Origin of the sequence: Leucobacter luti (assembly GCF_004217175.1) — a bacterium.
GTDB lineage: Bacteria > Actinomycetota > Actinomycetes > Actinomycetales > Microbacteriaceae > Leucobacter > Leucobacter luti.
This window is the reverse complement of record NZ_SHKI01000004.1, coordinates 400,679-457,650: the sequence shown is the minus strand read 5'-3', so window position 1 is coordinate 457,650 and position 56,972 is coordinate 400,679. Positions and strand designations below refer to the sequence as shown.

Annotated in this window: 47 protein-coding genes and 1 tRNA gene (1 of these 48 cut by a window edge); 32 read left to right on the top strand and 16 right to left on the bottom strand. The window is 69.9% G+C overall.

Going from position 1 to position 56,972, the window contains the following annotated elements:
- Together EV139_RS08470 and EV139_RS08465 are read left to right on the top strand one after the other, a co-directional pair.
- The coding region (locus EV139_RS08470; protein ID WP_198677501.1) for an HtaA domain-containing protein at positions 1 to 2,787 on the top strand (2,787 nt) is incomplete at its 5' end.
- 83 nt (positions 2,788 to 2,870) lie between these two features.
- Positions 2,871 to 3,770: an HtaA domain-containing protein gene (locus EV139_RS08465; RefSeq protein WP_130453872.1), complete on the top strand. Its 900-nt coding sequence runs from the start codon at positions 2,871 to 2,873 to the stop codon at positions 3,768 to 3,770.
- Positions 3,771 to 3,970: 200 nt separating this feature from the next.
- Here EV139_RS08465 and EV139_RS08455 read toward each other — a convergent pair whose 3' ends face one another.
- On the bottom strand, positions 3,971 to 4,789 hold the full coding sequence (locus EV139_RS08455) for a heme ABC transporter ATP-binding protein (RefSeq protein ID WP_198677500.1): 819 nt from the start codon (positions 4,787 to 4,789) through the stop codon (positions 3,971 to 3,973).
- Complete coding sequence (locus EV139_RS08450) at positions 4,786 to 5,853, bottom strand: FecCD family ABC transporter permease (protein ID WP_130453870.1); 1,068 nt, start codon at positions 5,851 to 5,853, stop codon at positions 4,786 to 4,788. The genes EV139_RS08455 and EV139_RS08450 overlap by 4 nt, the downstream gene beginning before the upstream one ends.
- A 211-nt stretch (positions 5,854 to 6,064) precedes the next feature.
- Here EV139_RS08450 and EV139_RS08445 point away from each other — a divergent pair, with 211 nt between their 5' ends.
- From EV139_RS08445 to groL, 3 genes are all read left to right on the top strand, one after another.
- Positions 6,065 to 7,192 carry a heme/hemin ABC transporter substrate-binding protein gene (locus EV139_RS08445; protein WP_130453869.1) on the top strand — a complete coding sequence of 376 codons (1,128 nt, stop codon included), beginning with the start codon at positions 6,065 to 6,067 and terminating at the stop codon, positions 7,190 to 7,192.
- 166 nt (positions 7,193 to 7,358) lie between these two features.
- Positions 7,359 to 8,117, top strand: coding sequence for a LytR C-terminal domain-containing protein (locus EV139_RS08440; RefSeq protein ID WP_241989001.1), 759 nt, complete (start codon positions 7,359 to 7,361; stop codon positions 8,115 to 8,117).
- A 189-nt stretch (positions 8,118 to 8,306) separates the two neighbouring features.
- Positions 8,307 to 9,929, top strand: coding sequence for a chaperonin GroEL (gene groL, locus EV139_RS08435; protein ID WP_130453868.1), 1,623 nt, complete (start codon positions 8,307 to 8,309; stop codon positions 9,927 to 9,929).
- 855 nt (positions 9,930 to 10,784) lie between these two features.
- Here the strand turns inward: groL and EV139_RS08430 are convergent.
- From EV139_RS08430 to EV139_RS08410, 5 genes are all read right to left on the bottom strand, one after another.
- Positions 10,785 to 12,452: a sensor histidine kinase gene (locus EV139_RS08430; RefSeq protein WP_130453867.1), complete on the bottom strand. Its 1,668-nt coding sequence runs from the start codon at positions 12,450 to 12,452 to the stop codon at positions 10,785 to 10,787.
- Positions 12,453 to 12,454: 2 nt separating this feature from the next.
- Positions 12,455 to 13,156 carry a response regulator transcription factor gene (locus EV139_RS08425; RefSeq protein ID WP_130453866.1) on the bottom strand — a complete coding sequence of 234 codons (702 nt, stop codon included), beginning with the start codon at positions 13,154 to 13,156 and terminating at the stop codon, positions 12,455 to 12,457.
- A gap of 189 nt (positions 13,157 to 13,345) precedes the next feature.
- Positions 13,346 to 14,455: an ABC transporter substrate-binding protein gene (locus EV139_RS08420; RefSeq protein WP_130453865.1), complete on the bottom strand. Its 1,110-nt coding sequence runs from the start codon at positions 14,453 to 14,455 to the stop codon at positions 13,346 to 13,348.
- 53 nt (positions 14,456 to 14,508) lie between these two features.
- Positions 14,509 to 15,486, bottom strand: a complete 978-nt coding sequence (gene speB / locus EV139_RS08415; RefSeq protein WP_130453864.1) for an agmatinase — start codon at positions 15,484 to 15,486, stop codon at positions 14,509 to 14,511.
- Positions 15,483 to 17,138, bottom strand: a complete 1,656-nt coding sequence (locus EV139_RS08410) for a 5-guanidino-2-oxopentanoate decarboxylase (protein WP_130453863.1) — start codon at positions 17,136 to 17,138, stop codon at positions 15,483 to 15,485. The genes speB and EV139_RS08410 overlap by 4 nt, the downstream gene beginning before the upstream one ends.
- Before the next feature lie 166 nt (positions 17,139 to 17,304).
- Between EV139_RS08410 and EV139_RS08405 the strand changes: the two genes are divergently transcribed.
- Positions 17,305 to 17,898 carry a helix-turn-helix domain-containing protein gene (locus EV139_RS08405; protein WP_130453862.1) on the top strand — a complete coding sequence of 198 codons (594 nt, stop codon included), beginning with the start codon at positions 17,305 to 17,307 and terminating at the stop codon, positions 17,896 to 17,898.
- 78 nt (positions 17,899 to 17,976) lie between these two features.
- Here the strand turns inward: EV139_RS08405 and EV139_RS08400 are convergent, their stop codons facing one another.
- Genes EV139_RS08400 through EV139_RS08390 form a run of 3 tightly spaced genes read right to left on the bottom strand, consistent with a single transcriptional unit; the run spans position 17,977 to position 21,808 of the window.
- Positions 17,977 to 19,611 carry a DNA repair helicase XPB gene (locus tag EV139_RS08400; RefSeq protein ID WP_130453861.1) on the bottom strand — a complete coding sequence of 545 codons (1,635 nt, stop codon included), beginning with the start codon at positions 19,609 to 19,611 and terminating at the stop codon, positions 17,977 to 17,979.
- Positions 19,612 to 19,659: 48 nt separating this feature from the next.
- Complete coding sequence (locus EV139_RS08395; RefSeq protein WP_130453860.1) at positions 19,660 to 21,528, bottom strand: helicase-associated domain-containing protein; 1,869 nt, start codon at positions 21,526 to 21,528, stop codon at positions 19,660 to 19,662.
- 13 nt (positions 21,529 to 21,541) lie between these two features.
- Positions 21,542 to 21,808, bottom strand: coding sequence for a hypothetical protein (locus EV139_RS08390; RefSeq protein WP_198677499.1), 267 nt, complete (start codon positions 21,806 to 21,808; stop codon positions 21,542 to 21,544).
- 136 nt (positions 21,809 to 21,944) lie between these two features.
- Here EV139_RS08390 and EV139_RS08385 point away from each other — a divergent pair, with 136 nt between their 5' ends.
- The 5 genes from EV139_RS08385 (at position 21,945) to EV139_RS08365 (ending at position 29,518) form a co-directional block, all read left to right on the top strand.
- Complete coding sequence (locus EV139_RS08385) at positions 21,945 to 22,322, top strand: cold-shock protein (protein ID WP_130453859.1); 378 nt, start codon at positions 21,945 to 21,947, stop codon at positions 22,320 to 22,322.
- Positions 22,315 to 23,046 (top strand): DUF3027 domain-containing protein, encoded by a 732-nt coding sequence (locus EV139_RS08380; RefSeq protein WP_130453858.1) that lies wholly within the window; start codon positions 22,315 to 22,317, stop codon positions 23,044 to 23,046. The genes EV139_RS08385 and EV139_RS08380 overlap by 8 nt, the downstream gene beginning before the upstream one ends.
- A gap of 303 nt (positions 23,047 to 23,349) precedes the next feature.
- Positions 23,350 to 26,847, top strand: coding sequence for a VWA domain-containing protein (locus tag EV139_RS08375; RefSeq protein WP_130453857.1), 3,498 nt, complete (start codon positions 23,350 to 23,352; stop codon positions 26,845 to 26,847).
- A 101-nt stretch (positions 26,848 to 26,948) separates the two neighbouring features.
- Entirely contained in the window at positions 26,949 to 28,484 is a 1,536-nt protein-coding gene (locus EV139_RS08370; RefSeq protein ID WP_130453856.1) for a SpaH/EbpB family LPXTG-anchored major pilin, read from the top strand.
- 65 nt (positions 28,485 to 28,549) lie between these two features.
- Complete coding sequence (locus tag EV139_RS08365) at positions 28,550 to 29,518, top strand: class C sortase (RefSeq protein ID WP_130453855.1); 969 nt, start codon at positions 28,550 to 28,552, stop codon at positions 29,516 to 29,518.
- A 106-nt stretch (positions 29,519 to 29,624) separates the two neighbouring features.
- Here the strand turns inward: EV139_RS08365 and serC are convergent, their stop codons facing one another.
- Positions 29,625 to 30,743, bottom strand: coding sequence for a phosphoserine transaminase (gene serC, locus EV139_RS08360; RefSeq protein WP_130453854.1), 1,119 nt, complete (start codon positions 30,741 to 30,743; stop codon positions 29,625 to 29,627).
- Positions 30,744 to 30,819: 76 nt separating this feature from the next.
- On the opposite strand from serC, the gene EV139_RS08355 reads away from it, so the two are divergent.
- From EV139_RS08355 to EV139_RS08340, 4 genes are all read left to right on the top strand, one after another.
- Positions 30,820 to 31,512 carry an iron-dependent transcriptional repressor DtxR gene (locus EV139_RS08355; RefSeq protein ID WP_130453853.1) on the top strand — a complete coding sequence of 231 codons (693 nt, stop codon included), beginning with the start codon at positions 30,820 to 30,822 and terminating at the stop codon, positions 31,510 to 31,512.
- Positions 31,513 to 31,602: 90 nt separating this feature from the next.
- Positions 31,603 to 32,955: an NADP-specific glutamate dehydrogenase gene (gene gdhA / locus EV139_RS08350; RefSeq protein WP_130453852.1), complete on the top strand. Its 1,353-nt coding sequence runs from the start codon at positions 31,603 to 31,605 to the stop codon at positions 32,953 to 32,955.
- 226 nt (positions 32,956 to 33,181) lie between these two features.
- Positions 33,182 to 33,913 (top strand): NlpC/P60 family protein, encoded by a 732-nt coding sequence (locus EV139_RS08345; RefSeq protein WP_130453851.1) that lies wholly within the window; start codon positions 33,182 to 33,184, stop codon positions 33,911 to 33,913.
- A gap of 123 nt (positions 33,914 to 34,036) precedes the next feature.
- Positions 34,037 to 34,109 (top strand) — tRNA-Arg (locus EV139_RS08340).
- A gap of 108 nt (positions 34,110 to 34,217) precedes the next feature.
- Here EV139_RS08340 and EV139_RS15875 read toward each other — a convergent pair.
- On the bottom strand, positions 34,218 to 34,367 hold the full coding sequence (locus EV139_RS15875) for a hypothetical protein (protein ID WP_157993021.1): 150 nt from the start codon (positions 34,365 to 34,367) through the stop codon (positions 34,218 to 34,220).
- A 200-nt stretch (positions 34,368 to 34,567) separates the two neighbouring features.
- Here EV139_RS15875 and EV139_RS08335 point away from each other — a divergent pair, with 200 nt between their 5' ends.
- On the top strand, positions 34,568 to 34,798 hold the full coding sequence (locus EV139_RS08335; RefSeq protein WP_130453850.1) for a hypothetical protein: 231 nt from the start codon (positions 34,568 to 34,570) through the stop codon (positions 34,796 to 34,798).
- A 93-nt stretch (positions 34,799 to 34,891) separates the two neighbouring features.
- Here EV139_RS08335 and EV139_RS08330 read toward each other — a convergent pair whose 3' ends face one another.
- The 3 genes from EV139_RS08330 to EV139_RS08320 all read right to left on the bottom strand — a co-directional run bounded on the left by EV139_RS08330 (position 34,892) and on the right by EV139_RS08320 (position 37,335).
- Positions 34,892 to 35,179 (bottom strand): hypothetical protein, encoded by a 288-nt coding sequence (locus EV139_RS08330; protein WP_130453849.1) that lies wholly within the window; start codon positions 35,177 to 35,179, stop codon positions 34,892 to 34,894.
- Positions 35,180 to 35,398: 219 nt separating this feature from the next.
- Positions 35,399 to 35,803 (bottom strand): RidA family protein, encoded by a 405-nt coding sequence (locus EV139_RS08325; RefSeq protein WP_157993020.1) that lies wholly within the window; start codon positions 35,801 to 35,803, stop codon positions 35,399 to 35,401.
- Positions 35,804 to 35,823: 20 nt separating this feature from the next.
- A complete protein-coding gene (locus EV139_RS08320; protein WP_130453847.1) occupies positions 35,824 to 37,335 on the bottom strand; it encodes an FAD-binding oxidoreductase in 1,512 nt (503 codons plus the stop codon).
- Between the two features lie 120 nt (positions 37,336 to 37,455).
- Here EV139_RS08320 and EV139_RS08315 point away from each other — a divergent pair, with 120 nt between their 5' ends.
- From EV139_RS08315 to EV139_RS08270, 10 genes are all read left to right on the top strand, one after another.
- Positions 37,456 to 39,138 carry a hypothetical protein gene (locus tag EV139_RS08315; protein WP_130453846.1) on the top strand — a complete coding sequence of 561 codons (1,683 nt, stop codon included), beginning with the start codon at positions 37,456 to 37,458 and terminating at the stop codon, positions 39,136 to 39,138.
- Entirely contained in the window at positions 39,138 to 39,890 is a 753-nt protein-coding gene (locus tag EV139_RS08310) for an IclR family transcriptional regulator (protein ID WP_130453845.1), read from the top strand. Before EV139_RS08315 ends, EV139_RS08310 begins: the two co-directional genes overlap by 1 nt.
- A 3-nt stretch (positions 39,891 to 39,893) precedes the next feature.
- Positions 39,894 to 40,601, top strand: coding sequence for a hypothetical protein (locus EV139_RS08305; protein WP_130453844.1), 708 nt, complete (start codon positions 39,894 to 39,896; stop codon positions 40,599 to 40,601).
- A 21-nt stretch (positions 40,602 to 40,622) separates the two neighbouring features.
- Entirely contained in the window at positions 40,623 to 41,627 is a 1,005-nt protein-coding gene (locus tag EV139_RS08300) for a dipeptidase (RefSeq protein WP_130453843.1), read from the top strand.
- Complete coding sequence (locus EV139_RS08295) at positions 41,624 to 42,436, top strand: ABC transporter ATP-binding protein (RefSeq protein WP_241989000.1); 813 nt, start codon at positions 41,624 to 41,626, stop codon at positions 42,434 to 42,436. The genes EV139_RS08300 and EV139_RS08295 overlap by 4 nt, the downstream gene beginning before the upstream one ends.
- A gap of 16 nt (positions 42,437 to 42,452) precedes the next feature.
- On the top strand, positions 42,453 to 43,304 hold the full coding sequence (locus tag EV139_RS08290; protein ID WP_157993019.1) for an ABC transporter permease: 852 nt from the start codon (positions 42,453 to 42,455) through the stop codon (positions 43,302 to 43,304).
- Positions 43,305 to 43,361: 57 nt separating this feature from the next.
- A complete protein-coding gene (locus EV139_RS08285) occupies positions 43,362 to 44,465 on the top strand; it encodes an ABC transporter substrate-binding protein (RefSeq protein WP_130453841.1) in 1,104 nt (367 codons plus the stop codon).
- A gap of 72 nt (positions 44,466 to 44,537) precedes the next feature.
- Positions 44,538 to 46,190 (top strand): thiamine pyrophosphate-dependent enzyme, encoded by a 1,653-nt coding sequence (locus tag EV139_RS08280; protein WP_198677497.1) that lies wholly within the window; start codon positions 44,538 to 44,540, stop codon positions 46,188 to 46,190.
- Complete coding sequence (locus EV139_RS08275; RefSeq protein ID WP_130453839.1) at positions 46,187 to 47,530, top strand: aldehyde dehydrogenase family protein; 1,344 nt, start codon at positions 46,187 to 46,189, stop codon at positions 47,528 to 47,530. The genes EV139_RS08280 and EV139_RS08275 overlap by 4 nt, the downstream gene beginning before the upstream one ends.
- An 89-nt stretch (positions 47,531 to 47,619) precedes the next feature.
- Positions 47,620 to 48,132 (top strand): hypothetical protein, encoded by a 513-nt coding sequence (locus EV139_RS08270; protein WP_130453838.1) that lies wholly within the window; start codon positions 47,620 to 47,622, stop codon positions 48,130 to 48,132.
- A 305-nt stretch (positions 48,133 to 48,437) separates the two neighbouring features.
- On the opposite strand, the gene EV139_RS08265 is transcribed toward EV139_RS08270, so the two are convergent.
- Entirely contained in the window at positions 48,438 to 48,989 is a 552-nt protein-coding gene (locus EV139_RS08265; RefSeq protein ID WP_130453837.1) for a hypothetical protein, read from the bottom strand.
- A gap of 33 nt (positions 48,990 to 49,022) precedes the next feature.
- On the opposite strand from EV139_RS08265, the gene EV139_RS08260 reads away from it, so the two are divergent.
- The 6 genes from EV139_RS08260 to EV139_RS08235 form a co-directional block, all read left to right on the top strand.
- Positions 49,023 to 50,651: an EamA family transporter gene (locus EV139_RS08260; protein ID WP_130453836.1), complete on the top strand. Its 1,629-nt coding sequence runs from the start codon at positions 49,023 to 49,025 to the stop codon at positions 50,649 to 50,651.
- Entirely contained in the window at positions 50,648 to 50,872 is a 225-nt protein-coding gene (locus EV139_RS08255; protein ID WP_130453835.1) for an HPP family protein, read from the top strand. The genes EV139_RS08260 and EV139_RS08255 overlap by 4 nt, the downstream gene beginning before the upstream one ends.
- Before the next feature lie 164 nt (positions 50,873 to 51,036).
- Positions 51,037 to 52,458 carry an NAD(P)/FAD-dependent oxidoreductase gene (locus tag EV139_RS08250; RefSeq protein WP_130453834.1) on the top strand — a complete coding sequence of 474 codons (1,422 nt, stop codon included), beginning with the start codon at positions 51,037 to 51,039 and terminating at the stop codon, positions 52,456 to 52,458.
- On the top strand, positions 52,455 to 52,853 hold the full coding sequence (locus EV139_RS08245) for a cupin domain-containing protein (RefSeq protein ID WP_241988999.1): 399 nt from the start codon (positions 52,455 to 52,457) through the stop codon (positions 52,851 to 52,853). Before EV139_RS08250 ends, EV139_RS08245 begins: the two co-directional genes overlap by 4 nt.
- A gap of 150 nt (positions 52,854 to 53,003) precedes the next feature.
- A complete protein-coding gene (locus tag EV139_RS08240) occupies positions 53,004 to 54,368 on the top strand; it encodes a uracil-xanthine permease family protein (RefSeq protein ID WP_130453833.1) in 1,365 nt (454 codons plus the stop codon).
- Between the two features lie 105 nt (positions 54,369 to 54,473).
- Positions 54,474 to 56,972, top strand: partial view of an AAA family ATPase gene (locus tag EV139_RS08235; protein ID WP_241988998.1) — the 5' portion only. It continues 1,284 nt past the right edge of the window; the window shows 2,499 of its 3,783 coding nt (coding positions 1-2,499); it begins with the start codon at positions 54,474 to 54,476; its stop codon lies off the right edge, out of view.

Below are 56,972 nucleotides of genomic sequence, written 5' to 3'. Positions count from 1 at the left end.
CAGTATGAGGTGGTGGCCTGGACGGCGCACACGATTCCGTCTGCGGATACGATCTACGCGGTTGCTGAGCTGTCGGTGTCGAGTGCGCAGTGGGACGAGGTGTTCCCGAGTGCTGCGGCGTCGGTGAAGCCGAAGGTGTCTGCGGCGTCTGCGGCTGGGCTGACGGTGACGACTGAGCTGGCGAACATTGTGTCGCCGACCGGTGCGTATGTTGCGGTGATCGAGGCCGGGACGGCGTCGGAGCTGTCGCAGTCGAACATGGGTCTGGCGATGGAGTTTGTGCGTCCGACGGCGTTCACTGATGGTGCGGCGACGAGCACGCTTGAGGTTGCTGCGGCGAAGCTTGATCGGTCGAAGCAGTATGAGGTGGTGGCCTGGACGGCGCACACGATTCCGTCTGCGGATACGATCTACGCGGTTGCTGAGCTGTCGGTGTCGAGTGCGCAGTGGGACCAGGTGCTCCCCAGCGCGGGAACGAAGCTGGTTACGGGCATCTCGAACGTGAGCAGCGCGGGAATCTCCACGACGAACGTCATCTCCGATATCGAGCTCGACGCCGGTGACGCCGGAATCTACGTCGCGTTCATCGAGCGCGGGACCGAGGCCGAGCTGAGCGGCACGAACATGGGGCTCGCGTACGCGTTCGTTCCGCGCGCGAACATCAAGAACGGTGCGGCAACGGTGCAGCTCGAGGCGAACGCCGAGGCGCTCGACCGGAACACCGAGTACGAGGTCATCGTGTGGCGCGCGCACGGACTGGCGTCCAAGGACCGGATGCTCGCCCGGGCCGACGTGAAGGTCACCGAGGAGCAGTGGGACGAGGTGGTCGGCGTCGAGTTCGTGGCGAGCGGCAAGGCCGCCGTGAGCGACGCGGCGAAGAACACGCTGAGCGTGACCGCGAGCCTGCGGGGGATCGATCCCGCCAGCTACCCGCAGGGCGTTCACGTTGCGCTGATCAAGGCCGGAACCGCGGCGAAGGCGACCCCCATCGGGACGCAGACGGTGGCGACGATTCCGGCGAACGGCGCGGTCACCGCGGTGATCACCGCCTCGGCGAAGGACCTCAACCGCGCGCAGAAGTACGATGTGCTGGTGTGGTCGGGCAAGACGGGCCCGAGCGCGAGCGCCAACGTGCTGACGCTGCCCCTCACCGTGACCGCGGCGCAGTGGGACGCGGTGTTCCCGCCGAAGGTTGACACGCTCGCCGGGAGCTTCGAGTGGGGCGTCCGGAAGCAGTTCCGCGAATACGTCACCGGCCCGATCGCCAGCGGCAAGATCACTGTTTCGAGCCCGGCGACGGGAACGAGCGTGTACAAGTTCCCGCAGGTGGCCGGGGGCTCGTGGGACGCCAAGAAGCAGACCGGGTCCGTGAAGTTCGCGGGCAACGTGAACTTCACGGGGCACAGCGGCGCACTGAACCTCAACCTCACCAACCCGGTGATCAATGTGACGAGCGCGAACCGTGCCGAGCTGCGTGCCGAGTACGGCGGAAAGCTGCTCACGATCGCGACGATGGACCTGGCGAAGGCCAAGAAGCAGAAGCCCACGGCTGACTCGGTACGCTTCACGGGCGCGCCGGTGACGCTCACAGAGGCGGGTGCGAAGCAGTTCTTCCAGGAATACCTCAACGTGGGCGACACGCTCGACACCGCGAGCTTCACCGTTGGTGTCGCCGCGAACGTGAAGCCGGTGACGCCGCCGACCCCCACGAAGCCGACGAAGCCCACGAAGCCGACGACCGAGAAGCCGGTGCAGCCCGCCCCGGTCGCTCCGGCCGCAAACGGCCAGCAGGCAGGATCCCTCACCTGGGGTGTCTCGAGCGGGTTCGCGGCCTACACGACCGGCCGAATTGCCAAGGGCAGCGTCGGCACGAGCGGCGTCGGCGGCGGTGCGGGGGCATACGTCTTCCCGCAGTCGAGCAGTTCCTGGGACGCCGCCTCGCAGACCGGCACGGTGCAGTACTCGGGCGTTGTGACCTTCACCGGGCACAAGGGCCTGATGTCGGAGTCGTTCAGCAACCCGGTGATCGCGGTCACCGGGCCGAGCTCAGGCACGCTCACGGCCGGCGGCCGCACCTTTGGGCTCAACCTCGGCGCCGGATCCAAGTCGGTCGGCGCCAACGGTGAGGTGACCTGGACTGGCGTGCCGCTCTCGGGCGCGATCAGCGGCTCGGGCAACGGCGGCGGCGGCGCGTTCGGCGCCGACCCGGTGTCGTTCACGGTCGGCGCAGTGAGCGGAGCAACCTTCGGGGCCACCGCCGTGGGCGCGGTCGATACGAAGCGCACCGCCGCCGCATCGGCGCCGACCACCTCGGGTATCCGCGTGATCACCCCGGCTGCGGATCTGGTTCCCGGGGGCGAGATCGAGTTCGAGGCCGCCGGCTTCGAAGCGAAGGAGCGCGACGTGCTCGTGGTGCTCTACTCCGACCCGATCGTGCTCGATGACGCGGCCGGTGCCGACGCGAACGGCGTGGTGCGCTGGATCGGAGCCCTTCCGGAGGACCTCGAGCCTGGCGAGCACACCATCACCCTGCAGGGGAGCGCGGACGCGGGCGCCGTGATCACCGTGCTCGCCGAGAAGGCAAAGAAGAAGAAGTCGGCCGAGCAGCCCGTGACGCCGAAGGCCTCGGTCGAGGCGGTTGCTGAAGCGCCGATGGCCGCTGGCGTCGCGCAGGCAGAGCCGAGCACCGCCTGGATCTGGTGGGCGAGCGCGGCAGGCCTGCTGCTCATCGCGGGAACCCTGAGCGGCCTCGTTGTCGCACAGCGTCGCCGCAACAGCGAGGTCTGAACGTCGGAGCCGGGGCGGCGCGGGAGTCTCCGTGCCGCCCCGGCTACGCTTGGTCAGAACACACACGTGAGGAATGCACCATCATGAACTCGACTTTTCCTTCCCGGGCCGCGGCGCTCATCGGCACGGCGACCCTGAGCGTCGGACTGCTCGCCGCGCCCGCGGCCGCCGTCGCGGCGCCGGTGGCCGCGACGACGACGGACGCGAGCTGCAGCGTCAGCACTGCGACGCTGAACTGGGGTGTGAAGGAGAGCTTCCGCTCGTACATCAGCGGTTCAATCGCGAACGGTGAGTGGACCGTCAGCGACGACATGCGCTACGAGACTCCGGACTTCATCTGGAACGCCGCGAGCGGCGAGGTCGCGAGCGACCTTGAGAGCGGGCAGATCGGCTTCACCGGCGCCGTGCACTTCACCGGACACGACGGCGCGATGAAGCTCGACCTCGCCGATCCGATCGTCGAGTTCGAGGGTGAAGACACGGCCTATCTCACGCTGACGATCGGCGCGACTGATTCCGCGGACGCCGGCGGGGAGGCCGCCGCGACGACGATCCGCGCCGCGAAGATCGACCTCACCGGCGCGGTGGAGGCCGGCGGCACCGAGCTCTCCATCCAGGGGGCGGTCCCCCGGCTCACCTCCGAGGGCGCCGCCGCGCTCAACGGAGACTACGGCAGCTACGTCGCGGGGGAGGAGCTCGACCCGGTGGTGCTGAACGCCACCGTTGCCGGGTGTGAACTGGGCGCGAGCACTGCGGCGCCGACCGAGACGCCGCAGGCCACGGCGAGCCCGGAGACCACGCCGAGCACCCCCGAGCCCGCCGCCACCCCCTCGATCCCGTGGCTCCCAATTGGGATCGGCGCGGTCGCGCTGCTCGTGATCGGTGTCACCGGCGGCATGTTGCTGGCCGGGCGGAAGCGCACGCAGCCCGAGGCGGCCCCCGCTGTTGAGAGCCCCGACGGGCGCAGCGAGCCCGACGCCTAACCCCCCGCGGGCGGAGTGAACCCGCCGCGGGCGGAGTGAACCCGCCGCGGGCGGGGCGAGCGCGTCCGCGGGTGGGCTGACGCCCACCCGCGCCCGAGCCCGAGCGCACGACCAGAACCAAGAGGAGGGCCCCCACGCACTGCGTGGGGGCCCTCCTCTCGTGGTGCGGGCGCGCGCCTCGTCGGCTCGCGGCCTCGTCGCTACGCGCCGCGCTTCGGCATCACGATCCCGCGCCCGGTGACCGGGTGGGGAATGATCTCGACCGGCGTGCGATACACATCGCTGACGATCTCAGCGGTGAGGACCCGATCCGGCACATCGCAGGCGGCGATCTTGCCGTCGCGCAGCAGCGCGATCCTGTCGGAGTAGGCCGCGGCGAGGTTGAGATCGTGCAGCACGACGAGCACGGCGTCGCCCGCGGCGGCACGCTCGCGTGCGAGCCCGAGCACCGCCTCCTGGTGCCCCAGATCGAGGGCCGCGGTGGGCTCGTCGAGCATCAGGACGCCCGTGCGACCCGCCATGACGCGTGCGAACGCGGTGCGCGCGCGCTCTCCGCCAGAGAGTGACGGCACGCGACGGTTGCCGAGGTGGCCGATGTCCGCTGACGCGATCGCCTCGGAAATAGCCTCGTTGTCCTCGTCCTCGAACGGCGTGCGGCGCCACGGCGCCCGGCCCATCTCGACCACCTGGTGCACGGTGAACGGGAACAGCAGCTGGTTGTCCTGCAGCAGCACGCTGCGCCGCCGGGACAGGTCGCCCAGCGACCAGTCGGCGATCGGCTTACCGCCGAACTTCGCCACGCCGCCGTCGGGCGAGACATCGCCCGAGAGTACGCTCAGCAGGGTCGACTTGCCCGCGCCGTTCGGCCCGAGCAGTGCGAGCACCTCGCCGGCGCGAACCTCGAGTGAGACATCGTCGAGGAGCGCGCGGCCCCCGCGGGTGAGCACGACCGATTCGGCCGCGCAGACCACGTCTCCGGCCCGCGCCCGCGTGGGCAGCTCAATGTGCCGGGCGCTCATCCCCAGCCTCCGCTCCGCTTGCGCGTGCGTCGCAGCAGCCAGAAGAAGAAGGGGCCGCCGACGAGTGCGGTGAGCATGCCGATCGGCATGTCGGCCATGGGCACGAGCGTGCGCGCCGCGAGGTCCGCGAGCGTGAGCAGCAGGGCGCCGCCCAGCGCGCTGGCGGTGACGAGCGGCAGGTGCGCCGGCCCGAGCACCATGCGCATGAGGTGCGGGATCACGAGGCCGACAAACGAGATGATCCCGGCGAACGCGACCGATGCGCCCACGAGCAGCGCCACCACGAAGATCATGGTGATGCGGAGCGCCTCGACGTTGACGCCGAGGTGGCGGGCGTTGCGCTCACCGAGCGCCAGCAGGTCGAGCTTGTGCGCGGCGATGTAGGCGGCGAGCAGGCCGATCGCGATGATCGGCGCGATGATGAGCACCTGCGACCAGCGGCTGCCCGCGAGGCTGCCGAGCTGCCAGAACACGATCTGCTCGCGCGACTGCGTATCGCCCAGGAAGGTGAGTAGCGCGATCCCGGCGCCGCCGATCGCGTTCACCGCGATACCGGTGAGCACCAGGGTGACCACCTCGGTTTTGCCGTCTGCGCGGCTCATCGCGTAGACGATCAGCGTCGCTCCGAGCCCGAAGATGAAGGCGAGGATCGCCGTGGTCCACTCGCCGAAGATGGTGAGACCGAAGACGATTGCGAGGCCCGCACCCACCGCCGCACCCGAGGAGATACCGATCACGCCGGGCTCCGCGAGCGGGTTGCCGAAGATCGCCTGCATGAGGAGACCAGACACCGCCAGGCCCGCTCCGACGAGCGCCGCCATCGACACACGGGGGAAGCGGATCGCCCAGAGCGTCTGGTCGCCCGCCGGGTGACTCGGCATCGGGAGCCAGTCGATCCCGATCCGGTGCAGCAGCGATCCGAGGACCTCCTGCGGCGGGACGCCGAGCTGACCCGTTCCCGCCGAAACGAGGATCGAAGCGATGAGTGCGACCCCGAGGACGGTAAACAGGATCGTCGTCTTCGCGGCATGCCGCGAGGCAGATGTTCTGTTGGATGGTGTCATGCGTGCGGCGAGCAGCTTTCGTAAGGGTGCGAGGGGGGAGGATCCGTGTGCGCACGCGCTCCGGATGCCACGTCCCCGCGGCGACCTCTCACGTTCATCATACCTTCCCTAGGTTAGACTCACTCCCGGTGATATTCGGCATTTATTCAGCGATTTCACCTGGCCTGGGGTACGGCCCCAGCGCCACCGCGCGACCGTGAGGGGACCCACCATGCAGACGATTCGCGGCAGGCACCTGCGGCGGGCGCTCGCGCTCGTCACCGTCGCGCTGCTCGGGGTGGGACTCACCGCCTGCCAGACGGACGCAACGGCGACGCCCGAGACCGAGGCCGAGGCGGTCGCGCTGCCGCCGCTCTCCGAGCTGACCCCGCTCGCCGACCCGCGGAACTACGAGGGGCCAACGACCGCGCGCATCGGTGGGCCGTCGATCGCCCCGCTCGGGGACGCTCCCGAGCCCGAACTCCCGGTGACCGTCACCTCGCACGACCGCTCGGGCGACACCGAGATCACGGTGACCGACGCGTCGCGGGTGCTCGCGCTCTCGCTCAGCGGCTCGCTGGGCGAGCTCGTGCACGCGTACGGGCTCTCGGACCGCCTCGTGGGCCGCGACATCTCCACGAACTTCCCCGGCGCGGAGGATATTCCGATCGTCACGAAGGACGGCCACTCAATCGACGCCGAGGGCGTGCTCGCGCTCAGCCCCAGCGTGATCATCACCGACGGCAGTATTGGGCCGACCGACGTGGTGCTGCAGCTGCGCGACGCGGGCATCCCCGTGATCACCGTCGACCGTGCCGTTGACGCCGAGACCACGTACGTGACGGCGCAGCAGGTGGCTGACGCGCTCGGCGTGAGCGCTGCGGCGCCCCCGCTCATCGAGATCCTGCAGCAGGCGATCGCCGACAAGGAAGCCGAGGTCGCGGAGCTGATCCCCGCGGACGAGAGCAAGCTGCCTCGCGTGGCGTTCCTCTACGTGCGCGGCACGTCCGGCATCTACTACCTGTTCGGCGAGGGCAGCGGGGTGGACAGCCTGATCGAGTCGATCGGCGCGCTCGACGTCGCCGAGGAGATCGGGTGGAAGGGCGAAAAGCCCATGACCGACGAAGCACTGATCGCGATCGACCCCGATGTGATCCTGGTGATGACGAAGGGGCTCGAGAGCGCCGGCGGCGTGGACGGCCTGCTCGAAGCGCAGCCGAGCATCGCCCTCACCACGGCGGGGAAGAACCGCCGGATCATCGACGTCGACGACACGCTCCTGTTTGCCGGCGGTACGCGGATCCCCGACGTGATCGACGGCCTCGCGCGCGCCGTGTACGCGCCCGATTCTCTGCAGTAGCGCGTCCGCTGCGTGTCCGCGGCGCGTGCGCGCGAGGAGGGACGCGAAACTGCGAGTGTACGGGATCCACCGTTCTGGCAGGAACGGCGTTGTACTCTAGTGGCTGATCCCCGCGGAGTACCCGCGACGATCGCACTGATAGTGACCAAACCGAGGAGGGCCATTCGTGGCGAAGCGAACCGAAGGCGCACCAGCGCGCCGTGGGGCTCGCCAGGACTACCCTGAGGATCGCTTCGACCGGATCCCGCACAGCGGACGCGTGGGCGCTCACCGCATGACGGCTCGGCCGCGGTACACCTGGCAGTTCTTGATCGCTGGGCTGCTCGGTTTCGCAGTGCTGACCGGGATCGGTGTCCTCGCAGTGCACGCCGCCGGCAACGCCGGAAAGCTCCCGGTCACGGGTCAGTCTCCGAGTTCGAGCGCGACCGCGGCGACCCCGGACGCGAAACTCGATCCAGATGCGACCATCGCGATCCTGAACGGGACCACGACTGAGCACCTGTCCTCGGCGGTCGGCACGATCATCACCGACCAAAAGTGGGGATCGGTGCTCTTCTGGGGGAGTGCCTCCGAATCGGACGTCGAGATCTCCGCGGTCTTCTACTCGGATCCCGAGGACGCCGCGGCCGCGGCCGGCCTGGCGAAGGAGCTGGGCGGGCTGTCGACCTACACCACCACGGACTACGCAGACTATGCGGCAGACCTCGTCGTGCTGCTCGGCGCCGACTACCGCGGCCCGGGCCTCGACGAGGCCGCCGCAATGACCGCCGAGGCGGACGCGGCGCCGGACGCATCGGGGACCACGGAGTCGGACGAGGCCGTCGAGATCGACCCCGCCACGGGATGGGAGATCGACCCGGTGACGGGCTTCCCGATCGATCCGGCGACGGGTCTCGCGACGGATCCCGCAGCCCCAACTTCCTGATCCGCCGCCGCGGCGATCTCGCTCCCTCCCTGTTCGCTGTACGCGAGCGCTACCGCTTGCACTCGCCACGTGTGAGTGCCAAGATTGGTGTTAGCAGTCGAATCGGCTGAGTGCTAAAGCTTCGCGCATCGACGCCCGGCGTCGGTGCGCTGCTCACCACTACGAGAACGTCCAGGAGAGGCGAATTACATGGCAAAGATCATTGCGTTTGATGAGGAAGCACGTCGTGGGCTTGAGCGAGGCCTGAACATTCTCGCTGATGCCGTAAAGGTGACGCTCGGCCCGCGTGGCCGCAACGTCGTCCTCGAGAAGAAGTGGGGCGCCCCCACCATCACGAACGACGGCGTCTCCATCGCCAAGGAGATCGAGCTCGACGACCCGTACGAGAAGATCGGCGCTGAGCTGGTCAAGGAGGTCGCCAAGAAGACCGACGACGTCGCCGGTGACGGAACGACCACCGCGACCGTTCTCGCCCAGGCACTCGTGCGCGAGGGCCTGCGCAACGTTGCCGCAGGTAGCGACCCCATCGCGATCAAGAAGGGCATCGAGAAGGCTGTTGCGGCAATGACCGCGAAGCTCCTCGAGAACGCCAAGGAGATCGAGACCACCGCCGAGATCGCCGCCACCGCGTCCATCTCCGCCGCTGACGAGCAGATCGGCGCCCTGATCGCCGAGGCCATCGACAAGGTCGGCAAGGAAGGCGTCGTCACCGTCGAGGAGTCGAACACGTTCGGCACCGAGCTCGAGCTCACCGAGGGCATGCGCTTCGACAAGGGCTACCTCTCCGCATACTTCGTCACGGACGCGGATCGCCAGGAAGCAGTCTTCGAGGATCCCTACGTCCTCATCGTCAACGGCAAGGTCTCCAACATCAAGGACCTCCTCCCCGTCGTCGATCCCGTGATCCAGTCGGGCAAGCAGCTCCTCATCATCGCTGAGGACGTCGAGGGCGAGGCTCTCGCGACGCTCGTGCTCAACAAGATCCGCGGCATCTTCAAGTCCGCAGCCGTCAAGGCTCCGGGCTTCGGCGACCGCCGCAAGGCAATGCTCCAGGACATCGCGATCCTCACCGGCGGCCAGGTCATCTCCGAGGAGGTCGGCCTCAAGCTTGAGAACACCACCCTCGACATGCTCGGCACCGCGCGCAAGGTCATCATCACCAAGGACGAGACCACCATCGTTCAGGGTGGCGGCGAAGAAGAGGCGATCCAGGGCCGCGTGTCCCAGATCCGTCGCGAGATCGAGAGCACCGACAGCGACTACGACCGCGAGAAGCTCCAGGAGCGCCTCGCGAAGCTCGCCGGCGGCGTGGCAGTCATCAAGGCTGGCGCGGCGACCGAGGTTGAGCTCAAGGAGCGCAAGCACCGCATCGAGGACGCAGTCCGCAACGCGAAGGCTGCGGTTGAAGAGGGCGTGCTCCCCGGTGGCGGCGTCGCGCTGATCCAGGCCGGCAAGGACGTCTTCGACACGCTTGAGCTGAGCGACAGCGAGGCAGTTGGCGCTCGCATCGTCCAGGCAGCCATCGAGGCGCCGCTGCGCCAGATCGCGCTCAACGCGGGCCTCGAGCCCGGCGTTGTTGTGGATCGCGTTGCGAACCTCCCGCTCGGGCACGGCCTCAACGCCGCGACCGGCGAGTACGGCGATCTCGCCGCGCAGGGCATCCTCGACCCGGCCAAGGTGACGCGCTCGGCGCTGCAGAACGCCGCGTCGATCGCAGGCCTGTTCCTCACCACCGAGGTCGTCGTCGCCGACAAGCCTGAGCCGGCTGGCGCCGCTCCGGCCGGTGACCCGACCGGTGGCATGGACTTCTAAGTCCCACACACCCTGACAGGGGGTCGCGCCTTCGGGCGCGGCCCCCTGTTGGCGTTTGCGGGGTGGGGGGGGAGCGACGTGGGCCTGTGTGGCCTGGGGTGCGGCTCCTGTGTGGGCTCGTGTGGCCCGGCCCCTGTTGAGTGGAGCCAAAGCGCCCCTTCGCGCGCCGTGAAGGGGTGTTTTCGCTCCACTCGGCGAGGGGGCAGGGGCGCGGCGAGCGGGCGGGGCGAGGGTGAGGGGCGCGGTTGCGTGGTGTGCGGTTCCAGTGTGGGCTCGTGTGGTGTGGTGGGCGTGTGCCCGGCGCTGTGCTGGCGCGTGGGGCTCGGGCCTGTATGGGCGCGTGTGGCCCGGCCCATGCGTGAGCCCGTGTGGCTCGGGCCCTTTTTGAGTGGAGCCAAAGCACCCCTTCGCGCGTCGTGAAGGGGTGTTCTCGCTCCACTCGGCGAGGGGGGCGAGGGTGAGAGGCGCGGGCGAGGGGCGGGGCGGGGTTGCCCTCTCGCCGCCGCAGGCCCTGTGCGTGGGTGACTTCTCCCGGGCCCCGCCGCCGAGTGGAGCCAAAGAGTCCCTTAGCGCGGCGAGAAGGGGTGTTTTGGCTCCACTCGGCGAGGGGGAAGGGGCGCGAGGCGCGGGCGCGGGGCGCGGGCGCGGGGCGCGGGCGCGGGGCGCGGGCGCGGGGCGCGGGCGCGGGCGCGGGGACGGGCTCGCGGGGCGCGGCAGGGAGGCGGGAACGCAGCGAGGGGGGCGGGACACTGCTCTGCAGCGTCCCGCCCCTCGTGGGCGCCGTCGGAGTGCGCCTAGCGGGTGTCTGGGCCCTCCGCGGGGGTGTCCTCTGCTGGGTCGGCCGGGTCGGCCGGGTCAGGCGGGGTCGACGGGCGCGGTCGGCGCCGCGCCCTCCGCGCCCTCCGCGCCCGCCTGGGCGGCGTCGCCGGACGCAGGGGCAGCGCCCGAATCGGCGCTAGCGCCGCCCGCGCCCACCGCCGCCTCCGAACCCACGGCGCGCACCGCCGCGGTCTGCACGGTGGGCGTTGAGCCCGTAGTGGGATCCGGGTGGGTGCCGGGGAGGTCGACGCGGAATGTCGCCCCGCCACCGGGTGTCTCGTGCACGCTCACGGTGCCGCGGTGGGCCTCGACGATCGACTGCACGATGGCGAGCCCCAGGCCGGAGCCACCGGTCTCCCGGTTGCGCGACGAGTCAGCCCGCCAGAATCGGCCGAAGATCTTGTCGCGGATCTGCTCGGGCACCCCCTCGCCGTGGTCGACGATCTCGAAGCGCGCCGCCGCGGTCTCGCCCTCCGCCTGCTCGGGCGTGGACACGACGATCTCGATGGGGCTCCCCTCCGGGGTGTGCCGCATCGCGTTGCCGATGAGGTTGGTGAGCAGCTGCCGCACCTTGTGCTCGTCGCCGACCACGATGGGGTCGGCGTCGTCCTCCACGACCGTGACCTCGCGGTCGGGTGCCTGGGCGCGCGCGTCGAGGGCTGCGTCGCGGGCGAGCTGGTTGAGCGGGAGCGACGCGAGTACCAGGGGCCGGCGCTCGTCGAGCCGGGCGAGGGCGAGGAGATCCTCCACGAGGGAGGTCATGCGGATCGCTTCTTTCTCGATCCGCTCCATCGCCTGGCCCACCTGCTCGGTCTCCTGGAGCGCGCCCATGCGGTACAGCTCGGCGTAGCCGCGCACCGAGACGAGCGGGGTGCGCAGCTCGTGGCTGGCGTCGCCGATGAAGCGGCGCATGCGCTCGATGGTGCGCGCCTGCTCCTCGAGGGAGCCGTCGAGCCGGTCGAGCATCACGTTGAGCGACTCGCCGAGGTGGCCGACCTCGGTGTGCGGGCTGGCCACCATGATGCGCTTCGAGGTGTCGCCGCGCGCGATCTCCAGCGCCGTCTGTTCAACCTCCGCGAGCGGCAAGAACGTGGTGGTGACGAGGAGTCGCGTGAGGGCGGCGCCGAGCAGGATCACCGCGATCCCGAAGCCGGTGAAGATGATCACGTACTGGGCGACGACCTGGTTGATGCCCGCCGTTGAGACCGCGATGAGCAGCATCCCGCCGGACTGCCCGGGCACGAGGACTGGCACCGCGACCGCGCGCCAGTTGGTGCGGTCGGCGCTGGTCATGGGGATGAACTGCGTCGGATCCTGCGTGAGCGAGTCGAGCGTCAGCGGCGAGAGCAGCTCGGGCACCGACGACGAGCGCTGCCCGTGCGTGTTGTCGTACTGCAGGGCGCCGGCGGCGTCGAACAGCGCGACGTAGTACTGCTGGCTCGCGTACAGGATGTCCTCGCGCGAGAGGTTAACGGAGTTCGCTCCGGCCGCGAGCACCGTGGTGGGGTCCTTGCGGATCTGAGTGAGCGTGGCGGTCTGGTTTGCGAGCAGCATCGGGCGGAGCACCGAGAGGGTGCCCACGCCCGCGACGATGAGCCCGAGGAACAGGATGAAAACAGTGACGCCGGTGATCTTCGCGCGAAGCGAAATATCAGCCCACCGTTCCGCGAAGCTCGGCCGTGACTCCTTGCTCGGCCGGCTCACCGTTACTTCGCTTCAGTCTTGAGCATGTACCCGAAGCCGCGCTTGGTCTGGATCAGCGATTCTTCGGTCAGCGGATCGAGCTTGCGGCGCAGGTACGAGATGTACGACTCGACGATTCCCGCGTCGCCGTTGAAGTCGTACTCCCAGACGTGGTCGAGGATCTGCGCCTTCGAGAGCACGCGGTTCGCGTTCTGCATGAGGTAGCGCAGGAGCTTGAACTCGGTGGGGGAGAGCTCGACGGACGCGCCCTCGACGGTGACCTCGTGCGTGTCCTGGTCCATCGTGACGGGGCCGACGGAGAGCACGGAGTCCTCGTCTTCCTGGATGGTGCGGCGGAGCACGGCCTTGATGCGGGCGATGATCTCGTCGAGGCTGAACGGCTTGGTCACGTAGTCGTCGCCGCCGACCGTGAGGCCCTCGATCTTGTCCTCGGTGTCGTCCTTCGCGGTGAGGAAGATGATGGGCGCGGTGTAGCCGGCCGAGCGCAGGCGCTTGGTGACACTGAAGCCGTTCATGTCCGGCAGCATGACGTCGAGCACGATCAGATCGGGCTCTTCCTCAAGCACAGCCGAGATGGTCTGGGCGCCATTGGCAACAGCGCGCACACCGAAGCCAGCGAAACGCAAGCTCGTGCTGAGCAGCTCGCGGATGTTCGGCTCGTCGTCGACGATAAGAATCCGGGGTCCCTTTGGCTGAGCGTTCATGTACCCAGTCTCTGATCGTTTGCTATGAACTAGCTGGAAGAACGTCGGCGCGGCGCGAGGTCGTGGAGCGCGGGGCTGCGGGGCCCGTGCGGTGCGCGCAGCCGGGTGGGGCACGGCTCGGTGTGCCGCACCCGACCCGGCTGCGCGGGGCCCCCGCTGCGCGGGGCCCCGCTGCGCGGGAGGCCCCGGCTAGGCCCCGGTGACCCACTTCGACCAGGCAGCCGCCATCGCGTCGTAGTTCTCGACCCAGAACTCGAAGTTGGGCACGTGCCCCGTCTCGAATCGCGTGCTCGCCAGCCACTCGGCGAGCGTCTCGTCGACCTGCGGCTCGGCGTTCACGTTGACCGGGGACATCGAGTTCAGCTCGGTCATGCCGGCCTGCTGCTCCGCGCCCAGGAAGTAGTTGATCGCCGCGTGCGACGCCTCAGGGTCCTTCGCCCCCTTCGGGATCGCTGTCGAGTCGATTGCGACGAGCCACTCATCCCACACGGGCGCGATCGGCGCACCGGCCTCGGCGGCACCGTAGCCGCGGCCCGACCAGACGTACCCCATCACTGCCTCGCCGCTCTCAAGCTGCTGCTGGGCCTGCGCCCCGGTGGTCCAGGCGATCATGTCGTCGCCGAGCGACTGGTACTTCTCGATTGCCTGGTCGATGTGCTCGGGGCGCAGCGCGGCGAGGTCCACGCCGTCGGCGAGGAGCGGGAACTCGAGGTTCTGCGGGTCAACGTACGTGGTCTGCGGCACGGTGCGCTTGCCGGGGAACTGCTTCGTGTCGAAGAAGTCGGCGGCGCTGGTGGGCGGGTTGTCGCCGAAGACCTCGGTGTTGTAGGCGATGACGAAGCCGTACATCACGTTCGGGATCATGCACTCGTCGGTGATGGTGCCCTCGGGGAGCTCGGAGGTGTCGATCTGTGACGGGTCGATCTTTTCGTAGAGGGTGCCGCAGCCGCGCGCGGTGTCGACCTGCGAGGTGTCGACGATGTCCCAGGAGACGTTGCCGCTGTCGACCATCGCCTTGAGCTTGCCCGAGTCGAAGGCGTCCATCTGCATCGTTGCGCCCGACGCGGCCGCGAACGGCTGCCAGATTGCCTCGTCTTGCCCCTCCTGAAAAATACCGCCTGGGCCGGCATAGGTGAGGGTGACGCCGTCGAGGATCCCCTCGGCGATGGTGCCGACCTTGGGGGTGCCGAAATCGCGGTCGGAGGGTGGGGCGGCGGCCTCGCTTGAGCACGCGGCGAGGAGGAGCGCCGCCGCGCCGGTGAGCGCGACGGCCGAGAGTGACCGGGAGAGTGTCGTCATTGAACTTTCCGTTTCGTTGGGCGCCGGCCCGGGTCAGCGGGCCGGCGTGGGGGTCACCTGCCCCAGATGGACAGGAGTTCGTACGCCACGTGCGCGGCGGCAAGCGAGGTGACATCGGCGTGATCGTAGGCAGGAGCGACCTCGACGATGTCGGCCCCCACGATGTTCAGCGGCGCGATGCCGCGGAGCAGGTAGAGCAGCTCCCGGCTCGTGAGCCCGCCGGGCTCGGGCGTTCCGGTGCCGGGGGCGAAGGCTGGGTCAAGCACGTCGATGTCGACCGACACGTAGACGGGGCGTTCGCCCAGGCGTCGCAGCATCTGCTCGAGGATCCCGTCGAGCCCGGTGGTGGAGAACTCGCTCGCGTGCACCGTCTGGAATCCGAGCGCGCGATCCTCCGAGAGGTCGTGCGGACCGTACAGCGGCCCGCGGATCCCGACGTGCATGCAGCCCTCCGGATCGAGGAACCCCTCCTCTGACGCGCGCCGGAACGGTGCGCCGTGGTGCATGTGCGCACCGAAGTAGCTGCCGAAAGTGTCGATGTGCGCGTCGAAGTGCAGCACTGAGATGGGGCCGTGGTGTCGCGCGAGGGTCTTGATCGCCGGGTACGCGACCGTGTGGTCGCCGCCGAGGATTACGAGCTTCCCTGCCCGCTCGCGCGCCGCTGCGAGACCGGTGAGCATTGCGTCGACCGCGCGGTCGACACCGAACGGGGTCACCGCGAGGTTCCCCACATCGGCGACCTGGTGCGCGCCGAACGGGTAGCTCTCTAGCTCAACGTTGTAGGGCCGGATCAGTTCGCTCGCGCCGCGGATCCCGGCCGGGCCGAACCGTGCCCCGGGCCGGTAGGTGACCCCGGAGTCGAACGGGATGCCGATCACCCCGGCGCTCGCCTCGCCGACGTCGCTGAGACGCGGCAGCCCGGCGAAGGTACCCGGCCCCGCGAAGCGGGGCACCCGCGAGAAGTCGACCTGTCCGGTGATGGGGGCGCCGGTGGCGTCGGCGCTAACGACGTATGGAAGTTCGAGGCTCATGCGGGGGCTCCTGAGGTGAGGGTGTCTGCGGCGACGCGGAAGTCTGCGGGGGCGCGCGCGATGAGCACCGAGAGGCCGGGCTGCGCGGTGGCTGCGCGGAGCGCCGCCTCGAGTTCATCGGGGGAGCCGGCCAGCGTGACGTCGGCCCCGAATCCCGCGGCGATCGCGCCAAGGTCGTGCGCCGTGGTGCGGACGCCGGCCGGGTCGATGTGCGCGCGCTCGAACGACACCTCGATTTCGCGGTAGCCCCCGTTGTCCCAGATGACGAACGTGAGGTTAGCCCCGAGGTCGCGGGCAGTTGCGAGCTCCGTGAGGGTGAAGAGTGCGCTGCCGTCGCCGGCGAGCGCGACGACGGGGCTCTCGGGGGCGGCGAGCGCGGCGCCGATCGCCATCGGGAGCGCCGGGCCGAGCGTGCCGTAGCCGTACGGCGCGAGCCAGCGGCCCGGCTCGTCGAGCGGGAGGAAGTGGTGCGCCTGGTAGGCGACCTGAGCGGAGTCGGCCGTGAGGATCGCCGTCGCTGGGAGCGCGCGGCTGATCGCATCGATCCACGGGGTGTGCGGGTCTGCGGCGCGCGCTGCCGCGAGCCCGGCCTGGGCCGCCGTGGCGCGTGCGGCCCCCGCGGCCCGACCGTCATGGCTGGCGCCGGGAAGCTCCGCGAGCGCGCGCTCGATGAACGCCCCGACCCGGAGCGGCAGCGTTGGTCGTGACTGATCGGGGTGGGCGACGTCCGGGTCGATGTCGACGCGGACGATGTTGGTGAGGCGGGGTTCGGGCGTCCCAGTGAACAGCACCTCGAAGTCGGACAGCTCGGTGCCGAGCGCGAGCACGAGATCCGCCTCGGTCGCGAGCTCTTGGGTGCGTGGGAATGGCAGGCTGATGCCGGCGTTGAGCGGGTGCGCCTCGGGGAGGAGGCCCTTCGCGTTGCCGGTGAGGATCACGGGCGCGGCCAACCGCTCCGCGAGCGCGCGCACTGCGGGGCCGTCGTGGCGCGCGCCCCCGCCGGCGATGATGATCGGCCGCCGGGCAGTGCGGATGGCGCCGAGCGCATCGCCGAGCGCCTCGGCGGCAGCGTCCGACTCGGCGCTCGCGCCCTCCGGCAGGGGCGTGGGAGCGAGTGGATCAGCGACGGGACGGTGCAGCTCGCCGACCTCCTCCTCGAGGAGATCTCGGGGGATCCCGATGTAGACGGGGCGTGGTCGCTCGGTCTCCCAGCGCCGGAAGGCCTCGTCGATGAGCTCGGCGGCGCGCTCGGCGTTGGTGACCGTCTCGCTGATCAGGGCGAACGGCCGCAGCACCGGTGCGAGGTCCGGGGTGTCGTGCAGGGTGCCGCGATGCGCGCCGAGCTGCTCGCGGGTCACGGTGGACCCGATGATGAGGAGCGGGATCGAGTCGTGCCAGGCCTGCGCGATCGGGGTGAGCGCGTTGAGTACCCCGGGACCCGTGATGAGGTAGCAGACGCCGGGGCGGCCGGACACCCGCGTGTACGCGTCTGCCATGAAGCCGGCGCCCTGCTCGTGGCGCGGAATCACGACCCGCAGCCCGCTCTCGGAGATATCGCGGAAGAGCTCGAGCGTGTGCACCCCGGGAATCCCGAAGATGTGTCTCGTCCCGTACTCCGTGAGGAGCGAGCTGATTGCCTGTCCAAGCCGCATCTGATGGTGCCCCCTCCGCGGACCGCATCGTCCGCGCTAGTTTATTCAGGTGATACTCTGTATGGGCATACTAAACAAGGACTCGGGCTTTCGTCAACGCCCCGGGCAGGGCAGGATAGAGCAGCGGGGAATATGACGTCTCTTCCCGTGTCTCGGGAGGAACGCAATGGCCGAACGCCGCACCGCAGCCCGGCCGCCGCACAGTAGCGCGTCGGCTCAGCTCGAACAGATCGGGTTCAGGCTCCGCGTCGCGCGCGAGGAGCGCGGCATGACGATCAGCAGCGTCGCCGAGTTCACTGGGCTGACCAAGGGGTTCATCTCGCAGGTTGAGCGCGGGCTCGCTTCGGCGTCGGTCACCTCGCTCGCGGCGATCTGTGACGCGCTCACCATGCCGATGGGGCGGCTCTTCGACCCGCCGCGGGTGTTTGTGAGCCGCCGCTCAGAGCGCGGACCAGCGATGCTCATGGGCAACGGGGTGGCGGACGAGATCCTGACCCCGCCGGGACAGAGCAACGTGCAGGTGATCGAGACCGTGGTCGAACCCGGCGGTGGGTTCGAACCCGAGCCGTACCGCCTGCCCGTCGACCGCGAGTTCGTGGTGGTGCTCGCGGGGGTGCTTGAAATGCGGATCGAAGCCGAGGAATTCTTGCTTGAGGAGGGCGACTCGATGAGCTTTGACGCCCGCCACGCGCACATCTGGCGCAACCCGTCGGAGACCGAACGGGCCCGCGTGCTGTGGGTGCTCACGTCGCACGCGTGAGCGCGCGGGAACCGGCGTACCCGGCGCATCCGCCTGCCCGGCGCCCCCGGCGCGGCGCGAGTGCGCCCCCGGGCTCGACTAGACCTGATCCTCGTCGAGGATCGTGTACGCGTAGCCCTGCTCGGCTAGGAACCGCTGGCGGTTCTGCGCAAAATCCTGGTCCACGGTGTCTCGGGTGATGAGGGTGTAGAACGATGCCGTCGCGCCGTTCGCCTTCGGGCGCAGCAGCCGGCCGAGGCGCTGGGCCTCCTCCTGCCGCGAGCCGAAAGAGCCCGAGATCTGGATCGCCACCGAGGCGTCGGGGAGGTCGACTGAGAAGTTGGCGACCTTCGACACGACGAGGATCTTCTCCTCGCCGGAGCGGAACGCGCCGAACAGCCGCTCCCGCTCGTCGACCGGCGTCTGTCCGGTGATGAGCGGTGCGCCGAGCGCCTCGGCCATCGATTCGAGCTGGTCGATGTACTGCCCGATCACGAGCACGCTCTCGCCCGGGTGGTTCGCAATGATGCGGCGGGCGACCCGCTCCTTCACGTCGGTGCTCGACGCGATGCGGTACCGATCCTGATCCTCGGCGATCGCGTAGTCCATGCGCTCGGACTCGCTGAGCCCCACTCGCACCTCGAAGCACGCCGCTGGCGCGATGAAGCCCTGCGCCTCGATGTCCTTCCACGCCGCGTCGTACCGCTTGGGGCCGATCAGGCTGAACACATCGCCCTCGCGGCCGTCCTCGCGCACGAGAGTTGCCGTGAGGCCGAGGCGGCGGCGCGCCTGCAGGTCAGCGGTCAGCTTGAACACCGGGGCGGGGAGCAGGTGCACCTCGTCGTAGACGATCACGCCCCAGTCCTCTGCGTCGAGCAGCGAGAGGTGGGCGTACTCGCCCTTCCTGCGGCTGGTGAGGATCTGGTAGGTGGCGATCGTGACGGCCTTGATCTCCTTGACCTGCCCCGAGTACTCGCCGATCTCGTCGGCGGTGAGGCTGGTGCGGCGCAGCAGCTCGTCGCGCCACTGCCGGGCGGAGACCGCGTTGGTGACGAGGATCAGGGTCTTCGCGCCCACCGCCGCCATCGCTGCCGCGCCCACGATCGTCTTGCCGGCGCCGCAGGGGAGCACCACGACGCCCGAGCCCCCGCGCTGGAACGCGTCGACGGCCTTCGCCTGGTAGTCGCGCAGCTCCCAGCCGTCCTGGGCCAGCTCGATGTCGTACGGCTCGCCGGGGGTGTACCCCGCGAGGTCCTCGGCGGGCCAGCCGCGCGCCACGAGCTGCTGCTTGAGCTCGCCCCGCGCCCACGCCGCGACCGGGATCGTGCTCTCGTCAATCTTGTTGCCGAGGAGCGGGGCGATCTTCTTGGCGCTCGACACCTCGCGGAGCACCGCCGGGTCGGGTGAGCGCAGCACCAGCTCGCCGGCGTCGTCGCGCTCGATCGTGAGCCGCCCGTAGCGGCGCATGGTGTCCTCGATTTCCCCCGCGACGCCGGAGGGCACGGGGAACTTCGCGTGCCGGTTGAGCGTGTCGAGGATCTCGTCTGAGGTGTGCCCGGCTGCGCGCGCGTTCCACAGGCCGAGCCGCGTGACCCGGTAGGTGTGGATGTGCTCCGGGGCGCGCTCAAGCTCCGCAAAGACCGCAAGCTCGTGTCGCGCGTCCTCTGCGTCAGGGTGTGCGACCTCCAGGAGTACGGTGTGGTCGCTCTGCACGATGAGGGGGCCGAGTGTCATAGCGATCGATTCTACCGGTGGTCGGTCACAAACAGTTGTGAGCGATGATCAGGATGGTTCGACGGCGGTGATCGTATTCACGGGAAGCGTGCGCTCAACCCCGGCGTCCTGATCAGTTGCCCGGAGCCGCCCGTTCGCCACCGACACGGGGAGCAGCCGGAAGGTGCGCTCCTGCCCGCGCGCCTCCGCCGTGACCAGCACGGGGCTGCGATCCCGCATGGCGAGTTCGAGCCGCCGCGTGAACTCCCCGGTGCCCGGTTCGGCGCGCGCCGCGAGGTACACACGCTCCACGAGTGCGACGTGCGCGTCGGTGATCGGGGTTGCGCCGGTCGCGGGCGACACGTCGACGACGGGGATCGCGGCGGTGTCGAGCGAGTACGCGGAGGAGGCGCCGGGCGCGCCGCGCGTGGCGCCGCTCAGCGCGGCCGCGGTGGTGGGCTGGTAGCGCGCATCCGTGAGCGCGGACACGACGTGGTCGGCGCGGAGCCGTGAATAGAGCCGGATCGGTGTCCCCGCCGCCGCGTCCTCGGCGGTGCTCGCCGGGCGCGTCAGCTGCAGGTGCTGCAGCGAGCGATCCACGAGCAGGGTCTCCGCGAGCTCCGGCCGTGACACGGTGATCCGGGTGCGCCCCGCGTCGCCGTCGTGCTCGTCGACCAGCAGGTCTCCAATGCGCTCAGCCCGCGTGGCGAGCAAGTACTCCAACGGCTGCGGGATTCCCGTGAGCGAGATGCGCTCGAAGAGGGCGCGCGCCGCGTCGGGGGTGATGCCCTGCTCGAGCCCCTCGGCGAGGCTCGCCTCGGAGATCCGCCGGGTGGCGGCCACCCCGATCTGCTCGGGCCGCGAAATGGCGCCCAGCTTCGCCTCATCGGCGGGGTCCAGCGGCCCGGGCACCACGACGCTCAGGTCGGGCTGCACGTACACGCCGGGCGCGACCTCCGGGGTGTCACGGGCCACGAGTTCTCCCGCGGCAGTGTGATCGTCCGCGAGGAGCCGCTCGGCCGGCGGGCTGAGCACGCCGCCGACGGTGAGGCCCAGCTGCTCAGCCACCGCGACGAACGAGGTCGCCGCCGTGAGCTCCGCGGCGGGCAGTAGCGGGAAGCGATGGGGGATCGCGCTCGCCGCAGCGGCCAGATCGCCGCCGCTTGCAGCCAGGGTGGTGCGCAGCGCGCCGGGCATGGCCGCGAGGGTGGCCGCGGCGAGGGCGAGCCAGCGGTCGCGGTTGTCGTGCGCGAGCCAGTCCGCGGCGCTCGCCGAGACCACGAGGAGCTGTTCGTCGCTGCGCGGGCTGGTGAGCCCGGCGTGCCCGAGCGCCGTCACGATCCGCGACACCGAATCGACGTCAATGCTGGTGGCGTCGGCGAGGAATCGCAGCGAGGCGACAGCGACGGTGCCGTTGCGGTTGAGTTTTCCGGGGCGCAGGGCGAGTACGCGCAGGCTCTCGGCCGCCTGACCCACCGCGGTGAGGGCGGGGGAGTACCACGTACTGGTGTCGTGCGATCCGGGAGCGCGGTCCGCGCCCGACGTGCCCGACGCGGCTGCCGCGGCGTCGGTCTCGGTGAGCGCGGCCGGGTCGATGCCGGCCGCGGTGAGTGCCTCGGTCACCGCGGAGGTGACTTCCGCGAGCGGCGCGGGGGCGTCGGCCTCGAATCCCACGAGGCCGAGCGCCGTGAGCCGCCCCACCGTGTCTGAGTCGACCGCGCCGGGGTGCGCGGCAAAGATGAGCAGCGCGCGGAGGCACTCGCGCTCAAGGGGGAGGATCGCCCGAGCGATCGAGTCGGCGCGAAGCAGCTCGGCGGCGAGCCCGATCGGGTCAGCGATCGTGCCTGCCGCCTGCGGGCGACGGCGCGCGACGAGCGTGCGCAGGGTGTCGCGATCCATCTCCGCGATGGTCGACGCGAGGGCGAGTGTGCCACTCATGGGCGAGGCCCGCTCAGCTCTCGGTATTTCTGCGGAACTCGCGCCGCCGGCGTGCCTGGCTCACGATCAGGAGCGCAACGAGCAGGACAAACCCGATGGGGAGGGCAATCAGCGAGATGCCGTAGACGACGGGCCACAGGCCGTCCGCCATTGCCTGCCGGTCGTTCATCCCCACGATCAGCGTGACGAAAAACGAGAGCAGCGCGACGGCGATGATCCCGAGCGACGCGTACGCCAGGATCCGCTCAATCAGCGATGGGGAGTTTGCTTCAGTGGACATCCGTCATATTTTACCGGGTCCTTCCTCATCGCGGGCGGATGAATGAACGGTAGACTCGTGTGGATATGCGGGCGCCTGCCGTCCGCCACGAAGCGCGTTGGCGGGATAACGCCCGCCGAGACGGAAGGGACGAGGCATGCCGAACGGCAAGGTCAGGTTCTATGACGAGGCGAAAGGCTTCGGTTTTATCCAGGGCGAGGACGGCGAACAGGTCTACCTGCACGCGTCGGTGCTGCCCGAGGGGCAGGAAGTGCAGCCGGGGACTCGCGTCGAGTACAGCGTCGCCGATGGGCGCCGCGGACCCCAGGCGCTGTCGGTCCGGATCCTCGACACTCCCAAGCTCGCGAAGCGCAGCCGAAAGTCCGCTGACGAGATGGCCGTGATCATCGAGGACCTCGTGAAGCTGCTTGATGGGCTCGGCGGTCGGTTGAAGAATGGCCAGTACCCGGAGCGGGCGCAGTCGCGTCAGCTCGCGTCGATGCTGCGCGCGGTCGCGGATGATTTCGATGTCTGAGCCGCACGAGGGCGCCCTCGACGAGGCGCAGACCACGGAGGCCGCACCGGTCGAGGCTGCGGCGCTCGCACCCGAGACGGAAGCTGGGCCCGAGACGGAAACCGCACCGGAGTCGGAGGACGCATCCGAAACGGCCGCTGTCCCCGAGGAGCCGGCGACTCCCAGCGAGCCGGATCCGGCGCTGCTGGCCGCGCGCAGCCAGGCGCGTGCCGCCCTCGAGGAGATCACAGGCGCCGATACGATCGGTGCCGACGGTGGCTTCGAAGTGCACGACGAGCACCTCGTGACGCTGTTCTTCGAGTGCCGCCTGCCGGGCTACCCGGGCTGGCACTGGGCCGCGGCGCTCACTCGCGTGGACGAGGCGTCCCCCGTGACCGTGCTTGAGGTGGAGCTGCTGCCCGGCGAGGGCGCAGTGGTGGCCCCCGACTGGGTGCCCTGGTCTGAGCGCCTCGCGCAGTACCGCGAGGGCCAGGCGCGGCAAGCCGCCGAGGAGTCGGCGGCCGCCGAGGACGCCGCCGCCGAACTTGACGACGACGCAGCGGACGACCTCATGGACAACGACTTCAGCGACTTCGACGACGAGCTCGACGGTGTGGACATCGACGCGCTGCACGGCAGCGACGATGACGATGACGACGACGATCGCGACGACGACGAGGATCTCGACGACGAGGCTGACGACACCGAGCTGTTCGACGACGACTCGGACGACGAGGAAGAGTAGCGCGGCGGAGCTCAGCCCCGCAGGCAGCGCGCGGCGGTCCGGATTTCCGGGCCGCCGCGCGCTGTTGTTTTCCCGCGCGCTGCTGCGAGGCCGCGGCCGCACGAACGAGCAGTCGCGCAGAACGAGCAGCCGCGCGAAAAGAGCAGCCGCGCGAAAAGAGCCGCCGCGCCGAAAGATAGGTAATTTTCCCGGATCCCCCCGCCGCCGAGCTTTCGTAGCGTAATCCCGTGGGACGGGGAACGGTCTCGGGGATCTGTGGTGATCGCCCGAGTTCCCCGTGATCCGTGGGGAACAGGGGAAACGATGGGGTACTCAGGCGTTGCTGAAACGCGACAACGGCGGGCTGGCTCGAACGGCGCGGGGCGCCGACGCGGGGCTGCAATTGCTGCCGTTGCGGCGGTAGCGATCGGCCTGCTGGGGGCAACCCCGGCGCTGGCCGATCAGTCCGCCGGCGTCTCCGACGGCGCCGAGGCCGCAGCCGTCGATACGCCCGCTCCCGTCTCGCTGCGCTGGCGCGCAATCGATGCCGCGGGCGCACTGCAGTCCGGGGTGTCGTTCGAGGTGAGCGGTCCGCTCAACACGGCGGACGCGGTCGCGGGGCGTGCCCCCATTACCGCCCTGCTCACCGACAACGCGGGCGAGCCTGACTATGTGGGCCTCGACCTGGATCCAACACCGGGTGCCTTCGAGATCACGAGCCTGGTCGACGCGGGAGATCCTGCTCGGACGCACGAGCTCGCCGCGGGCGACGCCGTGCAGATCCGCATGACCGCGACGGCGGCGGGGGAGACCCCGGACGCGGCCGCGCAGACGATCACCGTCCCCGGCTCGACCGACGACCCGATCCCGCAGCTCACGATCCCCGCCGCGGGCGAGACCGCGACGTCTGCACCGGCGGCCCCCGAATCGGCAACTCCGGAGACCGCAGCGCCGCAGGAGGATCCCGCCCCCGAGGCGCCCTCGGACGCGGCGGGTGACCCGGCCCCTGCCGCGCGCGCCGCCGCCAGCGCTGCCGAGATCACACCGCTCGCGCTCGGCCCCGACGGCCCCGGCGTGGTTGCACCGTATGTGTACTGGACCACCGTCGACGGCAACGGCGCACTCCTCCCCGGCGCAACCTTCGAGCTGGCCGGCCCGCGCCAGAACGGGAACAGCTGGACCCGCACGGTCACCGTGACCGACTGCGTCTCCGCGCCCTGCACCGGGGCCGACCGCGATCCTGATCCGGGCGAGTTCCAGGTGAAGTTCCTCACCCCGGCCACGAACCCGACCGCCAACGGCGTCTCGACAAACTCGGTATACCGCGTGCGGCAAATTGCCGCTCCCGCGGGATACACGCTGAGCGACACCGCGTGGCGCGTGACCCCCAGCAGCGGAAACGGCAACACCGGCAACTGGGGCGGCACCACGTACAACTTTGGCGCGTACACGACCGCCGCGATCCCGCCCGCGAAGATCGTGGTCAAGACCGGCGGAGATCGCACCGGGACCACCGGGGTGACCACCCTCGCGGGTGTCGAGCTGTTCCTGTACACGGGCACCTCTGCCCCGAGCAGCACCCGCCCCGACGGGGTGAGCGGCGTGGCCGCCGGCTGGGCGCGCTGCGTGTCCGACGCAAACGGCGAGTGCACCTTCAATGTCCCCGCAACCCAGAGCGGCGGCGCGAACCGTGACGCGCGCTACTGGGTGGTGCAGCGCCCCGAAGGCGCACCGGCCGGTTGGTTCACCAACACCTCGCTGCGCACCGGCGACGGCAGCGGCGCCGGCGACTCGACCGTGTACCGGTTCCGCACCGGCACGCAGCTGCGCTCCGGGCAGCTCTACAGCTCCGCACAGCAGTTCATGTACGCTCCCGACTCCGAAGACGCAACGGCATCCGGCGGCGTGTGGGCTCAATCCCGCGTCAACCCGACCGCGCCGCAGGGCTGCGGCATCGACGTCGCGCTGATCCTCGACCTGTCCGGCTCCGTGGGCGACTCGGTCACCGCGCTCCGCTCAGCCTCCGACACGTTCGTCGACTCCCTCGTGGGCACGCAGTCACGGATGTCGCTGTTCTCATTCTCAACGAGCTCGCCCGCGACGCTCGCCAGCCAGAACTACCCGGCCCTCACCTCGGTGTCGACCCAGGCCCAGGCGACCTCGTTCAAGAGCCGCTACGCCGGGTGGGGCTCCGACGGCGGCACGAACTGGGATCGCGGCCTCGGCGTCGCGGCCACCGCTGCCGCAACCAACCCGTACGACATCGCGGTCGTCATCACCGACGGCAACCCGACCTACTACGGCACTGGCCCCTCCGGGCCAGGGAACGCGTCGCGGTTCATTGAGACCGAGAACGGTATCTTCTCCGCAAACGCGCTCAAGCAGACCGGCACGCGGGTAATCGCGTTCGGCGTGGGCGCCGGCGCCACCGGGGCAAACAACGCGCTCAACCTGCGCGCGATCTCCGGGCCCACCGCCGGCACCGACTACTTCCAGACCAGTAACTACAGCACGGTCGGCAGCCTGCTGCGCCAGCTCGCCCTCGGTGCCTGCGAAAGCCAGCTCACGGTCACCAAGATGATTGTGCCGAACACCGCTCCGGCCGGCTCGATCGCGGGCGCACAGCCTGCCGTGGGCGGCTGGGAGTTCACCGCCTCGAACCCCGGTCCGGGTATGACCCTCCCGTCGACGCCGGTGCGTGCCACGCAGAACGACGGCACCGGAACGATCACCTTCCCGTTCTCGTTCGCCGGCGGCACCACGAGCGCCGGGGTGACGGTCACTGAGACCCAGCAGGCGGGGTACACCCTGCAACCCGTCAACGGGAGCAATGCTGTGTGCACCAACCTCGTCACGGGTGCCGGGGTGGTTCCCACCGGAAACCCCGTCAACGGCTTCACCGTCCAGGTGCCGAACGGCCAGACCGTGAACTGCATGGTCTACAACCGCGCGGCCCCCCAGACATCGACCGTCACCGTAGACAAGACCTGGCGGGTGCTCGACGGATCCGGCACCGCGATCGGCACCTACAACATTCCCGGCGACGAGGGCTCGCTCCCCGAGGGGCTCACCGGCCAGCTCACGCTGACCGGGCCGGCAGCCGCCGGCGCGACGAACCAGGACTGGGGTGTGGTGCGGCCGAACTACCAGGCCGGCGGCAACCTCTCGATCAACGAGACCACGGGGATCGACCAGACGCTCCTGCCGGGATGCACGCTCATGTCGAGCGCGCTCACACAGCGCGGCACCACGACGCTGAACGAGACCCTCCCGTACGCGACAACGCTTGCCCCAGGACCGAACACGTTCACCATCACCAACACGGTCACCTGCACCACCACGCTCACGCTGCTCAAGTCCGTCGAGGACGGCACGGCGAGCCCCGCGAATTGGGACCTGAGGGCGAACGGCGGCACCACGCCGCAGACCTTCACGGTCTCTGGGTCGAACGCCCGCTCCGCGGGCAACACCTTCGCGGTGACCGCGGACCACGACTACGAACTCTCCGAGCTGCCGCACGACCCGGCCGCCCCGCTCGCATACCTCCTCGACCGCGTCGAGTTCTGTGTACCGAACGCGGCGACCACGGGCGGCTGCGACTGGAGCCGCGTCGACGAAGCGGCCCCCGTCTCGGTGGGGGTCGGCGAGCACGCGGTCTACCGTTTCGTGAACCGATCCGCGCCGGCACTCGAGGTCCCGCTCACCGGCGGACTCAGCTCAGACGCACTCGGAATCGCCGGGGCCGGAATCGCCGGGCTCGCCCTGCTGCTCGGCGCCGTGACCTGGACGCGCCGACGCCGCCACACCGAACCGAGCGCGTAATGCGCGCCGCACAGACCAGGGGGCTCCCGCGTGGAGCACGCCCCCGCGTGTCCCGGACCCCGGGCCACACACTGACAGACCAGCACGAGAGGACACCCAGCATGAGAAACACAGGCCGAGGGGGAACCCCGAACCGAGCGCTCGCCGCGCTCGCAGCCGCCGCGATCGCGCTGCTCGGCGCCGTCGCCGCAAGCACGCCGGCGGTCGCCGCCCCGACGTACGGGAGCATCGACGTTTCAGCGCCCGGGTCGATCATCGTGCACAAGCACGAGCACCAGACCGGCACGAGCCCGGTCACCCAGAACCCGGATGGGACCGGCACCGCGATCCCCACGCCGGGGATCGCCGGAGTCGAGTTCACCGCGGCGCCGCTGCTGCAGGATGGCGAACCGGTGGACCTGAACGACCCCGCGGCCTGGGACGCGCTCCAGGGCCTCGAGCCCGGCGCCGACTGCACCGCGCCGGCCGGGTACACCCTCGGCACCGCACTCGCCCCGGTGACCACCAACGCGGACGGCACGGCGACGATCCCGACCTCCGTTGGTGTCTACGTGGTCTGTGAGACCGCCGCGCCGGCGAACGTGGTCGACCGTGCCGCGCCCTTCATCGTGACGATCCCGTACCCCTACGAGGACGGCTGGCTCTACGACGTCAACGTGTACCCCAAGAACGGCGTCACCTCAATCGTTAAGACGATCACCCCGCAGAGCGGCCTCGGCTTCGGCCTGGGGAGCGTCATCGAGTTCCCCGTGACCGCCACTATCCCGACGCTCGCGCTCGGCCGCAGCTTCACTGGCTTCGACGTGCTCGACACGCTCGATCCGCGCCTCACCCCCACCGCGGCCTCCGCGGGCGTGGGACTCGGCGTGAAGAGCGTGACCGTTGGCGGCGTCGCCGTGCCTGCCGCGAACTACGCGGTGACCGGATCCGGCCAGTCTGTGCAGGTGGCGTTCACTCCGGCAGCCGGATACGCGTGGCTCGCGGCGCGCACCGGACAGCAGGTCGTCGTGACGTTCCAGGGCACGGTCACGTCGCTCGGCAACGGCACGATCACCAACACGGCGTCCGACTTCGTCAACGACCCGAACCACCGCAGCGCGATCACCTCGAACACGGTGTCCTCGAACTGGGGTGACCTCGTGATCGAGAAGGTGAACTCCCGCACCCCGGGCGACACGCTCGCCGGCGCCAAGTTCGAGGTGTACGCTGCCGCGGATCCCTACGCCGCCGACTGCTCCACCGCGACCGTCTCCGGCAGCCGCGTTGCGGTCTCCGGCGCCTCCGAGTTCACCACCGGTGCAAACGGTCGGATCACCGTCGCCGGGCTGTTCGTGAGCGACAGCGTCAACGCGCCCACGAACGCGAGCCAGCGCTGCTACGTGATCAAGGAGATTGCGGCACCCGCGGGCTACGTGACTCCCACGGGCGCTGCCGCGCTGACCCCCGTCACCGTGCACACCGGCGCGACGACCGACGTCGACGTCACGGTGAAGAACGTGCAGCAGGACGGCCCGGAACTGCCCCTCACGGGCTCTTCGGGCGCACTCATCCTCTCGATCGCCGGTGGAGCACTGCTCATCGCGGCGGCAGGCGCGGCGCTGATCGTCGCCCGTCGCCGGTCACACCGGGTCGAGTAACAAGCCGGGGCGGTGAGTGGATTTCCCCATCACCTCACCGCCCCACAACAAGGGAGATTGCCACAGTGCCGCAGCAGACTTTGGACGAGGCCCCAGCCGTTGTCGCCTCGACCCACGTCCGCCACCAGGCCGCGCAGACTCCCACCCCACCGGGCTCGGGCCGCCGCTGGCGGAAACCGAGCCCGGTGGTTCTCTTCGTCGCCGTGCTGGCGCTCGCTGGAGTCGCGCTCCTGCAGCTGCCGAGCATCGCAACCTGGTTCTCGCAGCTGCAGTATTCGCGCGAGATCATCGGGCTCAACCACGCGGAGAACGGCTCCGCCGCGGATCGCGCCGCGGAGCTCGCCGCCGCGCACGCATACAACGAGCAGCTCACGGGCGCAGCGGTTGTCGCGCCGGGGGAGCGGATCCCGCAGGCCTCAGACAACCCGGCGGACTCCGCCTACGACCGGCTCCTCGCCACCGACTCGACCGGGCTGATGGCCCGGATCAAGATTCAGAAGATCGACGTCGACCTTCCGATCTACCACGGCACGAGCGACCGGGTGCTCGAACAGGGGGTGGGTCACCTTGAGGGCACCGCGCTCCCCGTCGGCGGCGACACCACGCACACCGTGCTCACCGGCCACCGCGGGCTCGCGCAGGCGGAAATGTTCAACAACCTCGACCAGCTGGTGGTCGGGGACACCTTCACAATCGAGGTCTGGGGCCAGGTGCTCACGTACCGCGTGAGTGACACTCGGGTGGTGAAGCCGGACGAGACGCAGTCGCTCTACCCGGTGCAGGGGAAGGACCTCGCGACCCTTGTCACCTGCACCCCGCTCGGCATCAACTCCCACCGCATCCTCGTCACCGGCGAGCGCGTGACCCCCACCCCGGTCGCCGATCTCGACGCGGCGGGCCAAGCGCCCACGGTCCCGGGCTTCCCGTGGTGGGCCGTCTGGTCTGCGGCCGCGGTGCTCGGGATCGGCGGCTACGTGGTCGCGTCGTGCCGGGTGCGCGGCGGGGCAGCACCCCGCCGCGTGCACGCGGCCTAAACGAAACGGCCCGCAGAGCCAGCTAGCTCTGTGGGCCGTTTCGTTTGGGCCGGACTGCTCGCCGCAGCCGGGCTGCCGGCCGGGGCGACTGCCCCGGCCGGCAGTGTTAGCTCAGACGCTCGAGCACGTAGTCGATTGCGCCGGTGAGCGCCCGCACGTCGTCGGGCTCAATCGCCGTGAACGTGGCAACGCGCAGCTGGTTGCGGCCCAGCTTGCGGTAGGGCTCCGTGTCAACGATCCCGTTTGCCCGGAGTGCTGCCGAGATAGCGGCGGCGTCGACCGTGTCGTCGAAGTCGATTGTTACGACCACCTGCGAGCGGTGGTCCGGGTTCGACACGAACGGGGTGGCGACCGGCGTGCGCTCGGCCCAGTCGTAGAGCACGCCCGACGATTCGGCGGTGCGCGCCGACGCCCAGCTCAGCCCGCCCTGCGCGTTGATCCAGCGCACCTGCTCGTCCATCATCGCGAGGGTCGCGAGTGCCGGGGTGTTGAGCGTCTGGTTCTTGCGTGAGTTCTCGATCGCCCCGGCAAGGTTCAGCGTCTCGGGGATGTAGCGGCCCGAGGACGTGACGCGCTCGATCCGCTCGATCGCGGCGGGGGACACCAGCGCGAACCAGATCCCGCCGTCCGAGGCGAAGTTCTTCTGCGGGGAGAAGTAGTAGACATCGGTCTCGCTCGCGTCGAAGTCGATGCCGCCCGCGGCGCTCGTTGCGTCGACCACGGTGAGGGCGCCCGCGTCGCCGGCGACACGGGTCACGGGAGCCATGACGCCGGTGGAGGTCTCGTTGTGCGGGTAGGCGTACACGTCCACGCCCGCAACGGGCTCGGACTGCGAGCGCGATCCGGCGTCCGCGCTTCGCACGTCCGGTGCGTCGATGAACGGCGCGGCAGCGGCGGCCTTGCCGAACTTCGCGCCAAACTCACCAAACGCGAGGTGCTGGCTGCGGTGCTCGACGAGCGAGTGTACGGCCGAGTCCCAGAAGGTCGTTGCGCCACCGTTTGCGAGCAGCACCTCGTAGCCGTCCGGCGCCCGGAACAGCTCGGCGAGCCCGGAACGGACACTGCCGACCAGATCCTTGACGGGCGCCTGGCGGTGCGAGGTGCCGAGCACTCCCGGCTGCAGCGACGCGAGGAACGCGAGCTGCTCGTCGCGCACCTTCGACGGGCCACACCCGAAGCGTCCGTCGGCGGGCAGAAGATTGGAGGGGATCGAAATGTCGGCCATACTGGCGATTCTACTCGGGGCAGAGCCCACGCAGCTCAATGCCCTAAGCTTGACTCTGAATGACGAGAGGGTGGCAATGACTGATCTGATCGACACGACGGAAATGTACCTGCGCACGATCCTGGAGCTCGAAGAAGAGGGCATCGTCCCGCTGCGCGCGCGAATTTCCGAGCGGCTCGGCCATTCAGGGCCAACCGTGTCGCAGACCGTTGGCCGCATGGAACGCGACGGCCTGGTGGTCGTGACCGACGACCGTCGCCTCGAACTCACCGACGACGGGCGCACCAAGGCCGTGCGAGTGATGCGCAAGCACCGCATTGCTGAGCGCCTGCTCGCCGATGTCATCGGCCTCGAATGGGCGTACGTCCACGAGGAAGCGTGCCGCTGGGAGCACGTGATGAGCGAGCGCGTCGAGCGCAAGCTGATGAACATGCTCGGCAACCCCACCGAGTCGCCCTACGGCAACCCGATCCCCGGCCTCGAAGAGCTCGGCAACATGCGCGCCGGCTCGTTCCAGACCGGTGTCACCGGCGTGGGCGACCTGCTCATGGAGTTCGACCAGGAGCTCACCGCCCGGGTACGCCGGCTCGCTGAGCCGCTGCAGGTCGACCCCGAGCTCCTTGAGCAGCTCTCAGCCGCCGGGGTCGTCCCCGGCAACAGTGCTTCCTTCGTCCGACGCGGGCAGACCGTCCACGTCGAGGTCGAGGGTTCGAATGAAGCGATCGATCTCCCGTTCGAGATCGCCGCGCACATTTTCGTCTCGCAGTAGAGACACCCGCCGCCTCACGCGACGGCTGGAACATGAGGGGCCCGGCACCCGGGCTACCGCAATGGAGTTGATAGACAGAGGAGTCGCCCGTTGACGTTGCCCACACCCCAGGAGCATCTGCACGTCGTCGCTGGAATCGTTGAACGTCGCAGCGCCGGAGAACCGGAATTTCTGCAGGCGGTCCGCGAGGTCCTCGAGACGCTTGAGCCGGTGCTCGCGGAGCACCCAGAGTTCATCGAGGCCGGGATTCTTGACCGCCTGGTCGAACCCGAACGGCAGTACATCTTCCGAGTGCCCTGGACCGACGATCAGAACCGGGTGCAGGTCAACCGCGGCCTCCGCGTGCAGTTCAACTCGGCCCTGGGCCCTTATAAGGGGGGTCTGCGCTTCCACCCCTCGGTCAACCTCTCCGTGATCAAGTTCCTCGGCTTTGAGCAGATCTTCAAGAACGCACTCACGTCCCAGCGCATTGGCGCGGGCAAGGGCGGTGCGGATTTCGACCCGACGGGCAAGAGCGACGCCGAGGTGATGCGGTTCTGCCAGAGCTTCATGACCGAGCTCGTGCACCACATTGGTGAGAACACCGACATCCCCGCGGGCGATATCGGCGTGGGTGCCCGAGAGATCGGCTACCTCTTCGGGCAGTACCGGCGCATCACGCAGCGCTACGAGGCTGGCGTGCTCACCGGCAAGGGGATGGGCTGGGGCGGCGCCGAGGTGCGCACCGAGGCCACCGGCTACGGCGCCGTGTTCTTTGCTGAGGAAATGCTCGCCCGCGCGGGCCAGGCAATCGAGGGCCGCCGCGCGCTCGTGTCCGGCTCAGGAAACGTGGCCACGTACGCGATCGAGAAGGTGCAGCAGCTCGGCGGCAAGGCGATCACGGCCTCCGACTCGAGCGGGTACATCGTCGACGAGGCGGGAATCGACCTCGCGCTCCTCAAGCAGGTCAAGGGAGTTGAGCGCGGCCGGATCTCTGAGTACGCAGAGCGTCGCCCGGGCGCGCACTTCGTGACCTCCGGATCGGTGTGGGACGTGCCCGCCGAACTCGCGTTCCCCTGCGCCACCCAGAACGAACTCTCCGGCGCCAACGCGCGCACCCTGGTGAAGAACGGCGTGCGCGCGGTTGCTGAGGGCGCGAACATGCCGACCATGCCCGACGCGATCGAGCTGTTCCAGGATGCGGGCGTGCTGTTTGCCCCGGGCAAGGCGGCGAACGCGGGCGGAGTGGCCACCTCGGCGCTCGAGATGAGCCAGAACGCGGCGCGGTCACGCTGGGACCGCGACAAGAGCGAGTCGCGCCTGCACGGGATCATGCGCGACGTGCACGAGACCACCTACGCGGCGTCTGAGCGTTACGGCCGCCCCGGCGACTACGTGCTCGGGGCAAACTCGGCAGCGTTCGTGACCGTTGCGCAGGCGATGCTTGAGCAGGGCGTGATCTAGACCACCCCGGGCCGGGGAATCGCTCGTGAGCAGGCTCGAAAACTTGCTCGACGTGAAGCGAACTCCCCGGTCGCCCAGGGCCCGACTTCCCTGATGTTTCAAGGAAGGTTGAGGGTTTCGTGACCTGAGCGTGACATTCCCGTGATCATCAGTTACCCTTGAACGATCGCGTCCCACACGGGGCGCCCCAGACCTACATCCCCACAACGTGAGGCAGATTATTCTCGTGAATCAGAACCCCAGCACGGCGGTCGCGGTTTCGGTCGACGCTGCGAAGCCCGCAAAATCGCAGGCGAAGCGCATCGGGCAGATGGCCGGAGCAGTCGTCCTGAGCTTCGGGCTGGTTGGCGCGTTTGGGCTCCCCGCGTACGCTGTCGCACCCGCGGTCGAGGGCCAGCCCGACGCCGACATCGCGCAGCAGCTGGTCACCGGCACCGCAGATATCCAGGTATCGCCCGTTCTGTCGCTTGACGGCGAAGTGGGCGCGGATATCGTCGAGCAGGAGCGCAAGGAAAAGGAAGCGGAAGAGAAGGCTGCTGCTGAGGCAGCACTGCTCGCCACGACCTCGGCCGCCGCTGCCGCACCCGCCGGAAAGAGCGGCACCGACGTGCCCGCTGGCGTTGGCGCTGAGGGCCTCGTTGCTGCCGCGCTCGCGCAGGTGGGCGTCTCGCAGGATTGCACCGACCTCGTGCAGAACGCACTCGCAGCGATCGGCCTCACCGAGCGCCGCGACCAGGGCGGCTACGACCACGGTGTCTCAGACTTCTACCGCTACGGCACCCCGGTGACCGACGGCAACTACGCGCCGGGCGACATCCTCATCTGGGCGGGCGCCCCGCACGTGGCCGTCTACATCGGCAACGGCCAGGCCGTGCACGGCGGCTGGGGCGGAAACCAGACCGTGGTGAGCACGTATGCGTCACCCAGCGCCACCCCGGACGTGATTCGTCTCGGCTAAGCGAGTGTGGTGAAACGGGCGGGGCTTCGGCCCCGCCCGTTTTGCATTTCCCCGCGCTTCCCGCGGGTCACGGGCCCCGCCGCCCGTGCGCTAGACTCCCAGAGGTCGCCTCGCGCGGCCCGCGCCCTGGTAGCTCAGTGGATAGAGCACTTCTCTCCTAAAGAAGGTGTCGGAGGTTCGATTCCTCTCCAGGGCACAACGCGCATCACACTGTGCTTCTGCTTGTGCTTCTGCTTCCCGCAGCGGGGAAGACTGGCGCCGGGCCGCTGCAGCAGAGCCCGAGCCTGGATCGCCGCGCAGCGGGCTACTTCGGGTCGCCCTTGGGGACTGTGACCGCGATCAGGATGCCGGCTCCGACCGCGAGCACGCCCGCGATGGTCCCGTCCCCCGAGAACGCGAACCCCGCGGAAATGAACGATGCGAGGATGGCAACATACTTCAGCGTGTTCTTCATGGTGCTGTGAACACTAGCGGATGCGAGGGTCGGAGGCGGCGCTTTGGTGAGATCCGGACCCAAATCGGGCCTGGCATTCTCCCGGTTCACCCCGCTGCTCCGGGATGCTCCCCGAGGCGCGGACGCGCCTGATCGCGGGCTTCGCTCCGAGAGTCGCAGTCGCACGACGGCGCTGCCACCCGCGCGCTATGGTGGGTGCAATGGTCCGAAAGCGAGCGCCCGAGGTAGTCACTGCCGTGTGGCTCGTGTGCCAGGAGGAGACTCCGCACAACACGGTTCTTGGTGTCTTCGCGAGCCAGTCCGAAGCCGCCGGGTACGCAGACGAGGTCTCGCACCTGTATGAAGACGGGGTGAGCTATGCGAGCTTCCCGCTCGGGTATCGGCACATCGACGGGTCCGCTCCGTACCTGCGGCAACCGAGCGCGCCGTAGCGCGCGGTGGCGGACGTGCGCCTTGCCGAGTGACAAACCTTTGTGCCGGGGTGTCCCGTGGCTTCGACCTGCGGGCCCGCTGTGGCGGTGTACCTACTGGTCGCGGCTCGTAATGATTGCTTTGGCCGCGAGATAGACGATGAGGCTCAGGAAGCCGGCCGTTGCGCTCGCGGTGATGAGACCGCCCCAGATTGTTGCAGTGACGATGCTGTCCGTGGTGGTGACCATGACTATGGCAATGAGAGTGAGAGTAAAACCAATTGGTGAGATCCAGCCGAGCTTCGAGAGCGATCGGTTCTTTCTCGTCGGGTCTGGCACGACGCCATACTTTTCGCGCGCTGCTTTGCGCGCCTCTTCGCTGATTTCAGGGTTCTCGGTCATCTCTCCAAGATAACTGGCGGCGTGCTGCAGCAGGGAGGGAGCCGCGAGCGTGGGCCGGGGCGCTCGGGTTCGAGGCTGATCGCGGTATCGGGAACAATCGCGAGCTCGGATGCCACGTGGGTATCGTCCCGCGCGGCGGACCGCCCGCACCGCACCGCGGCGCGGCGCTGCGCGGCGCCCAGTCCGCACCGCTGCGCGGCCGGTGCTGTCGCGCGCCGCCTACTCGGCCGCAGCGGCGCGGGGCACCGCGGCCACGACGCTCACCTCGACGCGCATCGCGGGGCGCGCGAGCGCGGCGACGCCCACCGCGCAGCGCATGGGGGCCAGGCCGCGGGGCATCCTGCGCGCGTACACCGCGTTGAACGGCGCAAGCGTGTCTGCGATGTCGCACAGGTACACCGTGAACTGCGCGATGTCTGCGAGGGAGGCCCCGGCGGCGGCGAGCTTGCGCTCAAGATTGTCGAAGATCGCCTCGGCCTGGTCGCTGTCGGTGCCCGGCGCGAGCGCGCCGCCCGCGACGGTGGGGATGACGGTGATGTACGCGACGCCGTCGAGCGTGGTGAACTGCGCGGAGAGCGCGTCCCCCGTGTCGGCGGGGGTGCGGGTGAGTCGTGACGAGGCCACTGGGTCCTTTCGGGTGAGGCTCAAAACCCCGTGCCGGGGTTCATGAGCGAGTGCGGGTCGAATGCACGTTGTGTGCTGCGGTGCAGCTCGATGGTGCGGGCGCCGAGGTCGCGCGCCGCCCAGTCGCGCTTGAGCGAGCCGATGCCGTGCTCACCGGACACGGTGCCACCGGACGCGAGCACGGCGTCGATGATCTCGCCCATCGCGCCTCGCAGCTGTGCCGCCCCGGCGCGCGCGGCGGCGCCCGCCTCCGCCCCGGCGGCGTCGGTGAGTAGCAGGAGGTGCAGGTTTCCGTCTCCGGCGTGCGCGGCGATCCTGGTCTGCACTCGGTGAGTGCTGGCGATCCGGCGGATCGCGGCGATCGTCTGGCCGAGGCGCGCGACCGGCACCGAGAGATCCTGCGGCAGCGTCGGCTGGGGCATGCCTGGATCGACGAGGGCCTCTGCGCTCGGCTCGCCACCCGCGGTGCGCACGGCCGAGCCGCCGCGGCGCATGTCGAGGATCGCGTCAGTGTGCGCCGCAGCGACCTCGACCACGCGCCCGCCCGCCAGTTCGAGCGCCGCGCGCGCGAGGATCGCCTCCGCCTCCGCCTCCGCGTGTGAGCCGTCGACCTGCACCATGAGCAGCGTTGGGTCGGCGCCCCAGCCGGCGGGACTGCCGAGCGCCGGCACGAGCGCGCCGGTGTCGCGGCTGCCGAGTGCGCCGGCGTCGAGGAGCTCGCACATTGCCGGGGTGACCCGGGCGCAGAGCGTGGCGACGGCCGCGGCAGCGCCGGCGGCGCTCGCGAACGCGGCGAGCATGAGCCGCGACTCAGCGGGGGCCGGGCAGAACGTGATCCCAACGCCGACGATGATCCCGAGCGTGCCCTCGGAGCCGACGAACAGGCGGGTGAGGTCGTAGCCGGTCGCGTCCTTCGCGACGTCGTGGCCCAGAGTGACGAGCGAGCCGTCGGCGAGCACCACGTCGAGGGTGCGCACCCAGCGGTCGGTGACGCCGTACTTCACGCACCTGAGCCCGCCGGCGTTCGTGGCGACGGTGCCGCCGATGCTAGCGCGGCGATAGCTCGCCGGGTCGGGCGGGTACATCATGCCGTGCGGGCGCAGGAGCTCCTCGATCTCGCCGAGCGTGGCGCCCGGGCCGATCCGCAGCGTGCGACCCGCGATGTCGAGTCGGTGCACCTCGCGCATGCGGGAGGTGTCGACGACGAGGCTGGGGGAGCGCGGCACGCACCCACCGACGAGCCCGGTGCGCGCGCCGCGCGGCACCACTGGGAGGGCGAGTGCACCGGCGATTACGACCAGCGCCTGCACGTCCGCGGCTGTGCCGGGCGCGACGATGAGGGCGGGGGCGGTCGCCGGGGTGGGGGACTCGTCGCGGAGCAGCTCGGGGTCGGCGGTGATGATCGCGTGAGCCGCGAGGTGCGGCAGGCGTGCCGCGAGCAGCCGTTCCGCCCGGAGCAGCACGTCTGGGGTGGGGTGTGCGGGGGGCGCATCCGGCGCGCACGGCGCTGCGGCGGGCACGGAGTGGCTCACGTCGAATTCCCCTTTGTGTTCGGTGTTTGAGTGATGCTAGCATCGCAAATACGGATAAACAAGACGCCGTCTGGTATATCCGAATCGCTGCACAGATGAGTGATAAGCAAGGAATCAAAGATGACTACCGAATTGCGAGAATCCAGAATGCGGCCGACCGAGGTGGTGATGGACCCCAGGAGGCTGGGCGCGCTCCAGCCGACCAGGATCAGTGCCTCCCGAAGCGTCTACGCGAAGATGGTGCGCGAGGGCTGGCGGATCACGCTCGCGAGCGCCGAGGTGACCGCCGCCGGCGTAGGCCAGCTGGTCTACCGCATTGAGGCCGGCGCGCACGTGATGCACCTCGTGGCATTCTCCTACGAGCCGAAGCTGGTCAACCGGAGCCCGCGCATCATTGGGTCGAGCTGGGACATCGAGGGCGCGCTCATCGACGGCGAGGTCACCGCCGAGGATCTTCGCCACACACGCGAGGCGATCCCGCGTCTCTACGCGGGGCGGGCCACACCCGAAACGCTCATCTGGTTCCGGGCCAACCGCAGCATCCGACTGTTCGACCACGTTGTCGAGTCGCTCGTCGCCGGCGAGCAGCCAGACCTCGAACGGATCGCAGAGGTGGGATACCTGCTGCGAAACACCGGGCTCGACGGCAACGGCACGTTCGGCACGAAGGACTTCCAGGAGTACGGAGAGGGGCACCCGCTCGGCGTCCCATTCCACGCCCAGCTCTTTACCGCGTACATGATGCGCGAGATCTCGGTGGACCTGGCAAACCTCATGGCGCGTGAGCGCCGGGACGACGCCGCGCAGGTCGACGCGACCACCCGGCGCACGATCGCCGTGGGCAACGGCTCCGCGCTCGGGCTGGTGCTGCTGGCGATGAACCGCCCGCAGATCGTGAACGCGTGGCTCGGCGGGTACGAGGCGCTCGCCGCCGGCGTTGCGAGCGAGCGCATCGACGCGCAGAACTTCGGCGAGCTCGAGCGCCGGTTGGCGCAGGCGATCGAGTACAAGGCGCACGACGCGACCCGTTACGGGGTGTTCCCCACGGGCGAGGCCCTCGCGGTTGACCTCCGGCTGATCCAGCGCGTGCTGCGCCAGTCGGCCGAGTCAAACGCTGCCGGCGAAACCGAGCTGACCCTCGGCGACGTGCTGGATCGCCTGCCCTCGTCCACCCTGCCGGAGGCCGTGGAGCTCTACCGCGCCCTGCTCATCGAGCTCGCGCCCGTCGGCGCGGTCGACGAGGTGCTTCGCTCCCTGTTCGTGAGCGAGCGAAAGCAGGTCGATCCGACGGCGACCGTCGCCGAGCTTGCGGCGCAGATCTCGGAGAGCTTCGGATGGACCGCTGAGCTGCCGCGCACCGCGCACTCGGCGCAGACGCGGGTCTGGTACAAATCGCGCAACTCCGAGGAGCCGCGCAGCGGCCCGGTCGCCGAGGTGCCCGCCGGCACGAGCGACCTGGCGATCGACCTCCTATCGAACGTTGGGGCCGTCGCCACGCTGCTCCGCCCCGAGCCCGCCTCGACGCGCGTGGGCGCCTTCGTGACCAGGCACCCGGAGCTTGAGCAGACGGTCGGCTACGTGCAGAGTCTCGCGGATCTGCCGTACGCCGTGCCGCTGGTGGACGTTCGAGACGAACACTTCGTCCCCGCGCACATTATCCGGCTCTTCAACGCGTTCTGCTTCGGACTCGAGAAGACGCACGACGTGAAACAGCGCAATCTGCGCGGACTGATCTTTGAGGGCGCCCACTTCCGGGTGGACCTCGAACGCGATGCAAACGACTGGCGCTGGGAGGTGCGGTAATGAGCGGAGATACACCCGAGGGCCGTGTGGCGAAGGGGGGAACCCCGGTGCTGCAGACGGGCGTGAAGATGCTTGCGGCGATCGACGCGATGTCTCGCGAGAGCGCCGGGACCACCGTCTCCGCGCTCGCCGAGCTCATGGGCTGGGGGCGCGCAACCGCGCACCAGTACCTGCAGACGGCGGTCGCCGCGGGGTGGGCCTACCAGGACAAGAACCAGGCGTACCGCCTGAGCTTTCACGTGGCCGAGATCGCCGCGAAGGTCAACCCGGCCGAGGAGATCCGCCCCACGCTGCTCCCGGTGATGCAGCGCACCGTTGACGCGCTCGGCGCGCCGGTATCGTTCGCCGTGCTCGAACAGAACTCGCCGATCATCGTCGAGCGCGTCGAGCCGATGCGCGCGATGTTCATCCGCCGCGGCTTCGAGGCGCGCGTCTCGCCGCGGTCGTCGGCGTCCGGCCAGGTGCTGCTCGCGTTCTCCCCGCCCACCGTGCGGCACTCGCTCGCCCAGGAGGGCGAGGCGCTTGAGGACGCCGTGTACGACGAGATCCGGGAGCGCGGCTACGCGGTGGTGCACTCGCAGTGGCTGGGCGATCTGATCACCGCCGTCGCGGCGCCGGTGTTCCGCGGCGGCGTCTGCGTGGGCGCGCTGAGCGTGATCGTGGAGCGCGGTGCGCAGACCGACGAGCTGCTCATCGCCGCGATGATCGAGGCCACCGAAGCGGTAAATCACCAGCTGGAAGCGGGGAACTGAACGATGACAGACCAGACGATTGAGCTCACGGAGCGGTCGCTGCTCGCCGCGTTCGTCGACAGGGATCCGGAGACGCTACCGGTGACCGACTTCGTGCCGGATGCGGTGCACGTATCGCGCCGCGAGCTGTCGCTGATCGTGGAGCGCCTGCTCATGGCCTCCGGCTGCCCGCAGGGGATGTGGCCCGGCGCGCGCGACTACGTGCTCGAAACGATCGCTGAGTGCGGTGCCGACGGGGTGGGCTACCTGGAAGACGCGCTGCTTGCGCGTGCGGCGCACGCCGCGTGGCCGCGGGTGCGCGCGGTGGGCGCCGACGCGATCGATTGCGCCGGCGGTCCACTGATCCTGGTGGGCAACACCGTGGTCAACGCGCTGCTCGCGTTCTTCGCGGACAGCCCCGCCGGCGAGTTCCACGTTCGCGGCCTCGCCAACGCGGCGGGGGTGGCCGGGCTCGACGCGCGGGCGCGATTCCACGGCTTCTCGCTCAGCGTTGTCGTCGATGCCACCGCCGGCTCGCTGGCGATCCGCGCGGCAGCGGTGCCCCGCGATCTCAGCTCCGAGCCGATCCAGCGGCTGAGCCGCGGCGTGCTGCTGAGCGGCGAGCAGTGGTGGCGGATCTACCAACCCTCGAACTTCGCGCTCAGCGAAGAGACCGAGGTCTCACGCACCCACACGGGCGTGAGTGAAACACAGCTCCACTACGCAGTGTGAGTGAGAGAGACGAAGAGGCTCATGAGAATTGACAGTCTGATTTGTTCCCGGCTTGATCGGCGAGGAATCGAAGAACTCCGCGCGGGCGGCGTCGACGCCGTGACCGTGACCTGCGGGTTCTGGGAAGACGCGGCCGAGTCGCTCGACTCGCTCGTGCGGTGGCGCGAGCTGGTCACGGAGAACCAGGACATCACCGCAATTGTGACGAGCGCGGCGGAGATGACCGCGGCGCGGGCGGCCGGGCGGCTCGGGATCGTTCTGGGCTTCCAGAACAGCTCGTTCCTGCAGGGGCGCCTCGGCTACGTCGAGCTGTTCGCGGACGCCGGTGTCCGCGTGGCGCAGCTCACCTACAACATCCAGAACGACATTGGTGGGAGCTGCTACGACCCCACCGACTCGGGGCTCACCCGGTTCGGTGAAGAGGTCGTCGCCGAGATGAACGCGCACGGCATGGTGGTCGACCTGTCGCACGTGGGTAACCGGACCTCGCTCGACGCGGTGCACGCGTCGCGCGTGCCAGTGGCGGTGACGCACGCAAACGCGTTCGAGCTCGTGGCCCACCCGAGAAACAAGCCGTTCGAGGTGCTGCGCCCGCTCGTGGAGCGTGGCGGCGTGGTGGGCGTCACGACGTACCACAACCTCACGCGCGGCTTCATCAGCACGCCGGCCGAGTGGGCCGAGATGGTCGCGCGCACCGTCGACGAGCTGGGGGTTGAGGGCGTGGGGATCGGGACCGACGCGAACCAGCGCGGCACCGACGAGTACCGGGAGTGGATGCGCCGCGGCCGGTGGAGCCGCCGCCCGCAGCTCGGGGCCGCGCCGCCAGAGGGGACCCCGCCGTCAGTGCGGCCCGACTGGTTTGCCGGCCCGCAGGACTTCGGGCGTCTCGGTGACGCCCTGGCGGAGCGCGGCTTCGCCGACGCCGAGCTGCAGCTGCTGCTCGGCGGGAACTGGCATCGGTTCTACGACCGCGTGATCGATCAGGAGCGCTCGGTGCGCCCCGCGTGGTCGGTGAGCGCCGCGTGAGCGCCGCAGCACGCGCCGGCGTTGGCGCGGTAGAGATCGACTCGGTCGTCAAGGTGTTCAAGCGAAACCGGCTGGCGATCCAGGCGCTGAGCGAGACCAGCGTTGACTTCCGTGAGGGCGAGTTTGTCTCGCTGATCGGCCCGAGCGGCTGCGGCAAGTCGACGCTGCTGAAGCTCATCGCCGGCCTGGATACGCCCACGAGCGGGGAGGTGCGCGTCGGGGGGAACCCGGTGCGCAGCCCGCTCCGCACCGCGAGTGTCGCGTTCCAGAAGCCGACGCTGCTGTCCTGGCGCACGGTGCTCGACAACATTCTGCTGCCGGTCGAGATCCGGGACGGGCGACCCTCACGGGCCGACCGGGCGTACGCGCACGAGCTCATCGAGATGATGGGGCTGCAGGACTTTGCGTCGCACTACCCGAAGGAGCTCTCGGGCGGCATGGAGCAGCGCGCGGCGATCGCGCGCTCGCTGGTGACACGTCCGGAGCTCCTGCTCATGGACGAGCCTTTCGGCGCCCTCGACGAGTTCACCCGCGAGGATCTGAACGAGGAGCTACTCAAGCTGTGGGAGGCCGAGCCGAAGACGGTGGTCTTCGTGACGCACAGCATCTCCGAGGCGGTGTTCCTCTCAGACCGCATCATGGTCATGTCCGCGCGCCCCGGCCGGATCTCGGACGTAATCGAGGTCGATCTGCCGCGCCCGCGCACCCCCGAGATCCGCACCTCCGCCGAGTTCAACGAGCTCGTGCGCCTCGGGCGCATCAGCCTCGAGGCAGCGAAAGCCGAACACGAGACAGCCGCACATGCTTAGGAAGGCGACGGAAACGATGAGTGCACAGACCACACAATTGCTCCCGGTGACCGCCGCGGACCACACGGCCCGTGCACCGCGGTGGGGCGCCGCCGACGTGCGCGCGTTCTTCGCCTCGACCACCACGCGGGCGGTGATCATCGCGATCGCCCTCCTCGGCGGCACCATCTGGTTCTGGAACTACAGCGCGACCTCGGGGCTGATCTCGCCGCTGCTCGTCGCACCGCCCGCCGCGACGATGGACGTGCTGGGGCAAATGTTCGCGGACGGCACGATCTGGGTGAATCTCGCGGCGACCGCACAGATCACGCTGCTCGGGCTCGGCATCGCGATCCTCGCGGCGCTGCTCATCAGCTTCGTGTTCGTGTTCTCCGAGTCGCTCCGCAAGGCCGTCTACCCGTTCCTGATCATCATTCAGACCTTCCCGAAGGTCGCGATCGCGCCGCTGATCATCGCCGGGTTTGGCTACGGTACGACCCCGAAGGTGATCCTCGCGGCACTCATGGCGTTCTTCCCGATCCTCGTGAACGCGCTGGTTGGCCTCACGAACATCAACCAGGATCAGCTCAACCTGTTCAAGTCGGTTGGCGCGTCGCCGTGGCAGGTGATCCGCAAGCTTCGGATCCCCAACGCGGTCTCGTACCTGCTCCCCGCGCTGCAGAGCGCGGCCGTCTTGGCGCTAATCGGCACGATCGTCGCGGAGTTTGTCTCGGCCCGGGAGGGCATGGGCTTCGCGATTCAGGCGGCCGTGCAGACCGGCTCGGTCTCCACCACGTTCGCGCTGCTGATCGTGCTGGGCTGCTTCGGCGTGGTGATCTGGCTCGTCATGGCCGGCCTCAACTACCTTCTGCGTCGCTACCAGCGCTGACCCGACGCACACGATTTACCCGCTTGCAGGAACAACGAAGTTCGAAAGGAAACACAGATGAAGAGGACCGCAACACTGACGATCGCGCTCCTGAGCGCGGTGGCGCTCGCCGGCTGCTCGGCCGGGGGAAACGCCGCGGAGGGCGACGACACCGGGGAATCACTGAAGCAAGTCACTTTCGCGGTGACCGACCAGACGCTCTCGGCCGCGACGGCGAGCTACGCGACCGTGCCGGGGGAGCTCGGCTACTTCGCTGAGGAGGGCCTCGAGGTGACGATGCAGCCGGTCGAGACCGCGCTCTCCGGGGTGCAGGCGGTCGCCGCTGGGAACGCGGTGTGCACCTACGCCTCCGCGGCGACGGCCGTGCCGTCGGCGGCGTCCGACCCGACGCTCGCGCTCGTGGGATCGACCGAGGGGAACATGTTCCGGGTGGTCGCGCCGAAGTCGAGCGGATACACCTCCGTTGCCGACCTTGAAGGCAAGACCATTGGCAGCAACTCGGCGACCGCGACCGGGATCAACTACGCGATCGGCGGCATGGAGGCCGCCGGGGCGACGGCGACCACGGAGCAGTTCCTGCCGGTTGGGTTTGGCGCGCAGGCGGCACTCGCGTTCCAGCAGGGCCAGATCGACGCGTACTCCGCGTGGGACAGCCCCAACCTGGTCATCGAGTCGCTGCTCGGCGAAGAGCTCGTGGATCTCGACTCGGTGATGAACGACCTGAACGGCACCTCGATCTTTGTGTGCTCGCGCGACGCCGTCGACACCGAGCCCGAGACCGTTGCCGGGATCTGGCGCGCGTTCTTCAAGGGCGCAGTGTTCTCGCTTGAAAACCCCGAGGCAGCGATCAAGCTGCACTGGGAGAAGTTCCCCTCCGCGAAGCCGACCGACGGCAGCGAAGAGGACCGCCTCGCCCTCGCCGTGCGCCAGCTCGAGGTGCGCCTTGAGCTCACCGGCGGGGAAGGCTCGGCCGGCACCTACGGCGAGCAGACCGATGAGGACATGCAGAAGACCGTTGACCTCCTCACCGAGTACGGAGTAATCGAGGCGGACGGCGAGGTCCCAGACGTGAGCGAACTGTTCGACTACAGCCTCATTCCCGCGATCAACGACTTCGATCCGGAAGCGATCCGCGAGCAGGCACGCAACTACACGGAGTAGCCGGGGCGGGGCCGCGCACGCGCGCGGCCCCGGTTCGCGGTGCACACGTACGAACGAGACGGGGAGATGGGTGTGGGTACGACGGTTGCCGAGGACATAGCGCGGCAGATTGAGGCTCGCGGCGTGCCGCGGGTGTACCAGGTTCCGGGCGAGAGCTTCCTGGGGCTGCTCGACGCGTTGCGCGACGGTGCGCCCAGGATCGTCACCGCGCGCCACGAGGGCGGGGCCGGGTTCATGGCCCTCGCCGAGGCGCGCCTGAGTGGCGAACCGGGCGTCGCGATGGTGACGCGCGGGCCCGGTGCCGCGAACATCTCGATCGCGATCCACACCGCCTATCAGGACGCGACGCCGCTCGTGGTGTTTGTCGGTCTGATCCCCACGCGGGAGCGGGCGCGCGAGGCGTTCCAGGAATTCGATCCTCACGCGTGGTTCGGAAGCACCGCGAAAGCGGTGTTCGTTCTCGACGATCCCGAGAGCGCCGCGGAGCGGGTCGCGCGCGCATTCGACATCGCGGCGGCCGGCCGGCCGGGACCGGTGATCGTGGGGCTTCCCGAAGATCTGCTTGCACGGCGCGTGGCAGAGCCGCGCACCCTGCAGCCACCGCGCACGCGCAGCGCGGTTCCGGATCCGGCCGCGATGCGCCGCACCGCCGAGCTGATCGCGAACGCGCAGCGACCGGTGTTCGTGGTGGGCGGCGACCGGTGGGACGCGCAGGCCGCCGCGGCGATGCGCCGCGTCGCCGAGGACACCGGAGTTCCGGTGGTCTCGGACTTCCGCGCACACGATGCGTACCCCCACTCCTCCCCGTCGTGGGTGGGGAGCCTGGGGTACGGCCGAAACGACGCGGCTCTGGCGGCGTACGACGAGGCAGACCTCGTCTGCTACGTCGGCACCTCGCGCAAGGACGTGCTCTCGGACGGGTTCACTATCGGAGACCGCGCCGAGCACGTCGTCGTGGTGCACGCCGACGCGGAGCTGCACGAGCACACGGGCCTGCTCTCCGAGCACTGGGTGATGCACCCGGCCGAGTGGCTCGCGGCGTACCCGCACGCGGGGGAGCCGCCGGCGGCGGCGCGCACCGAGCGGCTGCGGCGCCTGCGCGACGGCTACCTCGCCTGGAGCGACCCGGGCGTGCCCAGCCCCGTCACCGGTGCCGTGACGGTCGAGGGGCTGTTCGCGGTGTTGCAGCGCAGACTCCCGACCGACACGATTGTCTCGGTCGGCGCGGGCAACTACGTGATCGGGGCGCTGCGCTACCTGCACCACGACACCCCGCGCTCGTTCGTGGGGCCCAGGAACGGCGCGATGGGGCTCGGCGTTCCCGGCGCGGTCGCGGCGTCGCTGCTCGCGCCCGAGCGCACGGTCGTGGCGTTCGCCGGCGACGGCTGCTTCGGGATGAACGGGCAGGAGCTCGCCACCCTGCAGATGTACGGCTGCCGCGTCATCGTGATCCTGCTCGACAACGGCGGGTACGGCACGATCCGCTCGCACCAGGAGCGCGCGTACCCCGACCGCCCGTCGGGTACGCACCTGAACAATCCAGACTTCGCGATGATCGCGCGCGCCCATGGGATCGCGGCGCACACCGTGACCGAGCTCGACGGCTTCGAGGCGCTGCTCGACGGCGCGCTCGCGAGCCCCGCGTCGACGTTCTTCACCGTGCGGCTGCCGCAGCTCAACGCGGGCTCGGGGCTGCACGACGGCACCGGGCTGGTGGCGCGATGAGCGTCGCGGACGCGGCCGTGCGGTCGACGCTCGACGCGGCGCACGCCGCCTACCGCGCGTGGCGCGGGGAAGACCCGGCCGCTCGCGCGGCGGTGCTCGCCCGGGCGGCGGAGCTCTACGACGCCCGCGCGGAGCACCTGGCCGAGGTGATGGCGCGGGAGATGGGCAAGCCCGTGCGCCAGGGCCGCGCCGAGACGCGCAGCTGCTCGGCGATCCTGCGCTTCTACGCGGAGCACTCCGAGGAACTGCTGCGCCCGGAGCCGGTGCCACTGCACGGTGGGGGCGCGGCGCCGGGCACCGAGCCGCCGCGCGCCGCCGTCGAGCTCGCGCCGACCGGGGTCGTGTTCGGCGTGATGCCGTGGAACTACCCGCACTACCAGCTCATTCGCGTGATCGCCCCGAATCTCCTGCTCGGCAACGCCGTGGTCTTCAAACACGCGGCGATCTGCCCGGAGACCGCGCGCCTGGTCGCCGAACTCTTCGCGGACGCCGGTGCGCCCGAGGCGCTCGTGAGCGACAGCGCGTTTACGCACGATCAGGCGTACGCCGCGATCGCGGATCCGATCGTCACCGGGGTGTCGTTCACCGGGGGTGAGCGCGCGGGCGCTGCGATCGCGCGGGCCGCCGGCGCCGCCCTCACCAAGGTGGTGCTCGAGCTCGGCGGCAACGACCCGTTCGTGGTGTTCGACGCGGATCGGGTGGACGAACTCGCGGCGCTCGCCGCCCAGCTGCGGCTGTCGAACGCCGGTCAGACGTGTGTCTCCCCGAAGCGGATCATCGTGCGGGAGGAGCTGCTGCCGCGCTTCCTCGACGTGTTTTCCGAGCGCTTCCTCGCGGTGGCGCCCGGCGACCCGCTCAGCGAAGACACCGAGCTCGGCCCACTCGCGAGCGCGGCGGCGGCCGACGAGCTGCGCGGCGTGCTGCGCGACGCCCGCGACAGTGGGGCAACCGTGCTCGGCGACGCGGCAGACCTTGACCGAAGCGGGCGGGCGCTCGCACCGCACATCGTGGTGAACCCGGACCGGCGGCACGCGGCGTGGACCGAGGAGCTGTTCGGGCCCGTCGCGGTGATCGCGGGCGCGCGCGACGCCGCCCACGCGGTGGCGCTCGCGAACGACTCTGCGTACGGGCTCGGCGCGACCGTGTTCGCGCGCGACCCCCAAGAGTTGGTGCTGTTCCGCTCCGAGATCGAGTGCGGCATGTACGCCGAGAACGGGCTGAAGGGCGGCGATCCGCGGCTGCCGTTCGGGGGCGTGAAGCGCTCGGGAATTGGCCGGGAGCTCGGCGCCCTCGGGCTGCGCGAGTTCGCGAACCAGCGACTCGTCGTGACCCACGCCTGAGCCCGGGGGCGCAGCGAGCGGCTCAGCCGTTTGGTTGATCTTTGCGGGCCCGCGCGACCCGGGGGCTCAGCCGGGCGTACGCTGGCGGCATGATGTGGGAATCTTGGCTCTTGCGCCTCGACCGGCTCGCTGGCGGGCGCCAGGCGGGCGTGCGAATCTCGGACTCGGCGCGGCGCCACCCGAAGACGCGGCGCGCGTTCGCGTGGATCTGGTGGCTGCTCGGCGCGGAGGTGGTCCTCGGCGTCGGGGCCGTGGTCGCTGCCGTGGTGATCGCCAGCTCGGGCGGATCGGTGCCGTTCGCGGTCTGGATGCGCACCGTCGTGGTGCTCGGCATGACGCTCACGCTGGGCTACTTTGCGTGGCGGGCGGCCCTCGGCTGGCGCTGGGCGTACCAGCGGCTGCGCCTGTTCGCACAGATCTTCCCCGTGGTCACCCTGGTCATGGCAGCGATCCCCGGCCTCTACCCGGTGTGGATGGTCACCGAGCAGATCGTGTTCAGCCTGATCATGATCGGTATCGCCGACTTCCTCACGAGCGACCACATGCGCTGGGCGTTTCGGGCCGCGGCTGAGGACTCCGATTCTGGCGCCGCATCCGAGTGAATCGGGGGTGCGCCTGTGGCAGGGGGCCGCGCACTACTGAGCCTGTCGTCCCCAGCACGGTATTTGCGCCGTCGAGCACTGTAGCTGGGGTGGTTTGCCGTGACGGGGGCCGCGCGGCCCATAGTCTGAAATCACCACCCCAGCGGTGGGTTGTGAGACACAACGCAGAGGTCCCGGTGGTACGCCGCCCGTGATTGTCCCCCCGATCACCGGCGGTTCCGAGGCCTCACCCCTGCTGTATCGACCGCGCGATCACCCCCCCCTATCGATTGCGCGGTCGGTGCAGCGTTCTTGCGTGCCCGCGGCTACGCGCCGCGCGGCGTGCGCAGCAGCTCGGTGCGATCGGTGAGAAACTCTGCCAGCGAGGGAGCGCCACTGAGCGGTGCGCCCGCGCGCCAGCGCACGCGCACCTCCCCGTCGGCGAACCCCACGGGGAGCGCGGGATCACCGAGCGCGGTGGCGGCCTCGGGGTCCGCTGCGCTGAGCGGGATCGGCGTCGCATCGAAGTTCACCGCGGTGCCCGGCTCAAACCCGCCCCGCAGCGCCGCCGCGGCGATCTCGCGCCGCTCCTCGCGCGACACTGACTGGTAGCCGGGGCGGCCGCGCTCGGCGGCCCGCGTCGCCCGGCTCGCCGCGTAGAGCGCGCCGTCGTCTCCCAGCAGCAGCGTGCCGATCCGCCAGACGCGGCCGCGCTGCTGCATCCGCGCGGGGCGCGTCCACAGCAGCACCCGCTTCGGGGCGAGGAGCTCCGCGAGGTGCTCGGAGGCGACCCCGGCAGCGGCAAGGCTTGCGGCGGTCGAAGCGCACGCGTCCGCGGCGCGCTGCAGCGCCGCCGCGAGTCCGGGGTCCACTGCCATGCGGACAGTGTATCCGGCACTACAGTAGGTCTGATGAGCTCATCGTCGAATGCCTCTCGGTTCACGCGCGGCGCCACCATCCGCGCCATGCTGCTTGTCCTCGTTGGCTCGCTGGGGATGCAGTTCTCGGCGGTCATCGCCGTCGGGCTCTTCCCCGCATTCGGGGTGCTGGGCACGAGCGCCGTTCGCATGCTCATCGCCGCAGTGATCCTGCTGCTCATTTTTCGGCCGCGGCTCCGCGGGCGGACGCGGCGCGAGTGGCTCGGGATCGTGCTCTACGGCGTGGCGATGGCCGCGATGAACGCGTTTCTCTACCTCGCCTTCTCGCGGCTTCCGCTGGGTGTGGCGACCACGATCGACTTCCTCGGCCCGTGCCTGGTCGCGCTGCTCGCTTCGCGCCGCGCGCGCGAGGGGGCGCTCGCGATGGTCGCGCTGCTCGGCGTCGCGCTCATCGCCGGATTCGGCGGCGCGCTCGATCCCCTCGGGTTGCTGTTCGCGGCGCTCGCGGGCGCGGCGTTCGGGCTCTACACCCTGCTCGCGGCGCACGTGGGCCAGTCCGAGGGTGGACTGCCGAGCGTTGCGCTCTCCGTCACGATCGCGGCGATCCTGACCCTCCCGTTCTCTGCCCCCGTGATCCCGCTGATCCGCGTGGAGCACCTGGTGCCCCTCATCGCATCGGCCCTGCTCGGCACGGCGCTGGCGTTCACCGTCGACACGATTGCGGGGCGCCTCACCTCCGCTCGCGTGCTCGGGGTCTTCTTCGCGTTCGACCCGGTGGTCGGCACCATCCTCGGGGCGATCTTCCTCGACCAGGTGCTCACTCCCATTGCGCTGCTGGGCGTCTGCCTGGTCGTCGCGGCCGGGGCGGGGATCGTGTGGCTTGCGGGCGGGCACGGGCCGGCCGCCGAACCCGCTCCGGACCTTCCCGACGACACGGCGTACGCTGGAGGAATGGCGCCAGCAGCGGGGATCGAAGCACTCGAGATCGAGCGGAAGTACGAGGTCGCGGTCGACACTGCGGTGCCGACCCCCGGACAGTTTGCGGGCGCCGGCTTTACCGCCGACGCTCCCGTGACCTATCGCTTGGTGGCGACGTACTTTGACACCCCCTCCGAGGCGCTCGCCGCCGCGGGGATCGCGGTGCGCGTGCGCGAGGGCGGCTCGGACGCCGGGTGGCACATCAAGCGGCGTGAGCCGGGCGGGGTGCGCGAGCTGCAGTGGCCGCTCGGCGCCGAGATGCCCGCGGCGCTGCGCGAGGACCTGCGCGCGACGATCGGCGACGCCGTTGCCGAGGTTGCGCCGCGCGCCACGCTCGAGACCGAGCGCACGGTCGTCGTGCTGCGCGATTCCGCGGGCGCGCCGGTGGTGGAACTCGCGGACGACCGCGTGCGTGCCGCCGACCTGGCGGACGGCGTGCGGCGGGCCTGGCGCGAGTGGGAGGCCGAGCTGCTGCCCGGAGGCGCCGAGACACACCTCGACGCGCTTGAGCCGGTGCTGCGCGCCGCGGGGGCAGTGCCGTCCGCGAGCCCCGCGAAGATCGCGCGGGCAACCGGCAAATTGACCGCGCTCGCGCGTGCCCGCGGGGCCGCACCCGCACAGCTCGCGGCGCTCGCCGAACTCGACGCGTCCGATCAGGCGGCTGCGCGTAGGCTTGACGCATGAGCAAGGCTCCGAAATCTGGCAAGTCGCGAAACGATCGCGCGAAGAAGAAGCAAGACGCGCCCTCACCGCAGGCCCGGCGCAAGCAGGTCATCGTGGGGCTCGTCATGGGCGCGGCGATGGGCGTGCTCATCGCGGCGCTGACGCAGTTCTGGCTGTGGCTGCCCGCCGGCCTCGCACTCGGGCTGGCCACCGGCGTCATCATGAAGCCGCCGGCCGAGTAGTCCGCCGCCGGGGGTGCCGCAGTCGCCGGGGCGCGGTGCGGCGCGGTGCGGTGCATCGCTGAGGGGAGCTGGGATTCACCCTGATGTAAACGTCGTTGACATAGGCATTTACAATCGCTGCTCGGTGTGCGATGATCGGAGCGGACATCGACAACGAGGACGCTATGCACCCCACAATTTTTGAGACCAACCGCCCCGCGGCACGAATCGTCGAAGACGCGCTCGCCGACACCAAGCTCGGCTGCTTCTGGACCGACGACGTGGCGGGCCACGCCGCGAGCTACGAGCCGCTGGCCGGCGACACCCGCGTGGACGACGCCGTGGTCGGCGGCGGCTACGCCGGGCTCTGGACCGCGATCAAGCTCAAGACGGAGCACCCCGAGCGCCGCGTCGTGCTGCTCGAAGCGGTGCGCATCGGCTGGGCGGCGTCGGGCCGCAACGGCGGCTTCTGCGAGGCGAGCATCACCCACGGCGAGCCAAACGCCGAGGCGCGGTGGCCCGACGAGACCGGCACGCTGTCCCGGCTCGGCTTCGAGAACCTCGACGCGATCGAGCGCTTCATCGGCGAGCACAAGCTCGACGTCGATTTCGAGCGCAACGGTGCCCTGTCCGTGGCAAACGCGCCGCACCAGGTCGAGTGGCTCGGCGAGAGCGACGATCCGGCAGTCGAGGTCTACGACGCCGAGCAGGTGCAGCAGCGCATCGCCTCGCCCACCTTCCTCGGCGGCGAGTTCTCGCCGCACGAGAACGCCAACCTGCACCCGGCGAAGCTCGCCGCCGAGCTCGCGCGGCACGCGGCGGAGATCGGTGTCGAGATCTACGAGCGCACGCCCGTGAAGCGCCTTGACGGGGGATCGGACGCTCCGATCCAGCTCGTCACAGAGCGCGGCACGGTCACCGCCGAGCGCGTCGCGCTGTGCACCAACGTGTTCCCGTCGCTGCTGAAGCGGTACCGCCTGCACACCGTCCCGGTCTACGACTACGTGCTGATGACCGAGCCGCTCACCGACGAGCAGCTCGCCTCGATCGGCTGGGCGGGTCGCGAGGGCCTCGCCGACATGGCGAACCAGTTCCACTACTCGCGCCTCACCAAGGACAACCGGATCCTCTGGGGCGGCTATGACGCGGTGTACTTTGCCGGCGGCAAGATCAACCCCGAGCACGAGGACAGGATGGAGAGCCACCGCAAGCTTGCGAGCCACTTCTTCACCACCTTCCCGCAGCTCGCCGGAGTGAAGTTCTCGCACCGCTGGGCCGGGGTCATTGACACCAGCACCCGCTTCTGCGCGTTCTTCGGGCAGGCGCACGGCGGCCGGGTGCAGTACGTCGCCGGCTTCACCGGGCTGGGCGTGGGGGCCACCCACTTCGCGGCCGACGTGATCGTCGACCGGCTTGAGGGCCGCGTCACCGAGCGCACCGAGCTCAAGATGGTCAAGGACGTGCCGCTGCCGTTCCCGCCGGAGCCCGCCGCGTCGATCGGGATCAACCTCACGCGCTGGGCACTGGATCGTGCCGACCACAACGAGGGCAAGCGCAACGTGCTCCTCAAGACGCTCGACGCGCTCGGGCTCGGGTTCGACTCGTGAGCGCCGAAGCGGGGGCCGCGCAGCTGCCCGACGGCGCGAACGACCTGGTGCACGCGACGGCCGTGGTGGTTGAGCACGAGGCCGTCGACGCCGCAGACGTGGTCGCGGGTGCGCCCACGCAGGGGATCGTCGAGCTCGGCGCGATCGGTGGCGCCGAGACCGGGATCTGGGAGCTGCGCGGCGGCACCGTCACCGACACCGAGGTCGACGAGCTCTTCGTCGTGCTCTCGGGTGGGGCGACGATCGAGCTGCTCAGCGAGCCGGGCGTCGCGCCGGAGGAGTCCCCGCGCACCGTCGAGGTGGCGCAGGGCGACGTGATGCGCCTCGTCGCCGGCACGCGAACGCGCTGGACGGTCGCCGACCACATCCGCAAGATCTACATCGCCGCCGAGTAGGCGCGGGCGGGCGCCCGGCTCCCGGCCCGGGGCGCCCGCACGCGGCTCTCGCGCGATCCTGAGCGTTCGCTGTAAGATAACTCCTTGGTCGCGCGCTTTCGGGGTGGACGCGCAGCACACTGTGAACGACCGCCCCTCGAAGGAGCCAGCATGGCCCTGCCCTGGAAACTGCACGGCGACGGCAAGCACGTCGCACCCGAGGCGATCGTCCTCCCGGATGAGCGCCTGAGCTGGGGCCGCACGATCGGCTTCGGCGCGCAGCACGTCGTCGCGATGTTTGGCGCCACCTTCCTCGTGCCGCTGCTCACGGGCTTCAGCCCGACGGCGACGCTGTTCTTCTCGGGCCTCGGGACGCTGCTGTTCCTGCTGCTCACGGGCAACCGCCTGCCGAGCTACCTCGGCTCGTCGTTCGCGTTCATCGCGCCGATCCTCGCGGCGACCGCGGGTGGCGACGACCTCGGCCGTGCATCGTTCGGCATCCTCGCGATCGGTGTGCTCATGGCCATCGTTGGCCTGGTGGTGCACCGCTTCGGCACCGGCTGGATCAACGCGCTCATGCCGCCCGTCGTCATGGGCGGCATCGTTGCCCTCATCGGCTTCAACCTCGCCCCGGCGGTGCGCAACAACTGGACCGGCAACCCGGGCGCGAACCCCGATGTTGACCAGGTGCTCTCGTCGTGGGTGGCGTTCGCCACGCTGATCGCGATCCTGCTCATCACGGTGCTGTTCCGTGGCCTGATCGGGCGGCTCTCGATCGTGCTCGGCATGGCCGTCGGCTACGCAATCGCGTTCTTCGCCGGCCTCGTGGACTTCTCAGCCGTGGGCGACGCCGCGTGGGTGGGTCTGCCCGCCTTCCACGCCGTGGGCAACCCGTTCGCGGATCCGTCGCTCTGGGGCCTGCTGCCCGCGTTCCTGCCCGTGGTGCTCGTGCTGATCGCCGAGAACGTGGGTCACGTGAAGAGCGTGGGCCTCATGGTCAACCGCGATCTCGATCCGGTGACCGGCCGCGCGCTGCTCGCAGACGGCGTCTCGACCATGCTCGCCGGTTTCGGCGGCGGCTCGGGCACCACGACCTACGGCGAGAACATCGGCGTGATGGCCGCGACCCGCGTGTACTCAACGGCCGCGTACTGGGTCGCCGGCACCATCGCCGTGCTGCTCAGCTTCTCCCCGAAGGTCGGCGCGATCATCTTCTCCGTCCCGCCGGCCGTGCTCGGCGGCGTCACCGTAGCGCTCTACGGTCTGATCGGCCTGATCGGCGTCAAGATCTGGATCGACAACAAGGTCGATTTCTCGAAGCCGATCAACCAGTTCTCCGCGGCAGTGCCGCTCATCGTGGGCATCGCCGACTTCACGATCAATTTCGGGTCGGTCGTGTTCAACGGCATCGCACTCGGCACGATCGCGGCGATCGGTGTGTACCACCTGATGCGCGTGCTGGCGAAGGTGCGGGGCGGCGAAATGCAGGTGGCGGATCCGGTGGTGACCGCTCCGGCGGAGGACCACACCCCGTAGCCGGGGTCACACCCTCCGAATTCCCTGAACCCCACACGCAACCGCGGCGCGCGAAACTCCGCCGCGGTTGCGTTCATTTTGCCCCGCAGCGCCTAGGGTGGCGGTGTGTGGAGTGTAGATCGGCGTCAGCGACCGGGAGCGGTGCGCGGCGAAAATGAGGCGGAGGGCGTGGCCCCCGAGGCGGTGACGCCTCGTGACGAGGGCGCGCTCGCAACCGCGCCCGATCCAAGCCCGCGACCGGAGCCGGATCTGACGGCGCAGCTCACGGGGCCGGTGTCGCTCGTGGACGCGTACGCCGACGAGCACGCTGATTGGCGGCGCGAGGCCGCGAGCATCGGCGGCCGCAATCCGCTGCTGCACTTCGACGACCGCCCGGCGAACCGCATCGAGCTCTCGACCACCCACCCCGGTGGCCTGCCGCAGTTCATCACGGGCAACAAGATCCTGCTCTCCGCCCTGATCCGCGACGATCTCGCGCTGCGGCACGCTCGCGCGGCCGCAGGTCGGGTGACCGACAAGGCGATCGAGATGCGCACGGTGCGCGGGATCGAGACCGTCAACCTCGGTGTGGGCATCGCAAAGTGGAGCTTCGAGGGGGAGGAGTTCTGCGCCCCCGTGCTGCTGCGCCCGCTCGCGATCCGCCGCTACGGCCGCGACTTCGAGCTGAAGCTCAAGCAGTTCCCCGTGGTCAACCCGGAGCTGATCCGCGTGCTGCACGCGCAGTTCGGGATCGCGATCGACGCGCGCTCGCTCATCGAGCTCTCGCAGTCCGAGGGCGTATTCAAGCCGCAGCCGGTCATCGACCGCGTGCGCCAGATGGTCGCGGGTGTCGCGGGCTTCGTGGTGCAGCCACGCCTCGTCGTGTCCTCGTTCACCAGCGTGTCGCAGGGCATGGCCGCCGCGGTGAAGGATCTCGACTCGCCGATCCTCGCGGCCGTCTGCGGCAGTGAGCCAGCGCGCGAGCAGCTCCTTGCCGCGTACCGCCCGGTCAGTGCCACGCACCCAGATGAGCGCTCACCCGACGTGGACCGCTTCCTCTACGACGCCGACGCCGAGCAGGACGACGTGCTCGCCCAGATCGACGCCGGCCACTCGATCGTGGTCCACACGCTGCCCGGCACGGGCGGCACGCAGACCGTGGTCAACGCCATCGGGAGCCTCGCCCGCGAGGGCAAGCGCGTGCTCGTGGTCTCGCCGCGCCGGGCCACGCTCGACGGCATCTCCCACCGCCTCACGCGCGCCGGGCTCGCTGGCCTCTCGGTCGGCCCGCGCCGGCTGCGCCGCAATCTGGTCGAGTCGATCAGCCGCAACGAGAACGCCAGGGCCGAACAGCTCGGCGAGGTCGACGCTGCCCTGACACGCCTGCGCGGCGTGCTCCGCGACTACCGCGGCGCGCTGTCGGGCGCCGATCCGCGCTACGGGGTCTCCCCGCTCGACGCGCTGCGCCGTCTCACGGTGCTGTCGCTGAGCGAGCGGCCGCCGAGCACTACCGTGCGGCTCGACGATCAGGCGCTCGGCCAGCTCACGCTCGATCGCAGCTCGATGGCCGAGGCCCTCACCGAGGTCGCCCGGCTGGGCCAGTTCCAGTACGGTCCCGAGGACTCGCCCTGGTACGGCGTCAACTTTGGCACGACCGAGGAGGCGCGCACCGCGTACGGTCTCGCGGTGGACCTCGCCGAGTCGCAGCTGCCGCGTCTCATCTCGATGGCCAACGAGGTGATCGGCCAGACATCGATGCGGCCCTACGAGACGATCGCCGAGCTGGGCGTGTACCTGCGCCTCCTCATGGGAATCCGCGACACGCTCGATCGCTTCACCCCGGCCGTCTACGACCGCTCGCTCACCGAGGTGATCGCGGCGCACGCGCCGCGTGGCGGCGATGAGATGTCGGCGGCGAACAAGCGGCGCCTGCGTAAGCTCGCCCGCGAGTACGTGCGCCCGGGCGTGCACATCACCGACATGTACTCCCGCCTCGTGCAGATCCAGCAGCAGCGCGTGCTGTGGCAGCGCTACACCACGGTGGTCGGCGCGCGCCCGGAGGTGCCGCTGGGCATCGCCGACGTGGTTGTCGCCTACCAGTCCGCCTATCAGGATCTCGACGAGCTCGACCGCGTGCTCGGCGTCGCCGCGGATCCGGATCGGCTCAAGAACCGCTCGCTTGGCGCGCTCGCCACGCGGATCTCCGATCTCGCCCGCGAGTCCGAGGTGCTGCAGAACATCCAGGAGCGCACCACGATCGTGGAGCGCATGCGCGCCGCGCACCTCGAGCCGCTGCTCGACGATCTCTCGGCGCGCCACGTCCCCGCGGAGGACGTCGCCAGCGAGCTTGAGCTCGCCTGGTGGCAGTCGGCGCTTGAGCGGATGCTGCAGACCAACCCGGCACTGCTGAGCGCCAACACCGGGGTGCTTGAGCGCCTTGAAGCGGACTTCCGCTTGGTCGACGACGCGCACGCTGGCGCGAACGGCGCGCTGCTCGCGGCGACCCTCGCCGACGCGTGGCGGGTTGCCGTGCTCGATCACAAGCAGGAGGCGCTTGCGATGCGCGAGGCACTGCGCCGGCCCGACGCCTCGGTGGCCGCGCTGGCGCAGGGCGCACCGCACCTG

Coding starts and splice junctions, on each gene's coding strand:
- EV139_RS08465 (WP_130453872.1), top strand. CDS start 2,871: ATGAACTCGACTTTTCCTTCCCGGGCCGCGGCGCTCATCGGCACGGCG.
- EV139_RS08455 (WP_198677500.1), bottom strand. CDS start 4,789: ATGAGCGCCCGGCACATTGAGCTGCCCACGCGGGCGCGGGCCGGAGAC.
- EV139_RS08450 (WP_130453870.1), bottom strand. CDS start 5,853: ATGACACCATCCAACAGAACATCTGCCTCGCGGCATGCCGCGAAGACG.
- EV139_RS08445 (WP_130453869.1), top strand. CDS start 6,065: ATGCAGACGATTCGCGGCAGGCACCTGCGGCGGGCGCTCGCGCTCGTC.
- groL (WP_130453868.1), top strand. CDS start 8,307: ATGGCAAAGATCATTGCGTTTGATGAGGAAGCACGTCGTGGGCTTGAG.
- EV139_RS08425 (WP_130453866.1), bottom strand. CDS start 13,156: ATGAACGCTCAGCCAAAGGGACCCCGGATTCTTATCGTCGACGACGAG.
- EV139_RS08420 (WP_130453865.1), bottom strand. CDS start 14,455: ATGACGACACTCTCCCGGTCACTCTCGGCCGTCGCGCTCACCGGCGCG.
- speB (WP_130453864.1), bottom strand. CDS start 15,486: ATGAGCCTCGAACTTCCATACGTCGTTAGCGCCGACGCCACCGGCGCC.
- EV139_RS08410 (WP_130453863.1), bottom strand. CDS start 17,138: ATGCGGCTTGGACAGGCAATCAGCTCGCTCCTCACGGAGTACGGGACG.
- EV139_RS08405 (WP_130453862.1), top strand. CDS start 17,305: ATGGCCGAACGCCGCACCGCAGCCCGGCCGCCGCACAGTAGCGCGTCG.
- EV139_RS08400 (WP_130453861.1), bottom strand. CDS start 19,611: ATGACACTCGGCCCCCTCATCGTGCAGAGCGACCACACCGTACTCCTG.
- EV139_RS08395 (WP_130453860.1), bottom strand. CDS start 21,528: ATGAGTGGCACACTCGCCCTCGCGTCGACCATCGCGGAGATGGATCGC.
- EV139_RS08390 (WP_198677499.1), bottom strand. CDS start 21,808: ATGTCCACTGAAGCAAACTCCCCATCGCTGATTGAGCGGATCCTGGCG.
- EV139_RS08385 (WP_130453859.1), top strand. CDS start 21,945: ATGCCGAACGGCAAGGTCAGGTTCTATGACGAGGCGAAAGGCTTCGGT.
- EV139_RS08380 (WP_130453858.1), top strand. CDS start 22,315: ATGTCTGAGCCGCACGAGGGCGCCCTCGACGAGGCGCAGACCACGGAG.
- EV139_RS08375 (WP_130453857.1), top strand. CDS start 23,350: ATGGGGTACTCAGGCGTTGCTGAAACGCGACAACGGCGGGCTGGCTCG.
- EV139_RS08370 (WP_130453856.1), top strand. CDS start 26,949: ATGAGAAACACAGGCCGAGGGGGAACCCCGAACCGAGCGCTCGCCGCG.
- serC (WP_130453854.1), bottom strand. CDS start 30,743: ATGGCCGACATTTCGATCCCCTCCAATCTTCTGCCCGCCGACGGACGC.
- EV139_RS08355 (WP_130453853.1), top strand. CDS start 30,820: ATGACTGATCTGATCGACACGACGGAAATGTACCTGCGCACGATCCTG.
- EV139_RS15875 (WP_157993021.1), bottom strand. CDS start 34,367: ATGAAGAACACGCTGAAGTATGTTGCCATCCTCGCATCGTTCATTTCC.
- EV139_RS08335 (WP_130453850.1), top strand. CDS start 34,568: ATGGTCCGAAAGCGAGCGCCCGAGGTAGTCACTGCCGTGTGGCTCGTG.
- EV139_RS08330 (WP_130453849.1), bottom strand. CDS start 35,179: ATGACCGAGAACCCTGAAATCAGCGAAGAGGCGCGCAAAGCAGCGCGC.
- EV139_RS08315 (WP_130453846.1), top strand. CDS start 37,456: ATGACTACCGAATTGCGAGAATCCAGAATGCGGCCGACCGAGGTGGTG.
- EV139_RS08310 (WP_130453845.1), top strand. CDS start 39,138: ATGAGCGGAGATACACCCGAGGGCCGTGTGGCGAAGGGGGGAACCCCG.
- EV139_RS08305 (WP_130453844.1), top strand. CDS start 39,894: ATGACAGACCAGACGATTGAGCTCACGGAGCGGTCGCTGCTCGCCGCG.
- EV139_RS08300 (WP_130453843.1), top strand. CDS start 40,623: ATGAGAATTGACAGTCTGATTTGTTCCCGGCTTGATCGGCGAGGAATC.
- EV139_RS08290 (WP_157993019.1), top strand. CDS start 42,453: ATGAGTGCACAGACCACACAATTGCTCCCGGTGACCGCCGCGGACCAC.
- EV139_RS08285 (WP_130453841.1), top strand. CDS start 43,362: ATGAAGAGGACCGCAACACTGACGATCGCGCTCCTGAGCGCGGTGGCG.
- EV139_RS08275 (WP_130453839.1), top strand. CDS start 46,187: ATGAGCGTCGCGGACGCGGCCGTGCGGTCGACGCTCGACGCGGCGCAC.
- EV139_RS08270 (WP_130453838.1), top strand. CDS start 47,620: ATGATGTGGGAATCTTGGCTCTTGCGCCTCGACCGGCTCGCTGGCGGG.
- EV139_RS08265 (WP_130453837.1), bottom strand. CDS start 48,989: ATGGCAGTGGACCCCGGACTCGCGGCGGCGCTGCAGCGCGCCGCGGAC.
- EV139_RS08260 (WP_130453836.1), top strand. CDS start 49,023: ATGAGCTCATCGTCGAATGCCTCTCGGTTCACGCGCGGCGCCACCATC.
- EV139_RS08255 (WP_130453835.1), top strand. CDS start 50,648: ATGAGCAAGGCTCCGAAATCTGGCAAGTCGCGAAACGATCGCGCGAAG.
- EV139_RS08250 (WP_130453834.1), top strand. CDS start 51,037: ATGCACCCCACAATTTTTGAGACCAACCGCCCCGCGGCACGAATCGTC.
- EV139_RS08240 (WP_130453833.1), top strand. CDS start 53,004: ATGGCCCTGCCCTGGAAACTGCACGGCGACGGCAAGCACGTCGCACCC.